Consider the following 57671-nt stretch of genomic DNA (forward strand, 5'->3'; position numbering starts at 1 on the left):
ATCATTTTCCTTTCACACATACACTATAGCAAACGTAATCGGCTTATTCTTTGTCCAGTTCAGACGTTTCCAGACTTACTCTGCTGTTTATGGTATAATATAACAATTGAATCCCACTACCGTTTAAGCGAGGCGGATTGATGAAAACGTTAAAGCCAAGAGTCTTTATTGGCTGCTCGCTGGAAGCGAAGCCGATTGCAGCCGCAGTACACGAAAACTTACGTTTTTCAGCCGAAGTTACCCCTTGGTATTCCGGGGTTTTTAATCCAAGCAGCTATACCATGGACGATCTGGAAGTAGAGGTCCGTACGACTGACTTTGCCATTTTTATTTTTCATCCGGATGATATATCCAAAATTCGCGGGAAGTACTACGCGTCGGTCCGGGATAATACAATGCTGGAAATGGGTCTGTTTATGGGTCGTCTGGGACGAAAACGTATTTTTTTCATTCTTCCTGAGGATATTACAGACATCAAGGACACAACCAAGGTCGAAGGATTGCGTATGCCCACAGATCTGCTGGGGTTAAATCCACTCGTATATGAAATCCGTTCTGACGGAAAGTGGGCACCAGCCGTGTCCGTGGCATGTTCCAAAATCGCAGACAGTATTGAGGAACAAGGACGCTGGAGTGATCCAGAATTGGAGAACATCATTGAGGAGCATAAACGCACTGAGGGAGAAGCAAGGTTACAACTGCTTAAGTTGCTGCGGTTCTTTAGGGAATTACTGCGTACCCGCAAAGCAGATGCCAAGATGCTGGAGCGAATGAGCGATGCCTTGCGTACTGCCTTTGTCTCTCATCCTCCATTCGCTGTACGTGGCACAGCCATATACCGTACAGATGACAGTGGTTACATTGAGCAATTATGTGGTAATGTTGGAGAACCGGGGAGAAAGTATGACTTGTCCGCTAACGACGACAAACAACCGGATGATCCCAAGCGCATTCTGGTGATTGATTCTTACCGGGAGAATAAAATCAAGATTAACCTGTATGATGATTACCTTGAGAAAGAGTATCTGCTATGCTATCCTGTAGCCAAGAGGTATGTAATCACCGTTCACATTATTGGACATATTGAAGCGGATGAGGCGGTATTTCAGCAGATTGACCTACAGAATCGTCAACTGTTCAACGCCATCAACGATTTGTTAGGAGGCGAACCGGAATGAAACCGGAAACGAAAAAAATAAGCAAGCGCTGGGGCAGCGAAAAAAAGGTACGCCTCAGTTCTGCGCCCGAATCATCACGACCGGTTCCGGAACCCAAGGAAGAAGATCGTTTCCACAAGCCGGCCGTACCGCTAACTACCATTGGGCCCTCCCTGAAGGGCAAGGAAAGACCTTATAAGGTCATCCTTGAAAAAGAGGCGTTCTACGAAAAGCCTCAATATCTTGCTTAATTTCTGAACACATCATCAAACCTGCCGCTGAATCGGCAGTATTCCATAGGCCCCGCCGCCCAAGGCAGGGGCTTTTTTGTTGCTCATTTTCGCTAAAATAAAGCTACTTCTACTCGTTGACCTGGTGCCATTGTGTTGCGGCAAGTCATTCTGAAATCCTTATTGTAATTCACTGCTTTAATTTATTGCTTGTAATCACTTCTGTAGCAGAATGCGGTGCAAGGCTTATTTGGTTTATGGCCTTAGGTTTCCTGCAAAACCCATAAATTATACCTTATTTTGGAGCAGGCTTGTCCTGTTTGTTGCTTTCAGCAAAATAAAGAAAGACGAGGAATGATCTTAATAGTTCACGTCTTTCCTGCTACTTGCTATTTCCAATTATAATATAAGAACATATGTTCTGTAAATAAAAAAAATATATTTTGATCTAAAATAATTTCAATAAAAGTTGAGTAGACTCTAATTTCATCCACAAAAAAACAGGCAACGCATAACCTCACGCTGCCTGTTTCATTAGTCATTAATTTCGTACATATAAGTTGGGGCTCTCTAAATCAGACCAGACTGTTGAAGCAATCTACGTATAATTGCAGCTGTTTCGGCACGCGTAATCGATTGATTCGGAGCAATGGTATCTTTTCCACGTCCAGATACCAGTCCGGTGGAGATGCTGGATGCTACTGCATCCTTCGCCCAACTTGCTACTTGCTCAGCGTCTGCGTAATCAGACCATTGCTGAACGTTCCCGGCAGACGTAGCTGTTTCCATTCCAGTCACTGTCATAGCGCGTGCAATGAGCGCCATCGCTTCCTGACGAGTAATCTGTGCCTGTGGACGGAATGTTCCATCTTCATATCCATCGATTAGGCCATAGCTAGCCGCCGTGGTCACAGCATCCGCGTACCATTCGTTTCCATTCACATCTTTGAAAGAGTTAACCCGTACTCCAGGTTTTAATCCTAATCCACGTACCAGAATGGCAGCGAACTCTGCACGTGTAACTCCACGGTTTGGTTCAAATGTGGTGTCCGTGATTCCCTCGATAACCATACGTGAACCCATATCATTCACTTCTGTCTTGGCCCAGTGTTGGGCTACATCAGTGAAGGTATGCGGGTGCCAGATAACGGCATACACACTGTTGGTCAAGCTGTTAATCTGTGCATGGTACATCCCATTGACCTGTGTAATTTTTGTGGGTACATGGCGCACAGTTCCTTCTGTATCCACTACAACACCTGTAGTGATCTGATTTGGATCAACGTTCGCTGGTAATACAATCGTACGCGATACATAACTATTGAACTTATCCACACTCACGGATTTGCCATTCAAGGTGGCTGTTACTTTGAAATCAACTGGTGATCCCAGAAGAGTATATCCTTTTTGCTGAGCTGCTGATTGTGCTGTCTGCATGACTGCTTCTGTCGGCTGTGAAATTTCAATTTGCAGTTTGATGTTCTCCAAGGAATTGTCAGAATTCACACCCAGTTGCTGCGCGAGCTTCTCAATATTAATCTGCTGTGCAGGTAACGTGTAAGAGGCCATATCCGTTTGAAGCACCAATACGGCTTGTTTGTCAGCCATGAGTTTGACTGTCTGGCCCGTCAGTTCACCAATAACCAGATCTCCTTGGCCATTACCTGTCACAGGGATCGTCACAATAGCGTTGTTCCCCTCGGTTTGAAGTTTCTGTGCAATGAGAGCTGCGTCCACTGTAAGGGTTACAACTTTTCGCCCGTTCACTTCAGTAGTGGCTAAGCTTCCAGCGTTCTCGGCTTTACCGTTCACGAGCACCTTAGCACCTGTGGATGGCGGAGTTACGACGGGATTAGTCACTGGTGTACTTACACTATTTCCACCAGAACTGGAACCACCTGAGTTTCCATTGCCACCCGATCCACCTGAACTATCACTATTGCGCTTGATGTTCAGCGTATATGTTTTCTTGCTTATTCCGTCCAATGCAGTTACTTCGATCGTAATTGTGTTCATACCACTGACTAATTGCACGACTGTACTGTTACCGCTGATACCATTAATTTTCACTGTGGCTCCCGTTTGATCGGGTTTAACGCTAATTTCAGTCGTGCTTACAGAACTGCTGACTGTCGCTTCATATATCTCTTCTTCCGGGCTGAATATCGGAGATAATATGATCGAAGGTAGAGCTATTTCACTCAATTTGGCATTGGTGATGTCAATTCGATTGATATTAAGTTTATAGTCGTTACTAGTGCCGTCCTCCGCCTGAACATTAATGTTTACAAGGTTTGAGCCGTATACTAGATCCGTAACTGTGTATGTGTATATACCATCTGTGACGGTTTCATCTGTAACACCTGTTACCTGTACGACTTGTCCTTCATTTGCTTTACCCAAGGACACGTTTAGACTTGTCACGTCAGATTCAACATCAACGCGATAATCGAGTTCATCTGCAGAAAAATCAGGTGTCAACTGACCCGAACTCACTACCAGGCTGGAAAGTGTTGCTGTCGATGATTTCCATTTCGCGTGTAGTGTAATATTTTGCGTAAGATTCGTCGTAAAATCAAAAACCTGCTGCAACTGGCTGTCCCGATACCAGCCAGAGAACGTGTAACCTGCTTTCTGCGGAGCATCAGGAACAACTGCTGGGCTGTTATAGCTCACCTTTTGAGCAGTTACCTCCGAACCACCATTAGATTCAAAACCAATATTCACATAAAGTGGTTGCCACTGTGCATATAACGTAACGTCACTATCGTTCATGGAGAATGTATCTGCTACGCTGTAGCTAGTTCCGCTACCATCTGCCGCTGTATTCCATCCCGTGAACTGATGATCTTCCCATACCAGTTCTCCAGTGTTGTCAAACACGGTTACTGTTGCATCTTTTTGATATTTGTTGTTGTCTACGGGAACACTTCCAGTAATTGCACCATTAGCATTATAGGTCACTGAATGATCTGTAGAGAGTGTCTTAATTGTCAATTTGTTACTTTTCGTAGCGTCTGCATATGCAACATATGGCATTCCGTTCGGGCCGAATGCGAGTGAAGATTCGTTTATCGAACCTGTGAAGTATGGCTCTCCTCCAACGACAGTCCACTGATCCCCGTCTAATTTCATCATTACACCTTGTTGCATCATCATGCCATTACTCGGTAGATTTTTAAAAGCGGTGTACGGAATACCTTGAGGATCAAAAGCAAGTGACATACTATTTAGCATTCCAGATGAGAATCCCTCATTCCCTACCACTTCCCACTGGCTGCCGTTAAGTTTCATTACAGTTGCTTTATTACTGTTGAAACCGTCTTGAAATGCAACATAAGGTACATTGTTCGGACCAAACGCTAGGGACGGATAAGATGCTGCATCTTTTGTGAATGCTGCATTCCCTACATTTTTCCATGAACCATCTGCAAACTTCATTACAGTTGCTTTTCTATTCGTTGAATCTGTGTAAGCAAGATGGAGAATTCCCGCAGCATCAAACACTATTGGAGATAATCCAGAAGCATTATTTGTTGTAAATCCGACTGAGCCCACAGTCTCCCACAGATTCGTATTCAATCTCTTAACCGTTATTTTATCGTTCACAGAACGATCCCGATATCCGACATATGGAACATCACCTGGGCCAAATGCAATGGAAACAAATACAGCTTCCGCAGCTGTGAAGCCAGAGTTCCCCACAATCTCCCATTGTTCTCCGTTAAATTTCATAACTGTTGCTTTACTTCCATTATTACCGTCCTGATAAGCTACGTATGGAGTATTATGAGAATCAAATGCGAGCGATGAGGTGTTATGTATCACCCCAGTAGAGAAACCGGCAGGCCCCACGTATTGCCATGATCCAGAAACGTATTTTAGAACCGTTGCTTTCCCGCCTTTGGTTCCATCCTTAAATACGGTGTACGGTGTACCTTCCCGATCAAAGACCAACGTAATATTCTCCGCCTGTGTTGATGTATTTCCGGTTCCACCCACATCTACCCATGTTCCACTCGCCGCATAGGCTCGTTCAACGCCCAACGCCCGAAACCCTGGATATCCTCCAAATATTAAAGCAACCACAATTAACATCGTTATCACTTTTTTAGGCTGCAGTAAGCGCTTATTCATCACTATCATCCTTCCGTTCGTCCTTTTTTAGTACGATACTCTGTTTCATCCAGTTCGATCCCCTTCTAAACAACCTACATATCTATTTGAGAGCTAATCTACTACTTTGGTCTTGTTTTCATCAGACGTACATTCCATTGGAATATGTATTCTTGAATATTAGAACTCCTTTCGATGTGGTTTCAAATTTTACAGATATTATAACGAGCTACTATAAACAAACTCTAAACACGGTGAGTAACGTCTCCTCCATGTTTTTCATTTCGATAATGTGAAATTGCCTATGTGCCTTATCTCATAAAGGTTTTCAAATGATTCAAACTGCCTTGAAGAGAGAATGTAAATATTTTCAGGTTGAAACCTGCATGGTTCAGGAATATGCTGACTATACTACAAACAGGAACATTTGTTCTTAATTAGAACGATATATTTATGGCTAAGGAAGTGACTATATGGCCTCCTCTTCCACTTCAGCCCCAACTCCTGCGGATGAAGATCATCGTCTGATCAAAGGGATGGTTGTGCGTACACTTTTGCTGGATGTACTAGAACGGGATATTCGAACGCTGGATACGCTGCTTCTGAAAATGCCCGAGGTCTATATCCTGTCGCTCACCCGCCTTCAGAATGAAGTACTTAAGGAGATGCTGGGACTGCGCAAACAGATGAGAACCCGTGGAGTAAAAGTTCTGGAGGAAACGCGGGGAAAGGATGGCATTGAAACCGTTTATATGTGCAGGGGATACACGCAACGGTTCTATATGCTCTGGACATTTGCACGCAATGAGGTCAAAAAAGAGCTGAGTCGCCATCTGCAGATGGATCCGACACAACAGGTTTGACAATTGAACGGGTTGACCACCGCTAGCTGTGTTCATTAAGATGGAATAGAGATATCCAACCATTCCAATAAGGCATGATATAGTTTCAACCGGATATACTCTCAACGTCTTATCAATCAAGGAGCTGTACTTCATGGATTTGAATACACATTCGATTAAACAAACACCCGCACATACAGGCATTGCCGCAGATGTAACCGAACTGATCGGCCAGACACCTGCCGTTAAACTGAACAGACTCACAGGCAGCGACTCCGCTGATGTATACGTGAAACTGGAATACTTCAACCCAAGTGGCAGCGTCAAAGACCGTGCCGCCTATAACCTGATCGTTCAGGCTGAACTTGCGGGACACTTGCTTCCCGGCGCAACCATTATCGAACCGACCAGCGGCAATACCGGGATTGGTCTTGCGATGAATGCCGCCGCCAAAGGATATAAAGCCATTCTGATTATGCCGGACAATATGTCCAAGGAGCGCATCAACATTCTGAAAGCCTATGGCGCAGATGTGGTGCTCACCCCTGCTGCAGAGCGGATGCCTGGTGCGATTCGCAAAGCGAAAGAACTTCAAGCAGACATTCCGGGAAGTTTCATTCCGCAGCAGTTCGAAAATCAGGCAAACCCGGATATTCACCGGATTACGACTGCTCCCGAGATTATGCAACAGATGGAAGGCAGGCTGGACGCCTTTATCGCTACGGCGGGGACCGGCGGAACCATTACTGGCACCGGGGAAGAACTGCGTAAGCAGTTACCCGATATCCGTATCTATGCGGTGGAGCCCAAAGGTTCTCCGGTGTTGTCCGGTGGCGAGCCCGGACCACACAAGCTCGTCGGTACAAGTCCGGGGTTCATTCCGGACATCCTGAATACCGACGTGTGGGATGCCATCATCCAGGTGTCCGATGAGGACGCACTGGATACGATGCGGCAGCTTGCTGCCCGGGAAGGGCTGTTGCTCGGCCCTTCCTCCGGGGCTTCGGTGTGGGCCTCCCTTCGCATTGCGAAGGAACTGGGGCCGGGGCACCGCGTGCTCTGCATTGCGCCGGATACCGGGGAACGGTATCTGAGCATGGGTATTTTTTAACACAGCATAAATCTGTACACATCAAAAAGGGGCTTCCATCTCCCATAAGTCATGAGCATGACAGAGGCCCTCCCTTATTAGCGCTCATTGGTCATTGGTTCTAATGAACCTGACACACGCTATTCGCTCCTATTTGCGCAGGTCTGACGTGTAACGAATCACAGCGACGTTATTTCTCCAAATTCGGTCGATTTACAGGCTTAAGAGCTATTTTCGGCGGGATAACGTTACTGAGATTCGTTAGAATTTACATCTCTTCATTATCACCCTAATAAGGTGCGGTAGGTTCGTTAGAATGTTGGAGCGATTGGTAGCGAGGAGCGAGGGAAAACCCCTCGAAAAAAAGGGAAGAGAAGTACATTGAAGGAACCATCAAAACAAAAAATAAGCTCTTGCTCACATACGGATGGTGAATCCGCAGAGAACAAGAACTTATTTTGGCAAGAAACCTTATCATCGAAAATAAATCAAGAACATTTAACGTAAGCTGGTTAGTGTGTCAGGGTTGTCCATTCCACACCTTCAGGAAGCAGGGCCGCAATGCGGTCTTTGGCTTCCTTTTTGGTATACAGCGATTCATCGAGAATGACCGCGGAACCGGAATCCGTGCTTGTCCGAATCAGACGTCCGAGACCTTGCTTCACACGCAAGAGCATATACGGAAGATCGATCTCTTCGTATGGCGCTGCCGACGCACTGCGTTTTGCATTGAAGACAGGGTCCTGTGGTGGATACGGAAGCGACCAGATCATGACATTGGATAATGACGGACCTGGAACGTCCAGTCCTTCCCACAGATTAACGGAGCATAGCACACTCTCCTCATCCTGCTGGAACGCCGCAATCAAATCACTAATCTCCCGGTCGCCCTCATACATAAAGCGCAAACCTTCTGCTTCAGGTACATGAACGATGTCCTGCTTGAACGCGCGTAGTTCTTCCATCGTACGGAACAGAATCAGCGCACGTCCCCCACTCTCCTGAAGCAACGACACCGCATCACGCAAGCGATTTTCGTTCTCCGGGTGACCCGGTATAGCTTCATCGGTAATCTTCATCTTCATTTTGTCCGCATAATCATACGGGGAAGCCACCGAGAATGATACAAAATCATCAATGCCCAGGCTGTCCGCCACATAACGGAATGAACTGTCCACAGATAACGTGGCAGAGGAGAACACGATTGGAATACCTGTGTTGAACACACGCTCGTTCAGCATTTCCTTCACGGTGCGCGGCATGATCGATAAGGTCGTCTCATCCTCGCTCTCTTCCGCCCAACAGATGTAACCATCTTCCTTGCGGAACAAGGCAAGCGCAGACTGAATCATATCGAGATGTTCTTCCACGACACGCATCTGGTAACCATCCAGCGAGAACAATCCGCTCTCAAATACCAGTTCCTCACCGATTGCATCCAGCACACTCGTCAGACGTTCAATCTCACGTAGCAGTGGCGGCTCTACCCGAACTTCTTTCCGTTCCGAACCAGGGATCGCGACCGTATACGTATCCAGCAACGCAAACAGTCGCTCACTGCTCTCAATCGCTTCATCCACACACTCCGCGAGGGATTCACGAATCTCTCCTTCTAACAGGCGAGTGACGAGTTCCTCGAAAATGCGGTGTTTCAGCTTGTAGCTCAGTGCGTTCAGGGCTGCTTCTTCCAGCAAATGTCCTTCATCAAATACAACTGAACTGTGATCAGGCAGGAGTGGCAGTTGGCCCTCGCGTTTGCGCGCATCATAGGTCCACACATGCTCCATGTAATAATCATGGGAACAGATGATGATGTCTTTGGAACGACGGTAATGGTCACGCGACAGCGTCAGGCCGCAACGTTGACGTTTTGGACAAACAAAACAATCCTGGAACGGGTCCCAGTTGATTTTGTTCCACTGACGATCATTCAGATGTGGATACTGTTTGCGGTCACCATACGGATGGAAGGCCTGAAGTGTACCCGGCGTATTCACAAAATCCGGCAGACTCTCATGTACTTCTTCAATAACAGGCGCATCTTCATCCGCAAATCGCATCGCACTTAGTTTGTTCAGACAGACGTATTGATCCGGTGACTTGCCCAGACGTGCGTCCACTTCCAAGTCCAGATGTGCAGCCAGCTTCGCAATATCTCCACCGGGCTTCACAAGCTGTTCAATCAAGGACTCATCGGCACAGGCGATCACCGCCGGTTTGCCCGTATAACGTGCATAACAGACCGCGTAGAGCAGATAGACTAACGTCTTGCCTGTTCCGACACCGGCCTCAGCCATAATGGTCTTTTTATCTCCATAGGCCCGTTCGAGCTGGTACGCCATAAAAATCTGTTCATCCCGTACCTCGAAGCCGAACTCTGGCAAAATATCGTAAAAAACATCGGCAACCCATTCCCCGAGACGGGATACAAAAGGTTCAGCCGGATCATATGCAAAAGGATAACGTTGTGTAGACAATCCTAGGTCAGCCTCCATTCTTAGACGCGGTCCTCTTTCATTTTCCGTTCAAAAAAGGCCGCAGGGCAAAAGTTAATTATCTCACGCGATGAAGCGGGTGACAAGCTTTTTTTACGAGATTATTTGCGAGGTTTAATGTATAGAACCAATTTTCAGGGAAAATATATACAGGAATCCACTTTAAGGAAAGGCGGTGCTCCACTCCATGAATCATCAGTCTTCACAATCAGAGCATTCCTCAGACAAAGACCCTGAGACATTAACGGATCGACAAGGTCATCCCATTACGGACAATCAGAATGTACGAACTGTTGGCAGCCGGGGACCGACTACGCTGGAGAACTATCATTTTCTCGAAAAGATTACTCACTTCGACCGCGAACGTATTCCGGAACGTGTGGTCCATGCCCGCGGTGCTGGCGCTCATGGCATATTTGAAGCGTATGGAACAGCCGGGAGTGAACCAGTATCGAAGTACACACGTGCACGTCTATTTCAGGAAAAAGGCAAACTAACGCCCGTGTTCGTTCGCTTCTCTACCGTTATACATGGCGGACATTCACCGGAGACACTGCGGGACCCGCGCGGATTTGCTGTAAAATTCTATACTGAAGACGGCAACTGGGATCTGGTGGGTAACAATCTGAAAATCTTTTTCATTCGCGATCCGCTTAAATTCCCGGATATGGTACACGCCTTCAAGCCAGACCCGTTGACCAATGCACAGGATATGGAGCGGTTTTTCGATTTTGTATCGCTAAGTCCTGAAGCTACCCATATGGTGACATTCCTCTTCTCTCCATGGGGCATTCCAGCGAATTATCGGCAGATGCAAGGGTCGGGTGTTAATACATATAAATGGGTCAATCAGGAAGGCACGGGCGTGCTCATCAAATATCACTGGGAACCGCTCAATCAAGGGATACGCAACCTGCTGCAAAAAGACGCGAGCGAGATTCAGGGGCAGAACTTCAACCATGCGACATTGGATCTGTATCACGCTATTGAAAAAGGGGACTATCCCGAATGGGAGCTGTGCGTTCAAGTGATGGATGACGGCGAGCATCCGGAGTTGGATTTCGACCCGCTGGACCCGACCAAGTTGTGGCCGCAGGAGCAGTTTCCTTTTCTACCTGTGGGTAAAATGACATTGAATCGCAATCCCGAGGATTATTTCAATGAAGTGGAGCAAGCGGCGTTCGGGACAGGTGTCTTGGTGGACGGGTTGGATTTCTCAGATGACAAACTGCTGCAAGGACGGACCTTCTCCTATTCGGATACCCAGCGTCACCGGGTTGGTGCGAACTATCTGCAACTGCCTGTGAATGCACCGAAAAATCGGGTAGCCACGAATCAGAGCGGAGGACAGATGCAGTATCAAGTGGATCGTGCGCCGGGTCAGAATCCGCATGTGAACTATGAACCCTCCTCCCTTGGTGGGTTAAAAGAAGCGGCTCCACGTGGCAAGGAACATGAACCACTGGTGGAAGGCCGACTTGTTCGTGAGAAGATTGAGCGTACAAATGACTTTGGTCAGGCAGGAGATACGTACCGGGCATTCGAGGATTGGGAGAGGGATGAGCTAATCAGCAACATGGTCGGCGCGTTGGCACAATGCAAACCGGATATCCGGGAGCGCATGATCTCTTATTTCACCCAAGCCGATGCAGATTATGGTCGTCGCGTCTCTGAAGGGTTGGCCTCTGTGCCAACCGATGATAGTGCAACGGTCCAACCGAAACATGAACCAAGCGTGGAGCAAGCGAAGAAACAGAGTCGTGAGACGGACGGATATTAAAGCAGCTGGACAGCGTTTAGACTGATAAATCTGACACTGTTAGTACATTTGAGTATTTTGAGTAAGCAGATTCCGTTCTGAATTAAACATAGCCCTGATCGTCAAGTTGCCAGTTGCAGCTGCTATCAGGGCTTTTTCATGACTAGTTTGAGTATAATCTCCACTTCAGGATGTAGGCTGCTATTTATTTTAGGTTGAATGAAGTTCATAGGAGTGGATCATAAGTAAAACTGGTACTTTGAGGATGGAAAAGCGTACTTCTCTACGTTCATTTCAGATGATTCTTCGTTAAATGAGAGCTATCACCCAATGGAAAGATTACATAATTCACGTGATATTACAGGCATTGGAAGCTTGCAGGCCTGACCTGCCTGCATGTACCTCCATCTGATCAGATGATTATTGATGATAACGCTTACAACATTTACCATAAAGCTGTGTCCTAGAGATTACATCTAACCAGCCGGCATGACCTATCTCATAGGTAACGGTCTGGTACACGGCTACCACATGCTCTTCATTCTATTCCCAATTAACCAAGGAGGCTTACGTAATGAAATTATTCCCATCCACATCCACTCATGTATCTGCACGATCTGCACGTTCTCTGAAGGAACGCTCCCTCAAATCCAAAATGGCCCATATCTGTCTGAGTGCCGCGTTCCCTCTATTATTAATTGGTGGTGGATCGGCCGGTGCTGAGGAACTGATCGAGAGCAGCTTGCAAAATCCCTCTGAATCGGTGGCGACTTCGAATATCGCACTTGCTGCGGGTGATCTGTATGTGTCTCCTGGCGGCTCAGCCAGCAATCCGGGAACACTGAACAGTCCAACGTCACTGGCTAACGCATTGACCCAGATCGCACCAGGCAAAACGATCTATCTACGCGGCGGTACCTATAACTTCTCCCAGACCATTACCATTGAACGTGGCAACAGCGGCACATCGAGCCAACGTAAAAACCTGGTGGCGTATGGATCGGAAAAACCGGTCTTTGATTTCTCCGCTCAAGCCTTCGCTTCCACCAACCGCGGGCTGCAAATGTTCGGAGACTACTGGTTCGTCAAAGGGCTTGAGGTGAAGGGTGCAGGCGATAACGGTATCTTCATCGGAGGCAGTTACAACCGTCTGGAGCAGATCGAAGCTCATCACAATCGGGATACGGGTATTCAAATGGGACGTTATGCTTCCACAGCCGCCAAGAGTGAATGGCCTGCATATAATGAAGTGATTCGTTCCTACTCCCACAATAACTATGACCCGGATGACGGCGAGGATGCAGACGGTTTTGCAGCCAAATTGACCGTTGGCCCGGGCAATGTCTTCGACGGTTGTATTGCCGCCTATAACGTGGACGATGGCTGGGATCTCTATAGCAAAACGGACACAGGCGCCATCGGCGCGGTAACGATCCGCAACAGCATCGCCTACGCCAATGGCGCAACCGCAGACGGCACTTCTACCTCCAACAGTGATGGTAACGGCTTCAAGCTGGGCGGCGAGAAGATTGCAGTGAATCATATCGTTGAGAACAGCATTGCGTTTAATAATAAAAAGCACGGCTTCACCTACAACAGCAATCCCGGTTCGATCCAGATGAAAAATAACACCTCCTGGAACAATGGGCAAAGCAACTTTGCCTTTGATGTAGGCACCCATATCTTCACCAACAACCTGTCCTTCCAAGGCGGCGCCAGTGACAAAACAAGCGGAACCGACGTCAGCAGCACCAACGTCTGGTGGAAGAACAAAAAAAGCGAGAACGCCAAAGGCCTGCTCGCCAGCGCAGCCGACTTTGTCTCCCTCGTGCCTTCGGTAACACGTAGCGCGGACGGCACGCCTGTCCTGGGCAATTTCCTCAAGCTTGCGGGTGGCAGTGATTTGATTGGTTCGGGTACGCCAGCGGGTAAGAATATTGGTGCGCTGTAAGTGGTAGGTAATAAAATAAAAGAATAATTTAAAAGCAAAATCCCCTCCCCCATGCCAGCCTGATCGGTGGTTATGGAGAAGGGGATTTTTTGAATTGCTTTGTATTGTCTGCTGACTTATAAGGTAGATAGATATTCACGGTTTGGCTAAAACCTCAATCATCAGTTTACCGCCTGTGCGAAAACCTTGTTCAAACGCCGCTTCCACATACATGGACGTGGATTGTCCGATCAAGTCTATCAGTTGCTCCAAAGCATCGTATTCATTCTCGGTAAGATGTGTTTTGTAGGCCTGCATGAGGTCTGATATTTGACGATTGATCTCCTGATATTCGGAGTGCTCAGGATGAATCGACTCGTCCAACCGCAGGTTCCCGTGAAACAAATCCTCGATCAGGTTTGACATGTTATCCTTCATGGTAAGGTCACCTCAGGAAGATTGTACATCAAGGGATGAGGTGAGATGGGGATTTAGCGGGAAATGCGCTAAATTTCTTAGTCTACTGTGGATAGAACTAAAAGCTTATAACTATAATTTTTTAATAACTAAAAATTCATCTCTCAACTTAAGTTGAAAATTATTGCCAGCCGTCTATTGCGGTCAATGTTAAGGAGACACTTGCTAAGTTTCTTTCTTTACACACAAATTCCCAGTACATACTTACTAACCTGGAGATTTGAATAAACTAATTATGCTTCACAATCGAAATTAAAGTTTTAGTCCTTTTATCCCCATGTAAAAGATTTAATAAGTTGTAAAGAGAATAGTAATCCCATTTTTGCAGACTCTCACGTAACATAAAATAATTTAATATAAAAATATTATTCATAACAGAAATAAATAACTCAAAAAACTTAGCACTGTCTATAATTGTTTCTTCATGTAGATGGGAAAAATATTCAACACTAATTACAGGTAAGGATTTAGTGCCTGAATGAACAATAGCGCTTAATTCTTTGTATAAAGTTAACCCTCTATCTAGTGAAGTAAAGTACTCTTTAAATTTATTGTCATCTAAACAACGATGTAAATCTTCGGCAAATTTCCTTTTTGTTTCTCCAAATCTGTAATCTAAAGATTCAAATAAGATAGTCGGATCTTTATCTAACATTAACTGCCTTTCTCTTTCCAGTACGAACTTATAATTTGCTTCTTGTGCTGATCTGAGTAAAAGTAGCGCCGCTCGACATTGTCCAGATAAAAGCGCATAGATTGATTCCAATAATAATGAAAATGTCATATGAAACTCAATATTAAAATATCTTTTTGTCTCAGCTTTATTCTTCAGATAATTTAGCACAAAAATATATCCAAAAATCTTCCTCATGAGAACCTTATTTTTTTCAATGAACTCAATCTTCATCCCATCCATTTGTTGTAACTTTTCAAACTCTTGTTCCATTGTACTAATTAAACTACTCAATTTTCATTACTTCCTTTACTAACTGAATTAAACCACCCTACCACATCGTCTTCTATGTTGTTTATAGATTTTTTTCCTCTTAAATCCGAATTATTTTCTGTTTTTTCTTGCTGCAAGTATAATATTACAAGTTTTATAGAAGCTGAAATCATTAACGAGTCATACTGTTCAAACACATGCTTCAGCAACCTAGATGCTAAATATGGCCTAGCTTTAAATAAATACTCGTTAAACTCCGTTTTAAATACTTCTTTTATAAAAGAAGTCAAATCTTTGTTTCTAGGAAAAATCTCTTTGTTTAATATAAGTTCATATAAGATGCCTAAATACAAACTTTGGGTTTGTTGAAGAGAGAACTTGTTTTTGTTAATTACACTCAATTCTCCAATAAAGTCTCTCTTTTTCTCATTTTTCTTCTCCATCTTCTTCCTCCAACTGCAATATCTTTGCTTTTATTTCAACAATTGCTCTTGACACAGAATTTTTCAAAGCCTCGTGTTTACTACCACTTTCATCATATAATGAGAACTTCAAAGGTACTGACGATTGATATGGTATTTCAGTCTCGAAAAAAATTTGAGGTATTGTTCTCTGCAACCTTTCTTTCAGTTTACTGGCTATTGGCATATCATGTGTTAATGTAAACAATACTCCTAACGATCTAATAGTCGTACGATTTAAATCTCTTCTATACATACTGTACATCCTTAAGATGGCTGATTTTTTCTCGTGATTTTCATAAAAAGTTGATTTCACTAAATTTTCTAATAGGCCGATACCTACACTTGAAAATAAGTCTACCTTACTTGGAATTATGTAATAGTCTGAAGCAAACAAACTAGCTTGGGTAAGTATTGTCCAGTTAGGGGGGCAATCAATGATGATATAATCATATACTTCTCTAAGTTTGAAGGCTTGAATGTGATCTTCTAGAACATTGTGTTTTCCACTAGTGTCACCATATAAGGATTCGAACAAATCAAGGTCACCAGGAATTAAATCTAAATTGTTTTTTATACTATAAATTAAAGATGGATTCTGTAGTGGATCAACTATGCCTTCATGAGTAAACAGTGTTCTTACTGTAACTCTTTTTTCCTTTAATCTATTGTATATTAGTTGTGATGATATTTCTTTTTTATAATTCTCATCTTGACTAAGTTGATCATCTGTAGATTCTTCATATGTAGTGTTTGAGATTTCTTCATATTTCTCTTTTAACTCTTCAAGAGTGTCATTTAGTAAACCAGCCTCAATTTCTTTTCTATGATGCCTGAATTGATGATTCAACAAAGCTTGAGTTGCATTAAACTGTGGGTCCATGTCAATAACTAAAACTTTGCTTCCATCTCTCGAAAAAACATCTGCAATATTAATGGCGGTTGAAGTTTTTCCTACGCCACCTTTTAGGTTAATAAATGAAATTATCTGATTCTTACCTGTATTCATTGGTACACTCCTCACTATAATAGTAAATTAAGTTCCTTCAGACATTAAATTCGACAGAATTATGAATGTTCCTCCTAAGTGAGATAAATCATATTTTGCTTACAGTTACTAATTTACCGCTTTAGAACGTTTTAACAATATCAAAGATTGGAAGTCAATTAAAACGTCCTAAAATCTTAATTGGAGTTTAAGTTCTTTGAAGTCAAATCCGATATATCTTTTAACAAGAAAAATTGAAACGTGGTGAATTATATTGTTCGAACCTTTAAAAGATAACTGGTTGTCCATTTTAATTTTTCTTCTTTCTCCAGTAGGTGTTACTTCTTTAATATTATTATTATCATCAAATAAACATGAAAGAATTTTATTTACACCTAAGAAAAATCTTTACCGATTGATAACTAAGATTGTAACCTTGTCAGCAATTGGAACTTTATTGGCTACGTTAATTACTTCATTTCTTACTTATCTATTGAATAATAATATCTTCGAGTTTTCAACTTTATATTTTATTATTGTCTTTATTACATATTTTATTTTTATGAGTTCAATTCTTAGTTTTACGGAAAGGAAACACAAAACCTACCATTGGATCTACCTTGAAAAGTATCAATATGAGCCTTTATTGATTCTTAAAATAACTTTTAATAATAAATTACTTGTGTCATCAATTCCAACAATAGGAGATAAATTTAACCAAGGTTACATTATTCTCGAAGATATTTCGATTTTAGAGAATCAAGAAATTTTCTTTATTGGTCCTAAAAATATCAACTGGTTTAAAACTAATCAACCTGGTTTTAATGATTTGTTGATTGCAGTTAATAAATTCAAACCTAGGAGTTAAGAAAGTCCCTATTGTCAGCAACTTTGGAATGCTATTACTTCACACCCGATTAGGAATTTCTAATAACACAGTACTCATTGCGATTGTTTTTGATTACCAATCAAAGCTTTTCTGTCTATCCGGATAAGAAGTTGCAGTAGGCTTCTCCATGGATCAGCTTCACTTACTTACGCAGTGTGTCACCTTCATCTTTGGGCTTTCTTATTCAGTTCGTTTAGTCTTACCAAGCCTACAAAGTCTCATTTAGAGAGTCGGCCCCCTATTTCCGCCAAGATCTTTTAGGGCAGTTGCAGCTCCATTTCTTACTAGAGGTTTCTTAATTTCGTATAAGGGATTAGTAAAGATTTCCTGATTCGTTATGTTTCTTTGCGGACGTGTCAAGTGTCTCCTTACAGTATGTACATCCAACCCATAATTGTACATATTGTAAGGAGGCTATTTTACTTCTTTTTGTATGAAAACATAAGTACTCCCATCCGATAACTCTTCTCAAAAACCAAAGTTTAACCGATCAAAGCTTCTGACAACCCTCACATCTGTAATCTTATGCTCTTCCATATATTGAGAAACTATTTTCCTGTAAAGTTGGGTTAAAACATTTTCCTCTTCCTGCCAATCGGGGCCATACTGTAAAAGCTACTTCCTTTTCTGAGATGTTTCGTGCTAAAAAACAAGCCTTCGTCACAGGGAATACAGTCGATTCAAGGGGCGATGTTGAATAACGAAATAGGATGTTATACTTGATGTACAAAAACTTAATTGCAATAATTTCAATGTTTTTTCGACATATACAAAATGCGGAATTAGAACAAACACATATCGTAGTGCAGATTATAGTTTATAGAAGCGGATTCTTAGTATTTAGCCTTTAAAGTTGATTGGAGGAAAAGATTCATGAATATAGTAATAGAGAAGTTAAAAGACACAGATATTGAAAGCTTGTATGAATTCGAAATTGAAAACAGAATTTTTTTCGAGGAAATGGTACCGTCTCGAGGAGATGATTATTACATACCTGAGGTTTTTAAAGTAAGGAATGAATCTCTGCTTGATGAACAAGTCAAAGGACTCTCCTTTTTTTATTTAATAAAAGATGAAAATAACTCTATTCTTGGAAGAATAAATTTAGTTGATATTGATTCCGATAAAATAGGATTTCTCGGCTATAGAGTGGGACAAATCCACACTGGAAAAGGTGTTGCTAAAAAAGCATTAAAATTATTACTCAATACAATAGTTGATTTAGATATAAAAGAAGTTAAGGCAAAAACAACCACCAACAATATAGCATCTCAAAAAGTTTTAGAGCAAAACGGATTCGAGCATACAGAAACTAGTGATAAAGAATTTGAAATGAATGGGCAAATGTTAAAATTCATTAATTATACATGGATAAATAAATCATTATTTTAATCACCCATCGGACGCGACTGTTTAAGCTGAAGACCATAAGCCAAATTCCTCGTTCAAGATACTGAGGGGTTAGGCTTTTTTGTCTTTTAATATTCCTTATATTGTGAATTTCGCGTTCTTGATGTTATTCCATTGGGAAACTCATTGAGTATTGCAGATGAATTGGTTCTTACGCGCATTTAGTGAAACAAACTAGGTATATGTAATGGATCTATTAATTACTTACTTGATATAGTATTAACCGTTGACTCGCACACGTTTTTCCGTAACTTTTGAGCAATGAAAATTTTCACTTTTCTCCGCAAAATATTACGGATCTATTGTTCATACAATTCATTCAATCAATTTCAAATTGATACGCTCGATCTTTTGACCCAAAACTAAAACCTCAATATATTTTTCGTTTAACCACTCTAATGCTACTTGCCCTTCTTCTTTCAAGATAACGCCTCGCTGGCTTTTATACTGAAAGTTCTCTTTTGCCCATAACAATAGTATCTTTACATATTCTAACGTCTCAATTTCACATATACTGTCCTCTTCATCTTCTTCTGCAAAGATATCTTCAAAAGTTGTAAAAGACTGGTCAGATCTTATTAAGTTCACATTCCCTCCACCTTCGTATAACGTTATTTCCCCTTTCAGTAATTCGATTAAGTTTCCGATCTCTTCCTGGATCGTGGCGAAGTCTCCAAATATATCCGATCCCAAAGAATTACTAATCAGATAACCATTCTTTAATGATGAATCGATGCCTAGGTCCACGATAACTTCGTTGAAATCTTCTTTATATTCGATTGTATACCTGTATTTAATCATGTTCGTATCTCCAATCTTTTTAATACAACGGATAGGCGGATGTAATCATATCAATATAGCCTACAATAATTTATTCAGCACCTCTATTTGCTGTCCTCTCACCTTCTTTGGTTTATTTTCTGCATACAAAAAAGCTCGTTCCTCACAATATTCAGGTGGGAAGAGCTTTCGGATTTTTATAACATCAATCGGGGTCATACGGCAACGTTTTTAGTGCTTTCATATCTTCCCAACTGTACACCCAATACTTGGACTATGAATACTATGGACGTATAAGATAAACGAACTTTCGTTGTTCCTCGCAAATGATTTATGATTCACAATCAGTGAGTTAAGAATGTAAATCCAATCTTTTTTTTACCATATCTAATAAATTATAAATCTCCTGTTTAGCTTCTGGGTGCTCCTCCACGTACTTCTCACTGTAAATCATCAAATAGTTATAAAATTCATCATGCTCCATCACTGCCATTACATCTTCATCGTATGCTGGAGGCTCTCCAATAAAACACACTTTCTGATCACCAATATACTCTTCCTCTTCTGGCATATGATAGGATGAAAATTGTACCTCCAGTGGACCTGAACCATAACCATATCTCTCATGATCTCCGAAGTATGTTAAAGCTCTCGGAAAATCAATAATCCAGAAATAAGATTCGACTAATCTATCTATTTCAGCTTTTGTTGTCAAAATTTTGTACATCATATCTCTCCTCCGATATTAATTAAAAAGCAGGATAAAAGTTCTTTATGTTCCCTTTTTCATCTACGAACCCCACAAATTTCAGCCCATTTAGTTCTCCTTTAACTATCCCGTTTTTCACGTTTCCAGCCTGTATCTGTGGCTCTAATGCTGCTTTTCCCCAATTATACATTTTTTCATTAGAAATTATATTGGGATCGTATACTGTTTTGGGATCATTCACTCTCTTCCCAACCACATTTCCATTTGTGTCCGTTATCGGTTCAAAGATACTTTTATCTGATTCACTTCGCTTCAAGGACGGAATTTGATATTCCACCTCGTAGATTCCCTCAATGTTGTGCTTATTGGGTTCCCCTATAAAATAATCCTTTTTAACACTCAGCCCATACTTATTTGCGTCTTCTTGTAAGGTCTCATTAAATTTGTCCATATTATGACCACCTGATACTCCAGGTCTACTACCTCTCTTAAATCCATCAACGTTTACTAAATGATCATATGGTCTTTGCAATTTCTCTGCATCACTTACATGTTCACTTATTACACTCTTAGATACTTGCCCCGTAACCTCAGAACCCTTCTTCTGCTCATTCGCTTTCCTCGCTTCCAGATTCTTTTTAATCTTCGCCACAGCTGGATGAGAAGAAGGCAAACGAAACGGCCCTTTGCCACCCGGCATACTCCCGCGAACCATCTGAAATGCCATAAATAGCTGGCTGAACTTCAGAGAAGTCAACATGATTTGAGCATATTTATCGGATACAGGCTCGCCTGTGAAGGGATGAATTCCATTTTCAAAGGCTTTGATCTGCATCGCATAAATATCTTCTCCTGGCGCTTCAGCATCCGTAGCTTGCATCCGATTGATATCCAAATGCCCCTGATCCTTCTTATATGCCTGAAGGGCTGCCTGATCCGTAACACCATTCTCGTTCACAGGCATCCACATCAGCTTCCCATACACATTGACTTGCGCCATCCGGTAGCCTTTATCCTCCGTACTCGCATCATTACCCAAGGTCTTCATCATTACTCCCGCACCCACAGCGCCAACAGCACTTCCAAGACTCACCTTTTCAGCATCGACATTCTCAAATCGCGTAGCGATCTCCTTGAGTTCCTTGGAGATGCCCACCATACTCTCCAGTGCTTTATCCAATATAGGGCGCGACTGTTCAAACTCATAGTAGAATCGCTCCTGCGTCGCCCCCATCCACATCATCTGAACGAACATGATCTGTCTCGTCAGTTCACTGCGAATATGCTCCAACTGTTGTCTGGCCTGATCCACCTGATTGGATACATGATGTAGTTGCTCAGGAGTCACCTTAATTGTACTCATCCGTTTTCACCGCTCATCTAAGATATGATAGGACTATGTTAGCAGAATTTTAATGGCAATTACATCCGGCTAACCTCCTGATTTCACTGCATGAATCCGCTCAGAATGATTTATATCCGTCCCTCAGCCCCATACGATCTCTATGTAGGTGTATACATGTTCCAGAGGGTTTTCCTTTTACGACTACAGGATACTGTGGCATTTTACTACGACAAGCAGAAAACTTTAACAAATAATAGAATTAAAGAATGAACTTGACTTGTGCCGTTGATAGGGGTACTATATGTTTGTATAAATGGAATATATTACAATTTAAATATTTATTTTGGAATCTTATATTAACAAGATGGGTATCAGAGCCTAACATAACTAAGATATCAATGCGTATAAATGAGTTTTACATTTTGTCTGCAACACATAATCATTGGCAGGCATTCATTTTACATATACATTCCTACTTCATAGAGTTTTCTAGCCTGTAGAGTTCTACCTCCTTAATTTCTTTTTTAGTAAAGAAAAAAGGAGAAGAATCATCTTTAAAAGAGAGGAGGGCAAGAGGCTTTAAGTTGCAAGCAGGTCTATTTGTCGTAACCGCATGTTCTTGTAAAAGAATACCCATAACAAGAAAGGTGGAATTTATTGCTATGAGAAAATTGATTAGTTTAGCTCTTATTCTTGTTCTAATGCTTTCATTTAATGTAGCTGCCTATGCAGACGGTGATGTGACTCAAGCCAAACCTATGACAAAGGAAGAAATTATTAATTCCAAAGAATTCCGTGAAGCTGTGAAAGCGGCTAAGGCTGAATTTGAATCGCAGAAGGCAGATAATGCGGGTGGTCCAGTTCTGTTTGCGCCTGCTCCGAAAGTATCTCACATTAATGTATATGGTGTCGTATCTCCGAATGGCGGCCAAGAAATTTACGGCTTCAATAACAACCCGCTCTCCACGACCAATGATCATGGTGGGGCTTGGATTCAGTGTATTACTTTCCAGATCGGTTATGACAGCAGTCACTACGGCACACTCGCCGGCAATACAATGACTAACAACTGGTCTGAAGCTATTGATCTGGACGGTGATCGTGTCGTAGACGCTTGGGCCTATTCTTGGGTTTATGAAGCGCCTACTACAGGGGGACAATTTGTAGGAACGGTCTATTCCATTAATATTCCAACACAGTGGACCGCTTGGATTAATGTTCGTTAACAGGAAGGATGTAATATGAATATTGGAGGAATTGGCTATCCTGGTTCTATCATGAGGAATACGGGAAATAAGCCCAAAAGCTCATCAGCTTTGAACATGGATTTGATTCTTGATCAGGCGCAGGGATATACATCCCCTGCGTCTTTTCTCATTGTGATATTAAAGGGCCGACTTTGTATAGGAACCCACCGTTGCATAGCAGGCTACTTGCCCTCTGCTTGTATGAATACATACGTACTCTCGTCGGATCGTTCTTCTGAAAAAGCGAAGTTCAACCGATCAAAGTTTCTTACGTCCTTCACATCTGTAATCTTGTGCTCTGCCATATAACGTACCATTTCACCTCTGGCCATCTTGGCCCAGGTTGCCTTTTCAACAAGCTTCCCATTGACCATTTGTCCGAATACACAAGTAATGAACCGGGTTTCCTCACTCAGAAAAGGTAAAATATTTTTGCTATACTCTTTGGAAGCCAGATTTAGGATGTAGTTGCTTTCTGATTGAAGCTGATCTGCGAGTTTGCTACCCCAGAATTGATAGAGCGATTTGAAGCCTGGACCTTGCAACTTGCCCTGCATCTCCAACCGATAAGGGGTAACCCCATCCAAAGGCCGTAACATGCCATAAAAACCGGATAATATGCGTAAATGCTGCTGAAGATACGCCAGTTCCTCATTTTGAAAAACACCCGGAGCCATATATTGATACTGAATGCCCTCATAGGCATAGATGGCTGGCGTAAGATTTGCTTTTATATTCATATTCTGAATCCGTTCCACGTTCTGTTCGGCGATTGCATCGTTACACTTCCACATCGCTTTGAGTTCGTCATAGGACAACTCTTGAAGCAGACTCAATAGCTGTTCTGACTCGTTTATAAACTGCGGCATCTGCGCGATAGCCATAAGATCGGTATCAATCTTCATCTTTTTAGCTGGTGATATGATAATTCTCATCGTGCTAATCCATCCTTAATCTACCGTTGTTTTGTCGTTATCCATTGTACAGGATTGGACAGGTGAATCCAATGCCATGGCTTAACTAAATCCCTCATAGTACCTTTGAAAAGACTCAAAATGAACAAGTCAGCCCACGTTTGGACCGGCTTGTTCATTAGAATTCAACACATTCAATTGGTGAGAAAGCAAGGCGTGCATTTCAAACTGCTATTAGGGAGATACGCTCCCCGCGCCGCTATTTTGCTCTGTTTTTGTAGTTGGCAATTGAATCATTGGCGTATTTGACCCACTTACATATGGAAGTGCTCCATCCCATTTCTTGATAGTTTCATATTCAACGAGTTGACTCGATAATGATTGTTGAAGTTCTTTATTTGCTTTAGCTTGACCTTCTGCTTCTATCAATAGTTTGTCTGCATTACCCTGCGCTTCCACGCGCTTACGATCTGCTTCTTTCTTGGCGATCTCCAGTTCAGTCGTTTTACGTTCCAGTTCTTGAGAAGCTTCAACACGCTTATCGATTGCTTCCTGCGTCTTGGCATCAGGTTGAGGAACACCTACAGTAACGTTGGATACAATAAAGCCTAGTTCTTTAACGTCATCAGAAAAACGTTGTTGCACGTCTACTCCTGCTTCGGATGACTTTTCACCATACACATCAATGACTGTAAACTTGGAGATACCTTTACGAGCTGCGTCACGGAAACGTGTTTTGAGATATGTATCCTCAATTTCTTGAATGCTAATTGGCCCAAATGTATTGAATATAGAAGATACTTTACTTGGTTCTACTTGGTAGTTGTAGGCAAAATCGATTGTGATGTTTTTCCCGTCAGAAGTAGCAATCTGAATATCTCTGTATTCAACCGTTTGAATTCGGATCGGATATTTCGTCACTTTATCAAACGCTCCAACGAGTTTCCACCCTTGACTCAGTGTGCTATCTTTTACGCCTCCATTTGGTGAATAAACGACCCCAACATATCCATTAGGAATTCGTGTTAAAAAGAAGGTCACCATTAGCACGCCCACAATAATAACTAATGCAACCGCAATTGCCCCTACCCTAAACGTCTTTGAATTTTTCATCACCATTCTCCTCTTGTTTGAATTTATTGTATTTCTTCAAAATTCTACTACCTATTTTATTGAATAGCGGGAACATTAATGACCATAGAATAAATGCTAGGATAAAAATTAAAATGATTCCCCCAATAAATGGCATATCCGTCCTCCCCTCTATGGATGTAACCGAGTACAAATTTATAAATGGTAACTAATTATATCCTTCTTTATATATACTTTGTAAATTCGTATTAGGTTTCAAGGATATTCCGCGCTTGAACTACTATTAGGTAAAGTAGAGAAAAGAAAGGTGGATGAATGGGCGTCCAGTACCCAGTTATTCCTATCAAGAAAGTGATCATCAATTCATCTGGGTATTATGGATCAGGAGTTGTATCCATTGCTCTTCTCTGTAGGTGTACACATATTCTAAATAAACTGCCCTACTGTCACAAAAAAAGAGCCATCAAAATGTTTAATGACATCTTCGAATGAGTAATGATACGAACCAGAATTAAAACTATAAATTTATATCACAGGTTACCATCTTATGAGCTAAAACTCACTTTTAGATGATTTAAACCTTTCTAAGTCATAATATGGATTTGAAATATGATCTCCAACCTCCATAATCGTCTCTTTAATCTCGTTTAAAATTATCAAATCTATATTATCTTCTTTACTTATAGACTCTTTAATTTTAATAAAACAATTCTTCAAACCAAGGTTAACAACAATAGAGAGTATGATATCTACATCTTCGTAGTAATTAGTATTCCATAACTTCCTCATTAAGACATCTATCTCATTTCTAGTTTTATCCTCTAAAAGCTCATAAGTCATGATTTGTCGATCTGTTAATTCGGATAGGATTAACAAAAAAACTTTTTTATCAAGAATCTTATTTTCAAAATCTTTTAAAGCATTCCTGAACAAAGACGGTAAAACTTCTGTAGGTAACCTATCCGCTAATTTCTCAATATCTCCAATATTCATTTAATCATTTCCCTTGTCCTCTGTATGTATTTTCAGAATGACTTGTTTCCATTGCTACAGAATATACAAATCAAAATCAAACTCTGCGTTCAAATCATAGGCTATACCAATTGCCTTTTTCTCAATAGTAATCGCAGGGGTCTCATTATGCATAATCCTAATCGAGAAGCTAAACCGAAAATTCAAATTATTCTTCATTCTCAAGGTTTTCAACTTTTCTATATGTGGCTCCAAAAGATTGAGTATGTGATTCAATTGCTGATTGATATCAAAAGATTCCTGATAGTCCGTCTCCAAAAACCAACAGGTTTCCTTTCGATACAAATCTCTATCATCAATCTTTTCTCCTTTTATATAGGTTCCAGATGGTTCAATTCCAATCTGTTCTGTGATTAACTTCGGTTCGAAATGATCTCCTGTAATGATAAATTCAGCCATAATATTCGTTTTGTCCATATATGATCCTCCTAACTTTATTCATATATCAAAAACCTGAACTGCAAGAGTACTACCTTCTTTATTGATACATTTTATTATCATATTTGAACATCTTACTTATCTTTAAATTTAAATTAGCGAATTTTAAATGACCACATTTTGTCCCTCGACATATTCCCCCATGTAGTAAAAGCAACTGGTGAGTCTTCAGATATGTATTGGTTGAACAATAGACTTAAATTAAATGAATAGGAAGTCCCCAAGTATCCAAGTAAAAAGTAATGTCCGATTTATCTATTAAGAAGATTTCTTCCCCTACACCAGGTAATTCAACGGAGATATACATATTTCCACCCTCCTCAAACTTCTTAGTTATTGAGCCTGACAGAGGATCTCTTGTTAGTTCTTTATTAATTGAAACGATGTGTAGATACTTACCTTGATTTAGAGATTGGTAGCTTATTGCATCTCCTTCTTTTAAATTTGTGCATGACTGACTTTCGAACTGTTCTGTTTGAGTACTCTCTGTAGACTTTTGAGGGTTATTGACGGTAACTAAGCACACATTACCTTTTAGTTCAACAGATTTTAGATGCCTGCTAGTTTCTACGGGAACCGGATCTTTCATCATAAAAAACACCAGAATGATTACTGTAATCAATAATAAACCTATAAATAATCCTTTTCTCAAATATGACCCTCCTTCTATTTAACAACGTACCATTTACCCTCTTTCCATCTTGGCCCCGGATGCAGTTGCTTTCAGATTAAAGATGATCTGAGAGTTTGCTACCCCAAAATTGATAAAGCGAGCTAAAAACCGGACCTTGCAACTTATCCTTGCATATCCAACAGATAAGGCCTAACCCATCCAAAAGACGTAATATTCCATAAAACCGAATAATATCGGACATACAATTGAAGAATTATGGATCAGGCCATAGTTGTACCCATTTCGTTTCTCTGTAGGTGTATACAACTTCCTGTGGATTGTCCTTTAATTTGACGACTACAGGATACTGTGGCATTTTACTGCGACGAGCAGTGATGCTAATGATATCATGTTCATCCATACCCTTTTCAACGATTAAATACGTTCTTAAACCATCTTCAAGATCCTTCATATCATTCTTATAGGAGCCATACCATGTGACTGAAGCTACAACTATTAGTGCAATTACAATCAATACTCCCTTTAGAAATTTCATTTTATTCACCTCACTTTAGCCTGTAGTTTGTAATTCTATTAATATTTCCGCTTATTATCACCATCATTTGGTAACCACTATCTTTTCCGATTTTCCTTCCCAATCCATCTGAACTATAAATTCATCCTCATCCAAAAATGGGGACATCCCTTCAGCTTTTCCTCTGATTACAGTATTAAAAGGAACTTCTCCTGTAGAATGAATATTTTTGCTCATAAATTTGGTTTTAACTTTTTTAATTAATGAAGGATTATCTCCTAAGTACCTAATTTCATATTCATAACTTGCTACAGAGCTATTACTTTGAACGGTACATGAGACACTCCAATTCTCACTCTCTCCTGTATATGAAGTGACTTTGTTTGAACAAGCGGATGCTGTCAATAGAAGAAGAAAAAGCAAAAAAAACGATACTCTCTTCATAATAAATCCTCCTTTATAGTCAAGCTATAGCAAATACTAAATTAGCAAAATAAGAGATCATAATAAATTACATCTAGAGAAAATGAAGAATTATTTTGAATTTCAAGAAGATTATGGTCACCATTTTTGCAGTAGCTCTCATCTTTTCAAATATTAATCCTGTTATGGCAACACAGGACGAACCAGACTTTGAAACAAGCAAATATACTATTGTAAAAAAGACTGTCGCATTTGTATGACAATCTGCCAAAGTGATCTATAACACTCCGTTCAAGCCACCGAATAACCGCCCTAGAACATCAAAATATATGATGATGAAAGACATTATTATAGATATTGGTAGTATAATCAAAAATTTAAGTCTTTTCGTAGGAACAATAAATAATAAAATAATGACCATGATTAGATATATTCCCATAAGTATTGGGATCAAATAGTAATGAGTATGCTCGGGCAAGTAAGCATCGCGCAATTGATACCCTTCGGACAGTAGAGCTGTGATTGGAAGGGATAACACTAGATTAGGTACAGTTCCATTGCCTCGTGCATACCACATCACATAAGCACACATCGGAGATACTACTGCACACATCCCCCAAAAAATAATTTCTTTCATTGGAACGAAATGTAGAAAAAACACGGTGTATAGATAATAAACAGTTAGCAGCGACACAAAAAAGAAGAATACCTTAACTGCTGCTAGTTTAGGAGAATAACTAATAACCGATATGAGTGTGGCAACAAAAATCCAAATACCTAGACGCCCACCAATATCGTCAAATATGGGGTTAATCCCCTGAGCATCCACAAGCTTTGCCGCTAAACCTAAAATCACTCCGATCGTTATCGCACTTACAATTGAAAGGACATTTTGTTTTGTAGTTGATTGGTTTTCAGCTCTAATTTGACTTAACTCTTTATGTATTCCCACTTCAACCCTCCAACTTCCATAATTCCTATATTCTAACACAACCGATCCAGCCTGTAGAATCTGTTCGATCTGTTCCTCCGATAAATTTCATTGTTATTCTTCTAAAATGGTTCTATGTATCCACTCATAACCGACCCTGGTCCTTACCGAACAGAAATCCCCACTTTGTCGCATGGGTCCTTATATCTAAATCACTATATCCACTCGTCAATCCTCTATTACCTGAATTTAGGTCGTTATTCTCATTATCTCAATGCGCCATTTTGCTATGATTATTATTACTTTGACCGTAAATCTATTCCACCAATATCATATCAGGCCATATTATTTTCAGATAACAACTAGGTGGGTTGATGATCTTATTTAATTTTATTTTAGAGAGAAAGGGTGTCTCATCCTATGTTTATTGTTCAATTACTGCTCGCTATCGCACTTCTGGGTAGCTCAGGTAGCTCAAATCATGCCACTTCTACACAACTAGAAATCAATCAAATACAGCCTATGGATGCTTCTCCTGGACAAGTCATGGAAACCGGTTTAGAGCCTTTCCGGTCCGAACGCAATTATAATGGATGGGAGCCAGAACTAGATCAATTCGAGCAGGCCGCCAGCAGTCTTCAGAACAGGCTATTTGAAAGTGTTGTGTCACCGATCCTATCCAAACCTGGCGATACAGGAATATTTGATTATGGCGGGAATCTGAAATTACTAAAGTCTGTGCCTCTGAATACACGTTTTGAACGTGGCCCACTAACCATTCATATTGTTCATGCCCAATTATTAGAGGCTAGTGACATTCCTGAGGATTCACAGAAAAACATTTCCATTCTAAATCGAGAAGATATCGGTTCCAAGATCACTTATATTAATATTCTCTATACTGTTGAAAATACTACGGATCAGAATATCGGTTTTTACGGCTTAAACTCCGTTCATCCAAACACGGGAAAGCCGATCTCCGCAGATCGCAATTTCATGAGAAAATCATATGTCTATAATCAGTATGATGGCGTAGTTATTGATAATACGAATTACGGTTTGGTATATACCGATGACCCTGATAAGTTGGAATCCATTGAACTTGTATTCAACAAAGTCTATGACTACGATACTGGAAAAACCATTGTAGAGCCCACTTTGTTGAAAATTCCTTTTGCTGTTCAAGAGTAGTGTAAACACAGCTCCATCGCACATTATGACAAAACTATCACTCTAAAAAACCACCCTAATTCATTGAACTGCACCTCCAATTGGTAGTTGTGTCTAACAATTGGAGTGCAGTTCATTCATTTGGAGTGGTTTTTTGTTTATATATCCATGGTATCCAATCGCTTTTCGTATGCAATGCTGCTACGTCCAACCGATTTCTGGAGGCTCATTATTCATATGCCTGATCGAGGATCTAAATTATCTCAATTGAAGCTGACAAAAAATTACTTCAACATTATAATTGTTACATATTATCCAAAAGCAGTGATGACCAGGAGGACAAGATGCAATTTCAACCAGTGTATCATGATGGGGAACTATTTTTACCCAAAATCGAATTAAATATGGCATGTAACCAATCGATTGGCATTATAACAGACTTGAAGCGAAAACAGATTTTAATGAATCAACTGCAGGATCGTTCCCAATATTACATACTTCGAGCTCAACAAAACGAGTATACACAATTAACGGTGGAAGAATTAATCACATTTTTAATCAACATAACAGAGCGGAATGATCGTGCCACTATGTTATTGGATTATTTCGCTTTGAAAGAAGAACGGAAGGTAAAAATCAAGAATCTACGCCCATCAAAAAGAATGTATGTGACGTTGCTGCGCGTTTATTTTGCACATCAGCCTACACTGGTACTGGAGGAGCCCTATTTTTATTTGGAAGAACAAGATCGTCGCCAGTTTAAACGGATTTTAGATGATCTTTCGAAACAAATACAGATTTTAATTGTAACTTCTAATTTAGAGGATGCTATGATTTCCTGTGATTCAATTTATCGTCTGAATGAATCCGGATTTCATCTGTTGGATATTCGTGATTCAGAAGAGGACAAGCAAACAGTGCAGGAACAAGATCGAGCCAATATAACCCTGCAGAAGATTTATACGAAAAAAAATGACAAAGTGATTTTATTTAATCCGCCTGAAATTGATTACATAGAAAGTATGGATGGTTCAGTTCTTGTCCATGTAGGTGGAGAAAGTTTTATCTGTGCGCTGACGCTGACCGAGCTCGAGCAGAAATTGTTTAACTTCGGATTTTTTAGATGTCATCGATCCTATATTGTTAATCTACAGAAGGTAAGAGAGATTATTACATGGACGAAAAATAGCTACAGCTTGCGATTAAATACAGGACAAGATGCAATTGTTCCGTTATCTCGTTCAAAATTACAAGAATTAAAAACACATCTTAACATTTGATTTCCAGGGAAATATCGATTCAATCCAGCAACTAATGGTACCGTTCAGCCGTTGACAGCTACATTTCGGCGGATTTCGATGGTTGGAGGCATGTAATCTTTATATGCTTAAGTCATCAACTCCAAGGAAGTGATATGCATGGATGTTATCCGAGTAGAACGTATTCGAAAGAGATTTGAAAATAAGAATGCATTATCAGAAGTATCTTTTTCAATTCCAAAAGGTGAAATTTTAGGTTTTCTAGGTCCAAGTGGTTCTGGAAAAACAACTTTAATTAAGATTTTAACTGCGCAATTAAATCCGACAAGTGGACAGGCAACTGTACTTAACCAGCCAGTGGAGATGATGCATCAGTCTGCACAGAAGATGCGCTTTGGTATTTTGTCAGATAACAGTGGTCTATATGAAAGATTATCGATAGATGAAAATCTGGAGTTGTATCGCCAATTATATGACCTTCCTAAAACTTCGATCGATACAGTATTGCAGTTTGTAAACTTAAGCGAAGAACGCAAAAAGAAAGTCATCCACTTATCGAAAGGGATGCGTCAGCGTGTTATGCTGGCATGCGCAATTATCCATGAGCCGGAATTATTATTTTTAGATGAACCTACTTCAGCTTTGGATCCGGTAAACTCCACACATATTTATAAAGGGCTACGCTACTTAAATGAGAAAGGGACAACAATTTTTCTAACGACACACGATATGTCAGAAGCAGAATTGTTATGTGACCGTGTAGCGATTTTGTATCAAGGTGAAATCCAAGCTATTGGCTCGCCTAAGGCGCTTAGAAAACAGCATCGGGAAAACGTCGTTTGTGTAGAATTGGTAAACGGGGAAACCTACGAGCTCCCGATGAATGAAGGAACGGCTGAGCAAATTGCCGATTGGATGAAGCGAGGCTTAATCGAGCGATTGGAATCGAAAGAGACAAGTTTAGGCGATATCTTTATTAAAGTGACAGGAGGTGAACTGTTATGAGTATCTCGTTAAAACGTGCGCGAGCAATATTTGTAAAGGACTACAAAGAGTTTTCACGCAATTATGGCATTTCCATCATGTTGCTTGTTCCGATTCTATTCGCATTTCTTTTTCGCACTGCAGGCCCTTCTTTCCCTGGGGCAATAGGTTTTCTTCTAAATATTTCGTTTGTGCTCTTAACCTCTTTCGCACAAGCATGTTTGATCGCGGAAGAAAAGGAACGTAACACCTTACGATCATTAATGATGACTCCAGCCACAACGATGGATGTATTAGTTGGTAAAAGCACCTTAGTCTTTTTCATGTCTGCTATTGTTCTGGCTATTGCTACGTATATATTAGGCTATGAGCCACCTAGTATATGGGCATTTGCAATTGCAATCATTCTTTCAATAATTCTATACACAGCAGTAGGAACGATATGTGGTTTATTCTCTAAAACGGTCCTTGAAGCTTCATTAGCAATCATTCCTGCAGCAATGGTATTTTCTGCTCCTCCTGTTGCAACAATCTTGTTTGGAGATTTCCCGATTTTTAAAATGCTGGATTATACACCAAGCATTCAACTTGTGACTTTGCTAAATATACCCCATACAGGCTTTACAATTGGAGACCTCTTAAAACCTCTCCTCATTATTTTGATATGGACGGTTGTATTAACGATTGTGTCTGTTATTTTGTATCAACGGCGGTTAAAGGATGAGTAGCCACTCCTCGCCTACACAACCAAAATATAAAACAAACCCCGGTACACGTCTGCATTCAGCAGCGTACAGCCGAGGTTCACCATTACCATTTCAAATGTTACACTACCTATCTCAACTTAACTCATCTCGTAAAATCATGCTGCCCAATAGTCAGCAGCGTTGGCCTGCTCTTACTCCACACCGAAGTGGCGATCTTCGGATTGTAATAATAGAGCGCTCCGTTTGTCGGATCAGCGCCATTCAATGCCTTACGAGCAGCCCTGTAAGAAGTCTGGGTTGGCTTGGTATTAAACTGCCCATCATCTATAGCCGTGAATTGCCCTTTCTGGAAAATAACCTTCGAAATAGACGACGGGAATTCACTCGAATGTACCCGATTCAACACAACCGCTCCTACAGCGACTTGCCCTTCAAAAGATTCTCCGCGCGCTTCACCATGGATCAGCTTCGCCAACTGGCGTAACGTCTCGCCTTCGGCTTTGGCCTTTTTGTTCAGCCTATTCAGCGTTGCTGGACCTGCAACGCCGTCTGCACTCAGTCCCTGCGCCTGCTGGAACTTGCGGACAGCACCTTTGGTGATGGTACCGTAATATCCAGTCATTCCAGCATCGAAGTAGCCCAGATCGCTTAATTGCTCCTGCAATTGCAGCACATGCTCGCTACGAACGCCCTGTTCCAACTTCTGTGCTCCCGCAGAAGGAGCTGCCACGGTCAAGCCCAGAGTCAATGCGCAGGCACCGAGAAGCATACTGACCCGCCCTGCTCTTTTGCCAGCCATGTTACCCTTCCCATGAGTGACTTTCCGACTGACAGTGATAGGTTCCATGTTGTCAGCAAACGTTAATGGATTCAGCCCCTCATTCGTGCTATCAACTGTAGTCCGTTCATTACTGTTCATATGGCTTCCCCCCTTCATCTCTGTCATCTCACTTACGCTATCTAATTCACTTATCATATTCTTTTCATTGATTTCATTCGGTTGATCCATTCCAATATTATTCTTCATCATTCCATTAACCTCCACTTTTCTGAATCCAGATCCCACATCTTCCTCCTGAATCCTCACGGTTGGACATCCCGAGTGTCATTATAGGATATAGAAAAAATGAAGTCTATCGGACCGATGACGCAGTGAAAAAACGACACCGAACATAACAAAAAGAGGCATGAGCCCATGGTCACACCATGGTCATACCCCTTCTTCTATCAACCTTACAACGCTTGTCCAACCCGTTATTTCCGTAGGCTGGCAGACCTGTACAAAAGTTGCGTTGTATTTATTGACAATTACTCAGCAAGTTCCTGACCCTTCGTTTCCCGGCCCCAGAACAGTACAGCCGCTGCGCCAATGAGGATTGTCACGAAGAAAATCGTGAAAATCAGGCTGATTGCCACTTCGCGCTGAACAAGCATGCCGACCATTAATGGAGCAAGCACCCCACCGATTCGGCCAACCGATGTGGCAAGTCCAACACCTGTCGAACGAACGGAAGTCGGATACAATTCCGGGCTGTAGGCGTACAGACCACCCCAGGCTCCCAGATTGAAGAAGGAAAGACAGATCCCCGCAGTCAGGATCGTGGCTTCCGTTGTAGCCAATCCAAACGCAATCGCACTGAATGCAGTCAAGGTAAGATACACAACCAGTACGAACTTGCGACCGTAACGTTCAATAAAGTACGCAGCGGTGAAGTAACCTGGCAACTGTGCAATCGTCATGATCAGCACGTATTGGAAGCTTTTAACCAACGTGAATCCTTTTGCCATCACAACCGAAGGTAGCCACAGAAACATTCCATAATAAGAGAAAATGACGGTAAACCACAAAATCCAGAGCATCAACGTTGTACGGCGATGTGGTGCTGACCAGACGGTAGCCACTTTCTCGCGGAACGTGATTTTATGAAGCTTGGTATGATTCTTGTACCGCGGCGGGTCCTGAATGGCACGACGCAGATACAGTGCATAGAACGCCGGAAGCGCACCAATGGCAAAAGCAATTCTCCATCCGTACTCCGGAATGACAAAGTTGGCAATGAGCGCCGATACAATCCAGCCTCCTGCCCAGAAACTTTCCAATAATACAACGGCACGTCCCCGTTCGGCTGTAGGCATCGACTCCGATACCAGTGTGGATGCCACGGGCAGCTCTCCACCAAGTCCAATACCCGCAACCAGACGCAGTGCACACAATACCGCAAATCCAGTCGCCAATGCAGACAGACCGCTTGCAATCGTAAAGATTAACAAGGTCCACATCAGAATGGCCTTCCGTCCAAAACGGTCCGCAAGTGCACCTGCAAGCAAAGCACCTAATGCCATACCGATGGAGTTAATACTCGTAAGCACACCGACTTGTCCGGGACTGAGACTCCATTCCTTGGCAAGTGCAGCCACGATAAAGGAGATCATACCAACTTCCATCGCATCAAACAGCCAGCTCATGCCGGCACTGAACAGCAGCTTGCGCTGCTTGGGATTCCGCAATACTTCCAGTTTGCTCATCACTTATAGCTCCCTTGATCTCTATGTAGTCATTCTGACACTAAATCATTATTATGCAGAATGCTCCAGAAATCAATGCAAAATAAGCTTTTCCTTCCGATTTCTGCGATACCTTACCCCTTGAGTGAACCCGCTGTCAGACCTGCTACAAAGTAACGCTGGAGTAGAAGGAACAACGCGATCATCGGAATGGCCGTTACCAGCACACCTGTAAGCATCATCGGATAGTTCGTCACGTATTCCCCGCGGAACTGCATAAGTGCGAGCGGTAAAGTGAGCTTGGACTTACTGCTGAGCATCAGCATCGGAATAAGCAAATCATTCCATACCATGACGAGCAGGAACGTAGCCGTTGCCGCCAGCGAAGGTGCAGCCAGTGGCAGTGCAATCCGCGTATAGAGTCTCCATTCACTTGCTCCATCCATACTGCCTGCTTCCAGAATCTCCGAATTGAGCATGCGCATGAAACCTGTCAGCATAAATACTGAGACAGGCATCAGCATAGCCGCGGATACGACAATCAATCCCGTGAGACTGTCCGACCACCCGAGTGTACGCGTGAGAGAATAGATCGGCAGCATACTCACCTGGGATGGAACGATCAACCCTGCTACGAACAGAGCAAATACAATTTTGCCTACACTGCCGCCCCAGCGGACAATGGCGTAAGCAATCATGCTACTCAGCAATAACTCAATGGCAACCGTACCAAGCGTCACGACCAGACTGTTCCCGAAATATTGCCACATCGGCTGATTGCGGAACATGCCAGTGATGTTATCCCACGTAAACGGGTCCGGCCAGCTGAATGGACTGGTGAAGAAATTGCTGCTTGTTTTGAACGAGGATACAAACACAAAGTACAGCGGCACCAGAATCAGCAGCGCGTACACCAATAAGATCAGGCGATTGAACCATTTTAAAAACATGTGAACTCCCTTCTGCCTCGATTGCAGGATGAATGCTCCAACATCAACCTCAATAACTTACCCGGTCGGCACGTAGTGCCTTGAACTGCAACAGCGTCAAGAGCGCGAGCAACACCAGGAAGATCATGGAACCGGCAGAAGCCAGACCAAATGAATAGCTGCCAAAGGCGGTATGATAGATATAGGTTGTCAAAATTTCAGTTGCGTAGTTCGGGCCTCCGTCCGTCATGGTAAAAATGAGGTCAAATGCCTTGAACGACTGAATCGTCGTATAGGCCACAACAATCGTTGCCGAAGGTGCCAGCAGCGGCCAGGTCACGTTACGAAATACCTGCCATTTGCTGCCGCCGTCCATACGAGCGGCTTCATACAGTTCTGCCGGAATACCTTGCAGACCTGCGATGAATACAATCATCATCTGTCCGGCGTGTGCCCATACCTGTACCGCAGCGATGGAATAGATGGCGATCTTGGGATCACCAATCCAGTTACGAGCTATGCTGCTCATCCCCGCTTCATTCAGTCCATAGTTGATTAGTCCGATAGATGGATCATACATAAATGCCCAGATCAGTCCAACCGATACGGAGGACAGAATCGCAGGCAGGAAATACAATGCCCGAAGCACAATGCGTGTCTTGGTATTGCGTACCAAGAGCAGAGCCAGGACAAGTGAAATAAAGGTTTGTGCAATAACAACCGTTAACATGAACTCCACGTTGTTACCAAAGGCTTTGCGGAATACGATGCTGCTGAGACTGTCCTTGTAATTATCCAGCCCTACAAATGCATACGACGGGGATACCCCGTCCCAATCCGTAAAGGAATAGAACAGCCCCGTCAATGTAGGAAATACGAACAATCCAACGTACAGCAGCAACCCGGGGATCAGAAACAGGGAAAGCTGAAGACGGTTTTTCATCGTTTATTTCCCGATATGCTGATCAATGATCGCTTGTGCCTGCTGTGCTGCTTCTTCTGGAGAAGTGCCGCTCAGTACAGACTGGATGGAGTTGGTTACTGCTTTTTGATTGTCTCCGTTCAGGATGGTGAACCGTGGCTGGAACACGGTTTTTTTGCTTGCCCATTCTCCGGCTACCTGAAGCTCAGGCGTGTCGTACTTCACATCATTCACCGTTACATTTTGTCCAGTCTGGTTGGCATACTCGCTCGCCACTTCCGGATTGCTCAGGAATTCGAGGAACTTCTTCGCTTCTTCCGGATGTTTAGACTTGCTGTTCACGGCGAGCATGAATGTGGTCGTATGCACCCCTTCATACTTCGCTTGATCTGCACTTACTGTAATTGGTGCAAGCAGTTTTTGCTCCAGATTAGGATTCTGCTGCTTGTTCTGAGCCAACTGATATGATCCACTTGCGAGCATCGCTGCTTTTTCTTGAATAAACAATGCGCCAGCCGCAGGGTCTTTCGTACCCAGTGCATCCTGTTGGAAGTAACCTTTATCGTTCAGTTCCTTGATTTGAGTCAATGTTTTCACCCAAAACTCATCCGTCAGTTTGGCTTCGCCAGCTTCTACTTTGGTAAAAATGTCGTCACTCGGTGCATTGTTCATCACCATCGTATTCATGAATTGCCCTGGGCCAATGTCCGCTCCGGCAAAGGCAATCGGAATGATACCATTGTCTTTCAGCTTCTGGCAAAGTGCCAGGAAGCCTTCCCAATCGGTTGGTGGCGTCAAGCCGTATTGTTCAAACAGTTTTACGTTATAGATTGGATCGTTATATACGAGTTGATACGGAATCGCATATTGCTTGCCATCGTGCTGTCCTGATTCAATCAGCTTTGAATTGTAGGCCGACAGAAACGATGATCCGGTCAGATCCGTGAACAAGCCGGCTTTGGTGAAAGCTTCGAACTGTGCACCTGGGAAGGAGGCAAATACATCTCCTACCGAACCGTCACTGATTTTGGATTGTACGGTGGATTGGTATTGATCGGAGGGCAGCGTCTGCATCTCCACTTTAATGTTCGGATTTGCTGTCTCAAAAGCGTCAATGGTTTTGTTCAGTGCTTCCACATCTTCTCCACGCCAGTGCATGAAGCTGATCGTAACTTTACCTGAACCCGAGGAGCCGTTCTCTCCAGATGACGCGTTATCCCCGCCGCCGCAAGCTGAAAGCAGGATGGACATCACCAGCATACTGACAAGCGGCAGGATCAATTTTTTATTTTTTTTCATGAAAGACGACCTCCTGAAAGATGTTGTATAAGTTGAACGAATGATTTTACACTGGATCACTACGCGTTCAGAACAATCTTCCAATCGCTGTTATCCCCGAATTTCTTTGAATTATTTCTTCAATGGTTAAAATCCGGGGATAAAGGCGATCGCTTCGCTTTTCCAGATTTGTTTTGAACGCTTCGTTATCGTGTAAAAAAAGGTTAACTTATTTAGTTAGTAGTAACTTGATGCTGCTTCTGTCTTGTTTTCCATTGCTCGCGAATGATTGGCATCACGGTACGTCCGAAGATTTCTGCCTCTTCCAGATGAGGGTAACCTGACAGAATGAAGGTCGTAACGCCGAGATCTCCATATTCCATCAAACGTTCTGCGACTTGTTCGGCTGTACCTACAATGAGGATTGCACCGCCAGAACGCACAACGGACAAGCCTGTCCACAGGTTGGGACCTACGACAAACTGCTGCTTCTCGGATAGTTCCCGTAGCTCGTTCTGTCTGCGTTGGTTGGTTGCATCCGTCTCGGCAAAAGCGGCTTTGGCTTTCTCAATCGCTTCTGGTGGTACTTTGCTAATAATCTCCCAAGCTGCTGCCCATGCTTCTTCTTCGGTATCCCGAATGAGAACCTGAGCACGCATACCGTAACGGAGCTGACGATCTTGTCCCGTTTCCTCTTTTACTTGCTGACGAATGACCTCAATCTCTTCGATCTGCTCCTGAATCCAGTCATGAGGCTCGCCCCACATCAGGAACGTATCTGCATGCTCAACGGCCACCTTCTTGGCAATCGGTGAACTTCCTCCCAGATAGAATGGTGGATGTGGATTTTGTACCGTCTCCGGCATGCCTACTGGCCCTTTGAAATTATAATACTGGCCGTTGAATTCAGGATTGAGATCGCTGGATGCATCAGCTCCTGATTGTGTGCCACTTCCGGCAAACTCCGTCAGATTCAGTCCCGTCGATTGCGTCCACGAACGCTTCATCACTTCCATATACTCACTCGCGCGAACATACCGTTCATCATGCGCATGTGCGAGTGGATCTCCCAGTTCCTCCAGATCCCGAACGGAACTGCCTGTCACTACATTGATCATGGCACGACCACCAGAGAGCTGATCCAGTGCCGCTCCCATTCGAGCAGCGAGTACGGGTGTAACCAATCCTGGGCGAATGGCAACAAGGGGACGCAATGTCTTCGTATGACTCATTACTGCCGAGCCAACCACCCATGCGTCTAGACAGGCTCCCCCTGTCGGAATTAGTACAAATTCGAATCCTGCCTTCTCCGCCGTCTGTGCCACATCGATCAGATAATCCAGACTCGGCTCCCGCTCCGGGGCAACCCCTACATACTTCCCATCCCCTGCTGTAGGCAAAAACCATCCAAACTTCATATCTTCCTGTTCGCTCACAAGAGTCAATCCCTTCTATGATAAATTGCTCTAAAAATGTTTCACTCAAGCACTTCGGTTACAGAAAACCTTTCGAGCACTCTTGTCCCCAGATTTCTTCTCATTCCCCTTTCATGGGGAAATCCGGTGACAAAGGCGCCCGCTTCGCTTCTTCAGGTCCTTTCTGTCCCCTCCGTTGTCGTGTCATTCTTTAAATTGATTTATTAGGCATATTCAGAATCAAATGCCGATTAATTAACTTGGTTTAATAGGTATGGACATCATATCAATTGATTTGTCTGTGAGCAATGTCATTTCGCGGCAATTTCATTTTGTCATTTTGTGGTCTTTTCTCAGATTTAGGTCTTCCTGATCTTGAATATGTATAAAACCCACCTGTATAATAGGTTATAAGAGAAACTTTTAGAATGTACAAACGATACTTATACAATAAAGAGGTGTTCCTGATGACCGAGAGCATGAAGGAGGACCACCATGAGTTTTTGGAACTTATTTTCTTCACTCCATCTGAATTCGAGAAAGCTGGTGGCGCCTGGCCGATTCGCATCGGCCGTAATATAGCCAAAACCAACTATCATATTGGCCCTCGTACGACGCCTTATTATTATTTGCTGTTTGTACTGGAGGGAGATGGTACATTCATACAGAATGGACAGCGTCACGCCCTTCGTGCCAGGGATGCGTTCTGTCTGTTTCCACATGTTACGCATGAGTACTGGACGGACCCGGAGGACACGTTGCAGAAAATATTTATTGCCTTTGACGGCGCACATGCAGCCGAGCTACTGTCTCGAATTGGACTTACACCCGACTCACCGTATCGTTCAGGTGTACTGACGCCGGAGACTGCAAGCGCCATGCGCTCGTTCATGGAGGATGTTCGCAAACCGCAGGACGGAGCGAGTGATCTGGGACGACTCACCCGATTTCTAAACCTCTTCGACCGGATAGCCCGGTCCCCCGCAACCAAAGGATTGCACCCGGATTCAGCCACACCTTGGCTTCAGAAAGGCAAGGAATACATGGATATTCATTTTGCAGGCGGCATCTCCGTGGAAGGTGTATCCGCTCATGCGGGTGTGGATCGAACCCATTTTGCCAAACAGTTCCGCAAAGCCTATGGTCTGTCCCCTGTGCAATATATCCAACAATTGAAAATGAATCAGGCCAAACGCCTGCTGGTGCAGTCGCCGCTAAGCTTAACTGAAGTGGCTCACTCCGTGGGTTATCCCGACTTGTTCTCCTTCTCCAAAGCGTTCAAAAAACAAGTCGGTTTGCCACCCAATCGTTATCGTACAGCGGAGAGTACTAAAGAATGAGGGAGCGACCTTTCGCTCCCCAGCCTATAATCCATTCCTTATGCACCACGCCTGTATACGTTGTGTAAGATGTCACCTCTACCAAATTACAATGGACTCCTGAGTTTCATATCCTGCACAGCATAGTGCTGCAAAACCCATTACGAAATCCGTCACCAAAGAAGGCAAGCCCCATCTACCCGGGACTTGCCTTCTTTCTATACTATAGTCTTGACTACACGTACTCGAAACCAGGAACTTTTTACGTTGACATAAAACTATTCCTTCTTTTCATCCTTGCGCGCAAGTGGAATACCGTTCTTCTTGGCATACCATGCTTCATAATGATGCACAGCTACACCTGCAAATGAAGAATGAGAGGAACCGAGATCAAACACCTTCGCCATCTCTTCATTCATATTGCTAACCGGTTTACGGAAAAAGGTCAGGTGATCCCCCTCGTGTGTATCCGCGAGTTCCGCTCCGATCCAGACTTTCTTGCCGAGATCATCCGCTTCGTCCAGTTCTTCCTTGGACAGATCATACATCTGCTGTCCACTGTCCCGATAAGCCATAATGGCCACCGCATCGAAGTGGGAGATCACCCAGCGACTGAATGTACCCTCACCTTCAGCCGACTGACGGGCATCAAGCCAGAACGGGATGGCAGCGCTCATGTACAGTCCGGCATCCTCGCCGGCTTTTGTCCAGGCCTTCATGTTGTTCTGCCACTCTCCAATGACACTGTTCTCCTCTTTCTCCCAGCGCTTCAGCTGATACGGCTCCACATCCAGTTGAATGCCTTCGAAGCGTTCATTCTTGGCGGAAGTTTCATTGTATGCTCGTACTCGCTCGATAAAAGCAAGTCCTTCATCCCGCTTTTCCTCATAAGCCCAGTCTGCATGACCGTTAAGTCCATGCACTTCAATCTCAGCCTGCCGGGCAGCCGCAATGAATTTGCGATATGTTGCATCAGGCACCTCATCCTGGATTTGCAGGAAGATGGTATCCACGCCCTGTTCTTTGGAAAAAGCAATAATTTCAGGCGTTTGTTCTGCAATAATGGACGCGTCCCACAGCCAGGTCGCTTTATGTTCCTCCGTCGTAAACCATTTGAACATCCAGGACAGAAGCAGCAGGCATAACACCACAGCCAGAATAGCCCATTTCGCCATACCCACCAGCTTGCCCCGTTGCCTCATATATTTCCTCAGACGAGCAACGCTTCACTTGGTTCAAACACAGGATGCTGAACCGAGTGACCAATTTTGTAGATGTGCGGATGTGTGTACGAACGGAATGCATTACGTGTATCCAGAATCGGCACACCCATCTCGGCAATATCAAAGTAAGGCAAATCGCTGTGGTTGGTGATCAGCACGATACAATCGTACTTTTTGAACTGTTCCAGATTGAACACTTCGCTGTGTACGGTCTCCCCATGCTTGTCCTGGAAGGAATCCGCATGTGGATCGTAGTAGCTAACGTTAGCTCCACTTTCTTTGAACAGTTCATATACTTCCAGTCCTGGTGATTCACGCAGATCGGCAATATTCGGTTTGTACGACATGCCGAGGAGCAGAATATTTGATTTACGTACGGATTTCGCGTATTCGTTCAGAATCGTTGACGTTTTATTCAATACATAATATGGCATGTTGTCATTGGTAGATTGCGCCAGCTCAATGAATTTGCTATAGAAACGGAAGCCTTTGGCCTTCCATGACAGGTACATCGGATCAAGCGGAATGCAGTGTCCACCGATGCCTGGGCCTGGATAGAATGGCATGAAACCAAATGGTTTCGTCGCCGCCGCGTCAATAACTTCCCAGATATCAATGCCCATACGGTCGCACATCATCGCCATTTCATTTACAAAGGCAATGTTCACGCTGCGGAATGTGTTCTCCAGCAGTTTGGACATCTCAGCCACTTTCGGCGAAGATACCGGTACTACGGTTTCTACATATTTGCTATATAACGCTGTTCCCAGTTTCAGGCAAGCTTCGGTTGTACCCCCGATGACTTTCGGTGTATTAAATGTCGTGAAACGTCCGTTGGACGGGTCCACACGTTCAGGCGAGAAGCAGAGGAAGTAGTCTTTACCTGCTTCTTGTCCGATCTTGTCCAGCTGCTGCTGGATCAATTCTTCCGTCGTACCTGGATAAGTAGTGCTTTCCAGCGTAATCAGCATACCTGGTTTCATATGCAGTTTGATCTGATCTACAACAGTCTCGATGTAGGACGTATCCGGGTCCTGATTCTCACTAAGCGGTGTCGGTACGCAGATACTGAGTGCGTCGATCACGCGTAGCATACTGTAATCTGTCGTTGGCTGGAAACGACCACTTTGCATTACTTTTTTCAACTCATCGGACGAAATATCGTGAATATAGGAATCTCCTTGATAGATACTTTCTACTTTGGACGCATCCAGATCAATTCCGATTACCGTGAAACCTTGATTGACCATTTCCACGGCAAGTGGAAGTCCTACGTAACCGAGCCCGACGACGCCGAGTACAGCTTCTTTATTTTCAATCGCATTCAGTAATGTGTGGAATTGTTGATTCTCCATGATATTCCCTCCGGGCAGTGTATTTGGTAGTGCTTAAAATCCATATAAATAGATGAGTGTCTGTGCTCTAAATGTTGCTCTAATCTATCTGATTCATAGTATAAAAAAACTCTTACTTTGCACTTCACACAATCAGTTGTTCCAAGCCGTCTTCTAATGCAGGCAGCGTCTGATTCGTGCATCCAACTCTACAGGCGAGAACGGTTTGGTCATGTAATCATCGACCCCGCTGCGGAAGCATTGACTGATCGTCTGCTCGACACGTTGCTCGGTCAACACGACAATTTTGGGTGGCTGCTCCATCTCCAGGTTCTGAATATGATGGATGAACGGCAGACCGTCGATGCCATACAGATTCAGCTCCGTGAGCACCAGGTCTGGTGTAACCTTCTCGATCAACTCCAGTGCAGCCAGTCCATCGACGGCTTCATAGGTTTCGTATCCCTGCATCTTCAACCGCAACTGCAGGAATTCGCGTACCGTAGGATCGTTATCCACAATCAAAATTCGTTCCGGCTCGTCCGCCGTATTGTCTAGCGTGTAGATATGAATCTCCGACGAATCTACGAGCTTTGAGGACTCAGCCATATGCTGAATAGTTGCCTTCGAAGGGCGCTCCCCTTCCGGGAAACTGGCCAGTGTAATCTGTGGATCGGCACCGGGCACGGTCTCTTGCAACTCATGTTTGATTCGAAGTCCTTCATAATGAACTTCATCCAGTGACAACCCTGGCAGCAGGACGGCAATTGCCTGGGTAGCCCCATCCTTCCACACCTGGAAGGATGTCTCACTCGTTTGCTCCAGATGTGTCCTGACCTGCTGCTCAGGTTGAGCGTGTCCTGCACAATGGATGAACATTAAGCCGCATGTTTCGGCACCCGTATCCTTCAATCCCTGTTCTACACTTCGGTACACATTAACGGCAGCCTCACGCTGCAATGTCGCCGTATTTGGCATGTTCTTTTCCACCCTTCTCCTCGATTATCTATACATGTCCAAAAAATGTTATTTACACTGACACTCCGATGACAGAACAACCTTTTGATCGCTGTTATCCCCAGATTTTTTGATTCCTTTTAACAAGGGGAAATCCGGGGATAGCGTATGCTTTCGATGTAGCTTTCTTTCAGAAAGCTTTTAGGCGCCGCTTCGCTTCATCAGGTTATTTCTGTCCTCTCCGTTATCGTGTAAATATTTAGTTGAACATCTATATTGCTGTTACTGTATTACCATGATCTCTGTACTTAAGCGGCTTCGCTTGTTTTCTTCTCATCCTCGGACCAGCTTTGGCGTGTCATGGTACCCCATGAGTTGTTGTTTTGCATGAACTGCACATGTCCCTGCAATCTCCACAGTACGCCGAGCTGGTGGTAACCCACGAATTTCAGCGCGGAGTAGACCAGCATTTTGACCAGATCGGAGAGCTTATTGTAACGCTTGAAAGCAATCTCCTCCAGGACAAGTGCGCCTACACTCAGCAGATAACCACTCACAAAGTTCAGCAATCCGAACAGAACCAGAATCGGCCATTGCGTCATATCCAGAAGGACATATCCAGCGAGAGCCAGAAGGCCGGTAATCCGGAAATACGGGTTCAGCGCTTCAAAAAGGACGTTATAAGGCATGGTTACCATACCCATGACTTTATATTTCGGATTGAACAACATGCCGCGATTCTCAATCATGTTCTTCAGGTTCCCACGGCCCCAGCGCTTGCGCTGACTGGACAAGATCCGGTAGGAATCCGGCGCCTGCGTCCAGCATACGGCCTCAGGGCAGAAGGCAACGCGATACTTCAATTTGTTCTCCAGCATATAACGGTGAAGTTTAATGATGATGTTCATGTCTTCCCCAGGATAACCATCCCGGTAACCACCTACGGCGATAACAGCGTCCTTACGGAACATACCGAAGGCACCGGAGACAATGATCAGACCGTTCATGTGACTCCAGCCAATCCGTCCGCCCAGGAAGGCTTTGAGATATTCAATGGACTGGAACATGGGCCAGATTTTGCGTGGCAGCGATACATCTTGCACTGCCCCGTTTTCAATTTTGCAGCCATTGGCGATCCGTACATCTCCACCGATGGCTACCGTCTCTTCCGGATTCTCCATATACATGCGTGCCATGCGGATCAGGGCATCCTTCTCCAGCAACGAATCAGCATCGATGGAAGAGATCAACGGATAATGGGACAGGTTGATCCCGGCATTGAGGGAATCGGCCTTACCGCCGTTTTCTTTGTCAATGACATACAGATCCGGGAACTCTGGATTATGGTAGATCCCACGAATTTTCTGACAGGCGATCTTGCCCCGAATCTTCGTATTGGGTACTGGCTTCAGACGATATTCTTTCAACAGGATATTCAGTGTCGCATCACTGGAGCCATCATTCACAACAATGACTTCATACGTTGGATAATTCAGCGTCATCAGGCAGTTCACATTTTCAATAATCGTCAGTTCCTCGTTGTATGCCGGTACCAGCAGAGAAACCGAAGGTACCAGTTCCGAGCCTGACAATGTATTGTATTTGGAATAATGCGACCGCCGGAAGATCGTCCAGATGTTACGGAAAGATAAGGCCAGAATGGAAAAATAGAGCGTATTTACAAAAACAACATAGTAGATTGCGACCATGCCGTAGATTAATAGTAGATCCCTAAGCAGTGTAATCCCCTCCTACCGTAGCGACACCTGTGCGCTTCTTGCTGGTTCTGTTCTCTCGTACAGGGCCAAAATAGCGATCGTACAGCAGTCTTTTTTTGTTATGTGCAATCATCTGCTCTACAGCTCTGTCATCGGTTCTCGTGTGCTGCATGGTACTCTCAATCTGCTGCATCGCAATCTCGCGCTCAGCAACTGTACCTTGCACCGCAGCCTGACACAGCGCTTCGAATCCGGGTTCACCGAGCTTGCTCAGACTCTCCGCACTGTTATATCGAACTCTCCAGTCTTCATCCCGAAGCGCTTTGCGCAACAATGGAATGCTGCCAGATGCATGCTTGTAACCAAGCGCTTGTACCACTTCGGCGCGAACTTCCGGATCGGGGTCCTGGATCAGCTTCAGGATTGTCTCATCCCGGAGTGCCGGACTTGCGCTAAGATACAGCTTCACCGCCTCGGCACGTACATCCTGATGTTCTGCGCCTACCAGTCTGTCGAGTGCAGGCATCACTTCAGGTACAGCCTGTCCCCACATGGCAACCAGTCCGACTTTGACAAAATCAGGATTCCGGTCTTCCAGCAATTCAATTAGAATTCTGCTCGTATCCAGACTCGTTTCGAGCAGAATATCTGCTGCCAGATGGTGAATGGACTTACCTTTGGTTAACAGCAAAGCGAGCATGTCTTTCAGTTCACCTTGCCGAGTCGTACATCTGGAGATGGATCGACCAATCATAATGGCCATCGGGCCCGGTTTCTCATCCTTCAGTAATTCCATCAAACCCGGAACGGCTTCGGGACAACGCATGCCACCCAAGCGATAAGCTGCATCAATCTGGCGACCATAACGCAGACGGCCCAGTTCCTTCAGATCATGCTCTACGAATCCTGCTTCATGGCACAGCGCGATTAATTTGTCGCGATACTCACCCTTGAACTGGTCGATCCATTCAATCAGTCTGTCCTGAATGACTCTGCGTTCCAGCGGAGCCAGTTTGCCTGGTGGCAATTTGAGTGGACTATTCTCAGTCAAGGCTATTTGCAGATAGGTGAAATAGTCACGCTGCTTCAATTCATAAAACGCCGTCTTGCGTCGTTTGCCATTGTGGGACATTTTCATGGCAAACAATACGATGACGCCTACAACAACAAGTGCGATACAGATGTACAAAAACAGATAGGCCAAAGCCAAACTTGGAAACATGTGAAAAGGTCCTCCTTTATACTCATTTATTCGATCTGAAAACTAGGAATTTTTTCATAACTCTTCTTCATTTTTTCGTAGCTTAGCTTCAGGCGTTCACTATACTGCACCTGCTCCCAAGGCTGCCAGCTATATACCGGCAATGTCTTCAGATCCAGGGTCGTCTGTTCACCCCCAGGCCAAGATACTTTCTTCGTGGCGCGGTCCGTTAACCACGGAATGAGGGTAACGCCTTCCACAGCAACTGTGGAGAACTCACGTCCATTCTTGAGCGGTCCATAGTCGATCGCTTGCAGCGAACTCGGATCACCGAACCCAAGCAGCATCCAGGGAATTCGCATCTCCACCTGATTGCCGTTATACTGCCATGACGTTAATGAATCCGTATCAGGCTGGCCGGGAGCCGTCGTTCCTCGCTTCAATGTTCCGACCTTTTCATTCATGAACGGTTGAGCAGATCGGGTATCCGGCGGTGTCATCCTCAGGCTGACTGCCAGATTCCATGGGTGGAACGGATTATCTGAGGAATCTGACTGCTGATCTGGCAGCATATCGTATCCATCCTTGCCATACAGACGCTGATTAAAGTCATAATCCTTGGCAATCTCCACCTGTGATTCTTCATCCTGCCCCAGTGTAATCACTGTCTCAAGACCATCACTGAGTGTCCGGCCCGGGAGTAACTTGTCAGGCTGACTGCCTCCAGCAAGTGTATCTGTGCCAATTCGCAGCACTGTCTTCTCCGGGTCAAAAGGTTGATCCAAGGTCAGCCCAATATACAGATAGGCTTCATCATGGGTCATCTTCATTTCCTGAATGCCGTCCACTTGGCCCTGCCAGGTCGTGACCTCTTCATCCTTCAGATCATCCCAGTCATCCAGTGATCCGTCGATGGTCAACTGTTCCTGTTTACCGGGGTCCATGGCAAGCAGACCAAACATCTTCTCGTTTGTCAGTACGTTCAGCCAATATGCACGGCGATCAGCCGGGATTTCCAGTGGCATCGTGTTCCATGTTTTTTTGAACCATTCATCCTGCCACATGAACACAATCGCTCCCGAGTATCCTTCATCATAGATATCCTGCGTCAGTGACGCGTCAATATCTCCCTGCTCTACTTCGTTATGTCCACCCTGATTCCGTCCTCCCATACCCAGATGGGAAATACCAAGAGAAGAAGGTACGCCATACTCTGTAATCATTACAGGCATATCGGAAAACTCGGCTTTCAGCTTGCGCAGATAACTTTTGTACGTGTTGTACTCACCGTTCTCATCCTTGATGGTTTGGAGTGTTTTATCGATATGGAACAGATCCGGGTAATACGGGTACACATGGTAGGCTGCAAAATAACCTCCCTGCCACGCCTCCGGCTGAATATGTCGGGCATCCACACTGACGAGATCCTCTTCATACAGCGGCTCGCCGGGATGATCCAGCACATCGGTCGTTACCCAGTTGGTGAAGGTCATCGGATGTTCCCACCCATACTTCTTCTCCAGGACCGCCGTATGATCCAGCAGCTCTGCGAGCCAGTTCTCGAACGGTGATGCTTCTGGACTAGCCGAGAAATGAACTCCCTTGTATTGCGGTACGTCCGCATGTTTTGCGTTTGTGTTGTCTACCATTGCCGGGTCCCATTCCGTCCCCACATGCCAGGCCATCAGGTATTTTCCTGCATTCGTTTTGTATTTGCCGCTGGACTCTCCCTGCTTGGCAGGAATGTCCGCATCGCCATAGACAGCAGATACGGCCTTTTCAATCTCCTGCTTGAACGTCTGCTCAATATGGGCCGCATAGGCATCCTGCTTCTCAATCAGCTCTTCTTCAGGTGACCATATGCCCTGTATAAAATATAACGGTTGCTCCCGGCCGCGGTTATATTCGACCAATGCAGAGTAGAAAATCGGTTCGTGAACCGTGTATACCCGGATTACATTGGCTCCCAGATCCTCGATCTGCTGGAACCACCGCAAGTAATCCTCTTTGGTCAGCGGGAATTCTCCCGGGTAATGCCCCGGTGAAGTTGCGCCCAGGTTGACACCTTTGACGAACATCTCCCTCCACGTTCCATCTGGCCCGTATTCCATGAACCGGTCTCCATCGGTCTTGAATTTCATCTCCGTGCCGTTCTCCGCTGTGTACGTAACGAGCTTGGGTTGCATATAGTGCCATCCGGCAAATATCCCACCGGTCACCACCACTGCTCCTGTCAATACCGTTAATAGCCAGCGTCTTCGTCTTTGTCTGCTCATGTCTTTAGATTGCTCACCTCTCTAATATGCATCCTGCTTCAACATCGAATGGTCCAACATGAAGTTTACGAATCTTTCCGCTTCGGATGTCCGCTTGGTAGAGATGTCAGCGGTGTAGTTCTCACTATAGCGCTAAGACTCTGCATTTGTATCTAGGCTGATGGAAGCAAACATGAAATGGAACATTCTGCCCATAATTCGTAAAAAGAGCCATCAACTAGCACCGGGAAGCCTCTGAGATACGTCTGATTCCCAAACGCTAATATTTGCTGGAATCGCATGGATTAGATGCCCTGCTGATCTTGCAATTCTGGAACCTTTATTGTTATGTGCAACGCGGGTACAGGCAACGTTTGCCGTTTGAACACATACCCCATTAAACGCGAGTTATATTTTAAAGTTGCGGACCTTTTTACAGTATTAACCATAAAGATTACAAAATTGATACTATAGTCCGATAACGCATCAGCGATATTCCGCGTCACATCAAGGTTTTCTGAAAAATGCAGAAAATCAAAAAAGGACATCAGTCCCCCTCTATAGGACTGTGCCCATTTATAACCCTTTTACAAAAACCCAAATGAACGCCCGGTCATCACCCATAGGTCACGGATCTCTCACATTAAATGTAAAAAGCACATCTTATTTCCTAATTTCTGCCTCTAATATAGCTAACCCATAATTGTGTCCAATTTGCAAAATAATTCCGGTTGCTGCATTTCGAATTGTCGGATATGCTTATAAAACAAGAACACTTGTTCCATAATGTAAATAAACTGTTAATTATCGATGTTCAAATGAACATAATCGACGTTAACAGATGAGCTTAGCATCACGGATAAGCAGAGAAGTCTTATGCCCCGCCAAGACAGACGTGTCATCATGCTGGCCGACTGCCAGTCATTCTATGCCAGTGTGGAGAAGTCTGCACATCCCGAATACAAGGACCGCCCCCTCGTTGTTGCGGGAGATCCTGCGCGCCGTTCGGGTATTATTCTTGCGGCCTGTCCACTCGCCAAGTCCTATGGAATTACGACAGCAGAACGACTGGGCGAAGCGCTCGCCAAATGTCCGGATGTTGTTGTTGTCCGCCCCCGGATGGCCGAGTACATTCGGGTGTCCCTTCATATTACGCGTATCCTTCAGTCTTACACCGATCTGGTGGAACCCTATAGTATTGATGAACAGTTTCTCGATGTCACCGGAAGCCTGGATCTATTTGGCAGCCCCGAGACGATTGCACGCAGCATTCAATCGAGGGTGATGGATGAGACGGGTGTGTATATTCGAATCGGTATCAGTGATACCAAGGTCGTTAGCAAGATGGCCTGTGATCTATATGCCAAAAAAGTCCCTGGCGGCATCTGCACGTTGCCTCGCAAAGATCTGCCGTCCACCATCTGGCAGAAGCCTGTACGAGACATGTTCATGGTAGGTTCCCGCATGGCGCAGCATCTCTATAAAATGGGGGTCCATACGATCGGTGATCTGGCCCAGACCCCACTGTCCCGACTGAGAGAACGTTGGGGTGTGAATGGGGAAGTACTATGGCGTATCGCCCGCGGTATTGATGATTCCCCGGTCAAACCCGGGACATATGCTCATCAGCAGCAGGGAATCGGACATCAAATGACGCTGCCCCGGGACTATGACTCTTGGGAAGATATCAAAGTGGTACTGCTTGAACTGGCGGAACTCGTCAGTCGACGTTCCCGGGACAAATCACTCATGGGCCATGTGGTCTCGGTTGGATGTCGCGGACAGGATTATGATCGGCCAACCGGTTTCTCCCGCCAGATGAAGGTGAATGAACCCACCAACATTACGGATGAAGTATACGATGCGGCAGCAGCTCTGTTCCTGCGCCATTGGGACGGATTACCCATCCGCCGCATCAGCGTGTCATTGACCGGACTTGTACCCGATTCCGAAGTGCAGCTGTCCTGGTTTGATGACCGCGAACGCAAAAGAGAACTGGAACGTGCCACGGATGATATCAAGCGCAGGTACGGAGAAACCGCCATTATGCGGGCATCCTCCCTCTGCTCGTCCGCGCAAGCCCATGAACGTTCTCATAAAATTGGAGGTCATTATAAATGAGTAAAAAATTGCAGCAAAACGGTATCTTCGAGTCCTCACGCATGATGCTCCCTGAACACCGGGAAGCCTACATTCTTCATCAGGAACAACTTGCTCCTCGTACCCGCCCATCCCTGGATACCCAGGCCGCAGAAGAAATGTCCCGTTTGCTCAGCAACTCGATGATGCTTGGAGATAGGATCACTATTACGTTGTTTCACGAACATGACGATATCCGTTATACTGGTCAAGTACTTCGACTGGACCGTCCGGCCCGTACCCTCAGACTACTGATGGAAGATGGGTCCCGGGATATTCAGATGAACCTCATTACAGATGTGGCCCTAGCCGATGACTGAAGGGAGATATACCAACCCCGATGTTGTGGATATTCCATGATAGATGCAGCATAGCCGCTGCCATGCAGGACTGTCTTCCTACACTTCCAGGTGAATACCAAAAGCAGCCGACGAGACATATCCAGACCATTCGCTTCGTTCTAAAGAAGCAAAATATCGGATACGTGATTCATCGCCTACATAAAAGGGTAAAGCTTCTTTTTTCTGAAAAACTTCTTAGAAAAAGCTCCAGTCGAATTCCTTGGACAGACGCTCCAGCAGATGCACGCCGGCAATACTGTTGCCTTTGCGATTCAGAGCCGGGCCAACAAGACCTATGCCGAATTGTCCCGGTACAAGGGTCAATATCCCTCCGGATACTCCACTTTTGGCGGGCAAACCAACCTCGATGGCAAATTCGCCTGATGCATTATACATACCACAGGTGGTCATGAAGGTTTTGGCAATCTGAACATAGCGACGAGGGATGAGTTCTTCTCCCGTAATTGGATCTGTTCCATTATAGGCCAGAACGAGTGACATTCGAGACAGATCTGCACACGTCACTTCAATGGAGCAATGACGGAAATACACGGCAAGCACGTCTTCAACATCATCCTTAATGACCCCGTTGTGCTTCAAAAAGTAGCCAAGTGAACGATTCATATGACCGCTCTCCGATTCGGACTGGAATACCTCTTCGTTATAGCCCAGCTGATCATTATTCGCCAGTTTGCGGAAAAACTCCAGAATACGCCGTGATTTCTCTTCCTTACAGTCTCCTCCAACAAGCGAGGACACCGTAATCGCACCCGCATTGATTAATGGATTAAACGGGATTCCGGGTTCAACCAATTCAAGCTTGATCATCGAATCATAATCGTCGCCTGTCGGTTCTTTTCCTACATTAAAGAAAACTGCTTCTTCCCCATGATCCATCAGGGCCAGAATAAGGGTAAATACTTTGGAGATACTTTGCATCGTAAATGGGACACCGCAATCCCCTGCCGACACATGGTTCCCTTCGGCGTCCATGATATGTATACCGAGCTCATCCTGAGAGGCTTTGACAAGCTCCGGGATATAAGAAGCCACCTTACCTTGCCCGGTGTGCAAACGACTGGTCTCCAGCCACTCCGGCAGTAATGCATTCAGACGTTCCATGGTTGAATTGCTCATATGTCATCTCCTCCACATCTCTATATAAGCAAGCATCATGCATGAAATGTTGAACCCATGCACCATGATGATAATGAGTTCCAGCCATCTCATGCAAGATGTCCTGTATTATCTGATTACCCTCAGAACAGTTCCTTTACCGCTTCGTTTGAAGATTTAACTCCAAAATCTCACCAGGAAGACCATCGTAATCACCTGTCCAGGTGGATACAAAGTTCTGTCTGGTCAAGATCCGGCGGGAAGCAGCGTTACCCGGATCGATAACTGCATAGAGTGATCCAATCCCTGCGGCTTGTGCCTGAATAATCAACCGTGACGCTATGGATGTGCCTTGACCTTTGCCCCAATGTTCAGGCAGGATCATGTAACCTATCTCAGCCTTGGTCGGGTCCTCCTGATCCGGAATCAATTTGGCATACGCCACACCGGCACCATCTTCACTAAATACCCGGTAATGTCCGCAAGTGGAACGCTCATTAAACTCCAGCATGGACTCGAATTGCGTTCTCGCCTCTTGCTCGGGTATTGCACGTTCTGTAATCTGTTTCATTACTTCCATATTGGAAACCAACGCATAATAATCATCAAAATCAGGTTGTGTGTATTTAATGAACTTCATGATGTGCCTCCTCTGGGGTACATAACTTATCTTGGTCTTGTTGATTTCACCTAGAGTATAACAGATGCGAATGATGGAATGCACACAAGGCACCACGCTTGCAGGCAGCCAGATGATCCGATAGGCCAACAAGTCAGCAATCTGACAACTGTAGATACCAAAAAGCGGCCTCAACTGGAGACCGCTTTGCTTACTTTATTTTAATTTGCTTTTTAAGATGAAGAAATATCCTCAGTTCCGTACTTCCAGTGCATGTTGTTAGCTTGCCCGTGATGAAGGGTTAAGGTTCATCTGTTTTTCACGTTGACGTGCACGACGACCTTCACCTGGAGGGGTAATGATCAGTGCGAGCAACAGCGAGACAGCGCAGAGTACAGCAATCACGATGAAGGTTAGATGGAAGCCGCCCAGCAAGGCGCTGATGAATGATCCTGCCAAGGCACCAAATCCAAATCCCTGATAGATCACACCATAGTTTTTGCTTTGATTTTTCAGTCCGAAGTAATCGGCCACAATCGCCGGGAATACCGTAATGTTACCGCCAAAGCAGAATGCAACGGCCGCCACACAGGCGAAGAAGATCCCGAAGGTCAGTGGAACCAGACTAAGTGTCATGACAGCTACGGCTGTAACCAGCAACGCACCAGCGATGACTTTCATTCGTCCTACTTTATCCGACAGCGCACCGAGAATAATACGTCCTGCCGTGTTAAAGATTGCAACCATGGCCACTGCGTTTGCAGCGGTAGCTACATCAAGACCTGCAAGCTGTACACCGATATCTTTGACAATACCGATCAGGTACAGACCGCTCATACACGCCGTGAAGAAAATAACAAACAGCATATACGCTTCTTTTGTACGCAGCATCTCTTTTACCGTATAGTCATGACGTGCTACGACTTGTTTGGATCCTTCCTTGCTTGCCGGAGCCTGTTCACGAACAACCGCTTCACGGATCAGGAATGATCCCGCAACCACCAGAACCAGAACGATAATGCCCCAGTACATAAATGCCTGAGCAGGACCAACGGCACCAATCAATGCCGTGTTCACATATTTGAACAATAAACTACCAGTACCAAAGGCGCCGACCGAGATCCCCGAGATTAGACCTTTACGCTCCGGGAACCATTTGATCAGATTAGACAGCGACGTAATGTACGCCGTACCATCTGCAAAACCAACGACAAATCCAGCCAAAATGTACAGCAGTGTTAGCGAAGTGACTTGGGAACTCAGAATAAGACCCAGCCCAAGCACAACCCCGGCTACACGGATCAGACGCTGAAGACCCCAACGTTCCTGCAACCGGCCTGCAAACAATGTGGCAAATGCCAAAGCAAAACTGGTAATTGAAAAAGTTATCGCGACCGAGCTGACGTCCCATCCGAAACGATCAGACAACGGTTGATTAAATAAACTCCAAGTATAGATGGTTCCAAGACCCATTTGTACAATGATGGTCCCCAATACAATAAGCCAGCGGTTCATTTTTGTAGGTGCAGAAGTTGATTCAGGTGTTGATGAAACGGATGAAATGGTTGCTTTCATCGTGATCTCCCCTTTGCCGATGTCATATACATGAATGCGTTCACAAGCTAATCATACATGAAAGGGGATTCATCACACCGTTTTGAGCATGAGTTGCATCAGATGCGGAATGAAATGCTTCTAGATGCGCATGAGTTGCCTGAATTCTTTGACCTTCCCGCGACTCACAGGCACTTCAGCTTCCAAATCGCGCAGACGGAGCAGATACGTATTGTTGAACCAAGGTACTATTTCACGGATTTGCGACAGATTTACGACATACGAACGGTGGCAGCGAAAGAACGTATCCTGTGGCAGACGGCTGTGAAAATCCGATATGCTCACTGGCATGGTGAACTCCCCATTTTTGGTATATACCTTCGTCACTTTCTCTTGTGCTTCCGCATAGTAGATATCTGCCGTATCCGTAACAATAATATTGTCATTCCGCAGCAAATTAATTCTTCTGTCTGTATGGGAATTCGTATCTCGTTCTCGTACCAGTTCACCATGCGCAGCAGATCCGTCCGCCGTAGGGGCTGGTCCATCCTCAACATGTTGCTCCACCGGCGCATGATCACGTTTGAATGCGAGCTCCAGCTTATGGAGCATTGCAGCAATTCGTTTCTCGTCATACGGTTTCAGAATATAATCAAATGCCTCCAACTCAAAGGCTTCCGCTGCATGTTCCTTATACGCCGTAGTAAATACAATGTAGGGTTTCGTTGCAAATTTCCCAATATGATGGGCCAGCATCATACCGTCCAGCGAGGGAATATTGATATCGAGAAAAATAACATCTACTTCTTGTTCCTGCAAAAACTTCAGTACATCCAGCCCATCTTCAAGGCAATCCACCACTTCAATCTGACTATGTTCCTGGATTAAATAATTCAATTCCTCACTTGCCAGAATCTCGTCTTCCACAATAAGAGCTCTCATTGATCCATCATCACCTTGTTACGACATCTCCTTTGGGCACATCAAATAAAATATCCGTTCCTTGTTCCAGCCTTGTAATGGTTACACCTTGTCCGTAGATAAGCTTGACCCGGCGATGCACATTATATAGCCCGATCTGGTTACCAGGCATACGGTCGTGGTAGACCCGTTCAATAATATCTACACTGATGCCTGCACCTGTATCACTGACACTGATTCGCACAAACTCCGGATAATCCTGCACCCGAATTCGAACAGTCCCAGGTCCTTTGACCTTGAGAATGCCATGAATAATTGCATTTTCGACGAGCGGTTGGATAACAAGACTCGGAATATGCACCGCGACCTCATCAATGTCATAGATCACGTTAAGCCGACTACCGAAGCGAGCTTTCTCAATCTCTACATAATTACGGACCTGCTCCAGCTCCTTATGAATATCAATTAACTCATCCGACAGCTCCAGATTGTAGCGCATGTACCCGGATAGGTTCACAATCAGCTCCCGCGCTCGATCCGGTTTGGTTCGAATGGACGATGCAATCGCATTTAGCGCATTAAATAGAAAATGAGGATGTATGGTTGTCTGTAATGCACGCAGCTCTGCTTTGTTGGCAGCAGCCTTGATCTCCTCTACCCGTGATACCTCCATCTGGGTCGAGATGATCTGCGATAGACCTACAGCCATCGTTTGTAATGGATACGTAATTTTGTACGCTTTGCGATAATAGATTTTGAGCGCACCTGTAATGTCTCCTCGTTCTTTGAGCGGAATGATTAACAGCGAGTGGATATCGGGTGTTTTTTCATCAATCACATCATTACTGATCGTAATCTCCCCGCTGGATATTGTCTTCTTGGTCATCTCACTTATAATTTCATTACCGATATGGTATCGTTCTTCACCAAATCCTACATACGCCAGCACATTCCGG

The 57671-nt window shown here is 44.1% G+C and carries 50 protein-coding genes (1 of these 50 cut by a window edge); 16 read left to right on the forward strand and 34 right to left on the reverse strand.

Annotated features, from left to right (window positions below):
- The first annotated feature begins 140 nt into the window (after positions 1-140).
- Entirely contained in the window at positions 141-1178 is a 1038-nt protein-coding gene (locus MHB85_RS20810) for a nucleotide-binding protein (RefSeq protein WP_083677397.1), read from the forward strand.
- The gene (locus tag MHB85_RS20815) at positions 1175-1408 is read left to right on the forward strand and encodes a hypothetical protein (RefSeq protein WP_017687536.1); all 234 of its coding nucleotides are present in this window, start codon (positions 1175-1177) and stop codon (positions 1406-1408) included. The genes MHB85_RS20810 and MHB85_RS20815 overlap by 4 nt, the downstream gene beginning before the upstream one ends.
- A gap of 549 nt (positions 1409-1957) precedes the next feature.
- Here the strand turns inward: MHB85_RS20815 and MHB85_RS20820 are convergent.
- Positions 1958-5524: an S-layer homology domain-containing protein gene (locus tag MHB85_RS20820; RefSeq protein ID WP_192134048.1), complete on the reverse strand. Its 3567-nt coding sequence runs from the start codon at positions 5522-5524 to the stop codon at positions 1958-1960.
- Positions 5525-5976: 452 nt separating this feature from the next.
- On the opposite strand from MHB85_RS20820, the gene MHB85_RS20825 reads away from it, so the two are divergent.
- The gene (locus tag MHB85_RS20825) at positions 5977-6366 is read left to right on the forward strand and encodes a hypothetical protein (protein ID WP_192134050.1); all 390 of its coding nucleotides are present in this window, start codon (positions 5977-5979) and stop codon (positions 6364-6366) included.
- Positions 6367-6499: 133 nt separating this feature from the next.
- The gene (cysK, locus tag MHB85_RS20830) at positions 6500-7456 is read left to right on the forward strand and encodes a cysteine synthase A (RefSeq protein ID WP_192134052.1); all 957 of its coding nucleotides are present in this window, start codon (positions 6500-6502) and stop codon (positions 7454-7456) included.
- Positions 7457-7947: 491 nt separating this feature from the next.
- On the opposite strand, the gene MHB85_RS20835 is transcribed toward cysK, so the two are convergent.
- The gene (locus MHB85_RS20835) at positions 7948-9912 is read right to left on the reverse strand and encodes an ATP-dependent DNA helicase (protein ID WP_244661020.1); all 1965 of its coding nucleotides are present in this window, start codon (positions 9910-9912) and stop codon (positions 7948-7950) included.
- A gap of 205 nt (positions 9913-10117) precedes the next feature.
- Here MHB85_RS20835 and MHB85_RS20840 point away from each other — a divergent pair, with 205 nt between their 5' ends.
- On the forward strand, positions 10118-11710 hold the full coding sequence (locus MHB85_RS20840; protein WP_192134056.1) for a catalase: 1593 nt from the start codon (positions 10118-10120) through the stop codon (positions 11708-11710).
- Positions 11711-12263: 553 nt separating this feature from the next.
- Positions 12264-13640 (forward strand): right-handed parallel beta-helix repeat-containing protein, encoded by a 1377-nt coding sequence (locus tag MHB85_RS20845; RefSeq protein WP_192134058.1) that lies wholly within the window; start codon positions 12264-12266, stop codon positions 13638-13640.
- Between the two features lie 135 nt (positions 13641-13775).
- Here MHB85_RS20845 and MHB85_RS20850 read toward each other — a convergent pair whose 3' ends face one another.
- From MHB85_RS20850 to MHB85_RS20865, 4 genes are all read right to left on the reverse strand, one after another.
- Entirely contained in the window at positions 13776-14057 is a 282-nt protein-coding gene (locus MHB85_RS20850) for a DUF6809 family protein (protein WP_192134060.1), read from the reverse strand.
- A 268-nt stretch (positions 14058-14325) separates the two neighbouring features.
- On the reverse strand, positions 14326-15042 hold the full coding sequence (locus MHB85_RS20855) for a hypothetical protein (protein WP_192134062.1): 717 nt from the start codon (positions 15040-15042) through the stop codon (positions 14326-14328).
- Between the two features lie 17 nt (positions 15043-15059).
- Positions 15060-15485: a hypothetical protein gene (locus MHB85_RS20860; RefSeq protein WP_192134064.1), complete on the reverse strand. Its 426-nt coding sequence runs from the start codon at positions 15483-15485 to the stop codon at positions 15060-15062.
- Positions 15469-16512 (reverse strand): ParA family protein, encoded by a 1044-nt coding sequence (locus MHB85_RS20865; RefSeq protein ID WP_076333288.1) that lies wholly within the window; start codon positions 16510-16512, stop codon positions 15469-15471. The genes MHB85_RS20860 and MHB85_RS20865 overlap by 17 nt, the downstream gene beginning before the upstream one ends.
- A gap of 253 nt (positions 16513-16765) precedes the next feature.
- Between MHB85_RS20865 and MHB85_RS20870 the strand changes: the two genes are divergently transcribed.
- Together MHB85_RS20870 and MHB85_RS20875 are read left to right on the forward strand one after the other, a co-directional pair.
- A complete protein-coding gene (locus tag MHB85_RS20870; protein WP_076333289.1) occupies positions 16766-17359 on the forward strand; it encodes a hypothetical protein in 594 nt (197 codons plus the stop codon).
- A gap of 894 nt (positions 17360-18253) precedes the next feature.
- The gene (locus MHB85_RS20875) at positions 18254-18772 is read left to right on the forward strand and encodes a GNAT family N-acetyltransferase (RefSeq protein ID WP_192134066.1); all 519 of its coding nucleotides are present in this window, start codon (positions 18254-18256) and stop codon (positions 18770-18772) included.
- Between the two features lie 333 nt (positions 18773-19105).
- Here the strand turns inward: MHB85_RS20875 and MHB85_RS20880 are convergent, their stop codons facing one another.
- The 3 genes from MHB85_RS20880 to MHB85_RS20890 form a co-directional block, all read right to left on the reverse strand.
- Entirely contained in the window at positions 19106-19591 is a 486-nt protein-coding gene (locus MHB85_RS20880; RefSeq protein WP_192134068.1) for a hypothetical protein, read from the reverse strand.
- A 331-nt stretch (positions 19592-19922) separates the two neighbouring features.
- Positions 19923-20297, reverse strand: coding sequence for a ribonuclease toxin immunity protein CdiI (gene cdiI, locus MHB85_RS20885; RefSeq protein WP_164783154.1), 375 nt, complete (start codon positions 20295-20297; stop codon positions 19923-19925).
- Positions 20298-20319: 22 nt separating this feature from the next.
- Positions 20320-21642: a WXG100 family type VII secretion target gene (locus MHB85_RS20890; protein WP_192134070.1), complete on the reverse strand. Its 1323-nt coding sequence runs from the start codon at positions 21640-21642 to the stop codon at positions 20320-20322.
- A gap of 644 nt (positions 21643-22286) precedes the next feature.
- Between MHB85_RS20890 and MHB85_RS20895 the strand changes: the two genes are divergently transcribed.
- Positions 22287-22850, forward strand: coding sequence for a DUF4879 domain-containing protein (locus tag MHB85_RS20895; protein WP_036614488.1), 564 nt, complete (start codon positions 22287-22289; stop codon positions 22848-22850).
- Between the two features lie 203 nt (positions 22851-23053).
- On the opposite strand, the gene yaaA is transcribed toward MHB85_RS20895, so the two are convergent.
- The 8 genes from yaaA to MHB85_RS20935 form a co-directional block, all read right to left on the reverse strand.
- Complete coding sequence (gene yaaA, locus MHB85_RS20900; RefSeq protein ID WP_192134072.1) at positions 23054-23806, reverse strand: peroxide stress protein YaaA; 753 nt, start codon at positions 23804-23806, stop codon at positions 23054-23056.
- 213 nt (positions 23807-24019) lie between these two features.
- A complete protein-coding gene (locus MHB85_RS20905) occupies positions 24020-24898 on the reverse strand; it encodes a prohibitin family protein (RefSeq protein WP_081746030.1) in 879 nt (292 codons plus the stop codon).
- A gap of 531 nt (positions 24899-25429) precedes the next feature.
- Positions 25430-25870: a hypothetical protein gene (locus MHB85_RS20910; RefSeq protein WP_192134073.1), complete on the reverse strand. Its 441-nt coding sequence runs from the start codon at positions 25868-25870 to the stop codon at positions 25430-25432.
- 54 nt (positions 25871-25924) lie between these two features.
- Complete coding sequence (locus MHB85_RS20915) at positions 25925-26326, reverse strand: DUF4279 domain-containing protein (RefSeq protein ID WP_244661021.1); 402 nt, start codon at positions 26324-26326, stop codon at positions 25925-25927.
- 217 nt (positions 26327-26543) lie between these two features.
- Positions 26544-26999, reverse strand: a complete 456-nt coding sequence (locus MHB85_RS20920) for a hypothetical protein (protein ID WP_192134075.1) — start codon at positions 26997-26999, stop codon at positions 26544-26546.
- A gap of 235 nt (positions 27000-27234) precedes the next feature.
- Positions 27235-27516: a DUF3139 domain-containing protein gene (locus MHB85_RS20925; RefSeq protein WP_192134077.1), complete on the reverse strand. Its 282-nt coding sequence runs from the start codon at positions 27514-27516 to the stop codon at positions 27235-27237.
- A 63-nt stretch (positions 27517-27579) separates the two neighbouring features.
- Positions 27580-27939: a hypothetical protein gene (locus tag MHB85_RS20930; RefSeq protein WP_127545522.1), complete on the reverse strand. Its 360-nt coding sequence runs from the start codon at positions 27937-27939 to the stop codon at positions 27580-27582.
- A 256-nt stretch (positions 27940-28195) separates the two neighbouring features.
- Entirely contained in the window at positions 28196-28870 is a 675-nt protein-coding gene (locus MHB85_RS20935) for a hypothetical protein (RefSeq protein WP_192134079.1), read from the reverse strand.
- Between the two features lie 399 nt (positions 28871-29269).
- Between MHB85_RS20935 and MHB85_RS20940 the strand changes: the two genes are divergently transcribed.
- The 4 genes from MHB85_RS20940 to MHB85_RS20955 all read left to right on the forward strand — a co-directional run bounded on the left by MHB85_RS20940 (position 29270) and on the right by MHB85_RS20955 (position 32990).
- Positions 29270-30040, forward strand: coding sequence for a hypothetical protein (locus tag MHB85_RS20940; RefSeq protein WP_076328009.1), 771 nt, complete (start codon positions 29270-29272; stop codon positions 30038-30040).
- A 323-nt stretch (positions 30041-30363) separates the two neighbouring features.
- Complete coding sequence (locus tag MHB85_RS20945) at positions 30364-31299, forward strand: LytTR family transcriptional regulator DNA-binding domain-containing protein (protein ID WP_192134081.1); 936 nt, start codon at positions 30364-30366, stop codon at positions 31297-31299.
- 138 nt (positions 31300-31437) lie between these two features.
- Positions 31438-32283 carry an ABC transporter ATP-binding protein gene (locus MHB85_RS20950; RefSeq protein ID WP_341073627.1) on the forward strand — a complete coding sequence of 282 codons (846 nt, stop codon included), beginning with the start codon at positions 31438-31440 and terminating at the stop codon, positions 32281-32283.
- Entirely contained in the window at positions 32280-32990 is a 711-nt protein-coding gene (locus MHB85_RS20955) for an ABC transporter permease (protein WP_192134085.1), read from the forward strand. Before MHB85_RS20950 ends, MHB85_RS20955 begins: the two co-directional genes overlap by 4 nt.
- Positions 32991-33111: 121 nt before the next feature.
- Here the strand turns inward: MHB85_RS20955 and MHB85_RS20960 are convergent, their stop codons facing one another.
- The 6 genes from MHB85_RS20960 to MHB85_RS20985 form a co-directional block, all read right to left on the reverse strand.
- A complete protein-coding gene (locus MHB85_RS20960) occupies positions 33112-33999 on the reverse strand; it encodes a cell wall hydrolase (RefSeq protein WP_235431594.1) in 888 nt (295 codons plus the stop codon).
- Between the two features lie 278 nt (positions 34000-34277).
- On the reverse strand, positions 34278-35495 hold the full coding sequence (locus tag MHB85_RS20965) for an MFS transporter (RefSeq protein WP_036614537.1): 1218 nt from the start codon (positions 35493-35495) through the stop codon (positions 34278-34280).
- Positions 35496-35608: 113 nt separating this feature from the next.
- Positions 35609-36424, reverse strand: coding sequence for a carbohydrate ABC transporter permease (locus MHB85_RS20970; RefSeq protein ID WP_036674932.1), 816 nt, complete (start codon positions 36422-36424; stop codon positions 35609-35611).
- 49 nt (positions 36425-36473) lie between these two features.
- Complete coding sequence (locus MHB85_RS20975; RefSeq protein ID WP_341073630.1) at positions 36474-37346, reverse strand: carbohydrate ABC transporter permease; 873 nt, start codon at positions 37344-37346, stop codon at positions 36474-36476.
- Between the two features lie 3 nt (positions 37347-37349).
- Complete coding sequence (locus MHB85_RS20980) at positions 37350-38624, reverse strand: ABC transporter substrate-binding protein (protein WP_341073631.1); 1275 nt, start codon at positions 38622-38624, stop codon at positions 37350-37352.
- 212 nt (positions 38625-38836) lie between these two features.
- A complete protein-coding gene (locus MHB85_RS20985; RefSeq protein WP_341073632.1) occupies positions 38837-40021 on the reverse strand; it encodes an LLM class flavin-dependent oxidoreductase in 1185 nt (394 codons plus the stop codon).
- Between the two features lie 476 nt (positions 40022-40497).
- On the opposite strand from MHB85_RS20985, the gene MHB85_RS20990 reads away from it, so the two are divergent.
- Entirely contained in the window at positions 40498-41358 is an 861-nt protein-coding gene (locus MHB85_RS20990; RefSeq protein ID WP_341073633.1) for a helix-turn-helix transcriptional regulator, read from the forward strand.
- Between the two features lie 257 nt (positions 41359-41615).
- On the opposite strand, the gene MHB85_RS20995 is transcribed toward MHB85_RS20990, so the two are convergent.
- The 6 genes from MHB85_RS20995 to MHB85_RS21020 all read right to left on the reverse strand — a co-directional run bounded on the left by MHB85_RS20995 (position 41616) and on the right by MHB85_RS21020 (position 50046).
- Complete coding sequence (locus MHB85_RS20995; protein ID WP_341073634.1) at positions 41616-42539, reverse strand: hypothetical protein; 924 nt, start codon at positions 42537-42539, stop codon at positions 41616-41618.
- An 8-nt stretch (positions 42540-42547) separates the two neighbouring features.
- The gene (locus MHB85_RS21000; protein WP_210108768.1) at positions 42548-43915 is read right to left on the reverse strand and encodes a nucleotide sugar dehydrogenase; all 1368 of its coding nucleotides are present in this window, start codon (positions 43913-43915) and stop codon (positions 42548-42550) included.
- A gap of 153 nt (positions 43916-44068) precedes the next feature.
- Positions 44069-44872 carry a response regulator transcription factor gene (locus MHB85_RS21005; protein WP_091018249.1) on the reverse strand — a complete coding sequence of 268 codons (804 nt, stop codon included), beginning with the start codon at positions 44870-44872 and terminating at the stop codon, positions 44069-44071.
- Between the two features lie 287 nt (positions 44873-45159).
- The gene (locus MHB85_RS21010; protein WP_341073636.1) at positions 45160-46560 is read right to left on the reverse strand and encodes a glycosyltransferase family 2 protein; all 1401 of its coding nucleotides are present in this window, start codon (positions 46558-46560) and stop codon (positions 45160-45162) included.
- Between the two features lie 22 nt (positions 46561-46582).
- A complete protein-coding gene (locus MHB85_RS21015; RefSeq protein WP_341073637.1) occupies positions 46583-47791 on the reverse strand; it encodes a HEAT repeat domain-containing protein in 1209 nt (402 codons plus the stop codon).
- A gap of 26 nt (positions 47792-47817) precedes the next feature.
- The gene (locus MHB85_RS21020) at positions 47818-50046 is read right to left on the reverse strand and encodes a hypothetical protein (protein WP_341073638.1); all 2229 of its coding nucleotides are present in this window, start codon (positions 50044-50046) and stop codon (positions 47818-47820) included.
- A gap of 855 nt (positions 50047-50901) precedes the next feature.
- Here MHB85_RS21020 and MHB85_RS21025 point away from each other — a divergent pair.
- Positions 50902-52146, forward strand: coding sequence for a DNA polymerase IV (locus MHB85_RS21025; RefSeq protein WP_215078241.1), 1245 nt, complete (start codon positions 50902-50904; stop codon positions 52144-52146).
- Complete coding sequence (locus MHB85_RS21030) at positions 52143-52484, forward strand: YolD-like family protein (protein ID WP_341073639.1); 342 nt, start codon at positions 52143-52145, stop codon at positions 52482-52484. The genes MHB85_RS21025 and MHB85_RS21030 overlap by 4 nt, the downstream gene beginning before the upstream one ends.
- A 216-nt stretch (positions 52485-52700) precedes the next feature.
- Here the strand turns inward: MHB85_RS21030 and glsA are convergent, their stop codons facing one another.
- The 5 genes from glsA to MHB85_RS21055 form a co-directional block, all read right to left on the reverse strand.
- A complete protein-coding gene (gene glsA, locus MHB85_RS21035; RefSeq protein WP_017687474.1) occupies positions 52701-53642 on the reverse strand; it encodes a glutaminase A in 942 nt (313 codons plus the stop codon).
- A 136-nt stretch (positions 53643-53778) separates the two neighbouring features.
- On the reverse strand, positions 53779-54261 hold the full coding sequence (locus tag MHB85_RS21040; RefSeq protein ID WP_091028682.1) for a GNAT family N-acetyltransferase: 483 nt from the start codon (positions 54259-54261) through the stop codon (positions 53779-53781).
- 258 nt (positions 54262-54519) lie between these two features.
- The gene (locus MHB85_RS21045) at positions 54520-55755 is read right to left on the reverse strand and encodes an L-lactate MFS transporter (RefSeq protein WP_036675050.1); all 1236 of its coding nucleotides are present in this window, start codon (positions 55753-55755) and stop codon (positions 54520-54522) included.
- Positions 55756-55935: 180 nt separating this feature from the next.
- The gene (locus MHB85_RS21050; RefSeq protein WP_341073640.1) at positions 55936-56736 is read right to left on the reverse strand and encodes a LytR/AlgR family response regulator transcription factor; all 801 of its coding nucleotides are present in this window, start codon (positions 56734-56736) and stop codon (positions 55936-55938) included.
- 10 nt (positions 56737-56746) lie between these two features.
- Positions 56747-57671, reverse strand: partial view of a LytS/YhcK type 5TM receptor domain-containing protein gene (locus tag MHB85_RS21055; RefSeq protein ID WP_445739058.1) — the 3' portion only. 728 nt of this gene lie beyond the right edge of the window; only the last 925 of its 1653 coding nucleotides appear in the window; the start codon falls outside the window, past its right edge; the stop codon is at positions 56747-56749.

It is taken from the genome of Paenibacillus sp. FSL K6-4396, from assembly GCF_038002525.1.
GTDB classification, from domain to species: domain Bacteria; phylum Bacillota; class Bacilli; order Paenibacillales; family Paenibacillaceae; genus Paenibacillus; species Paenibacillus amylolyticus_B.

Bases quoted from the DNA above. Each gene is read 5' to 3' on its own strand.
- MHB85_RS20910 (WP_192134073.1), bottom strand. From the start codon at position 25,870: ATGAATATTGGAGATATTGAGAAATTAGCGGATAGGTTACCTACAGAA.
- MHB85_RS20960 (WP_235431594.1), bottom strand. From the start codon at position 33,999: ATGATGAAGAATAATATTGGAATGGATCAACCGAATGAAATCAATGAA.
- MHB85_RS21010 (WP_341073636.1), bottom strand. From the start codon at position 46,560: ATGGTCGCAATCTACTATGTTGTTTTTGTAAATACGCTCTATTTTTCC.
- MHB85_RS20930 (WP_127545522.1), bottom strand. From the start codon at position 27,939: ATGAAGAGAGTATCGTTTTTTTTGCTTTTTCTTCTTCTATTGACAGCA.
- MHB85_RS20950 (WP_341073627.1), top strand. From the start codon at position 31,438: ATGGATGTTATCCGAGTAGAACGTATTCGAAAGAGATTTGAAAATAAG.
- MHB85_RS20905 (WP_081746030.1), bottom strand. From the start codon at position 24,898: ATGAAAAATTCAAAGACGTTTAGGGTAGGGGCAATTGCGGTTGCATTA.
- MHB85_RS21030 (WP_341073639.1), top strand. From the start codon at position 52,143: ATGAGTAAAAAATTGCAGCAAAACGGTATCTTCGAGTCCTCACGCATG.
- MHB85_RS20890 (WP_192134070.1), bottom strand. From the start codon at position 21,642: ATGAGTACAATTAAGGTGACTCCTGAGCAACTACATCATGTATCCAAT.
- MHB85_RS20875 (WP_192134066.1), top strand. From the start codon at position 18,254: ATGAATATAGTAATAGAGAAGTTAAAAGACACAGATATTGAAAGCTTG.
- MHB85_RS20895 (WP_036614488.1), top strand. From the start codon at position 22,287: ATGAGAAAATTGATTAGTTTAGCTCTTATTCTTGTTCTAATGCTTTCA.
- MHB85_RS20940 (WP_076328009.1), top strand. From the start codon at position 29,270: ATGTTTATTGTTCAATTACTGCTCGCTATCGCACTTCTGGGTAGCTCA.
- MHB85_RS20995 (WP_341073634.1), bottom strand. From the start codon at position 42,539: ATGAGGCAACGGGGCAAGCTGGTGGGTATGGCGAAATGGGCTATTCTG.
- yaaA (WP_192134072.1), bottom strand. From the start codon at position 23,806: ATGAGAATTATCATATCACCAGCTAAAAAGATGAAGATTGATACCGAT.
- MHB85_RS21000 (WP_210108768.1), bottom strand. From the start codon at position 43,915: ATGGAGAATCAACAATTCCACACATTACTGAATGCGATTGAAAATAAA.
- cdiI (WP_164783154.1), bottom strand. From the start codon at position 20,297: ATGTACAAAATTTTGACAACAAAAGCTGAAATAGATAGATTAGTCGAA.
- MHB85_RS20970 (WP_036674932.1), bottom strand. From the start codon at position 36,424: ATGTTTTTAAAATGGTTCAATCGCCTGATCTTATTGGTGTACGCGCTG.
- MHB85_RS20845 (WP_192134058.1), top strand. From the start codon at position 12,264: ATGAAATTATTCCCATCCACATCCACTCATGTATCTGCACGATCTGCA.
- MHB85_RS20915 (WP_244661021.1), bottom strand. From the start codon at position 26,326: ATGGACAAAACGAATATTATGGCTGAATTTATCATTACAGGAGATCAT.
- MHB85_RS20955 (WP_192134085.1), top strand. From the start codon at position 32,280: ATGAGTATCTCGTTAAAACGTGCGCGAGCAATATTTGTAAAGGACTAC.
- MHB85_RS20980 (WP_341073631.1), bottom strand. From the start codon at position 38,624: ATGAAAAAAAATAAAAAATTGATCCTGCCGCTTGTCAGTATGCTGGTG.
- MHB85_RS21040 (WP_091028682.1), bottom strand. From the start codon at position 54,261: ATGAAGTTCATTAAATACACACAACCTGATTTTGATGATTATTATGCG.
- MHB85_RS20945 (WP_192134081.1), top strand. From the start codon at position 30,364: ATGCAATTTCAACCAGTGTATCATGATGGGGAACTATTTTTACCCAAA.
- MHB85_RS21050 (WP_341073640.1), bottom strand. From the start codon at position 56,736: ATGAGAGCTCTTATTGTGGAAGACGAGATTCTGGCAAGTGAGGAATTG.
- MHB85_RS20865 (WP_076333288.1), bottom strand. From the start codon at position 16,512: ATGAATACAGGTAAGAATCAGATAATTTCATTTATTAACCTAAAAGGT.
- MHB85_RS20880 (WP_192134068.1), bottom strand. From the start codon at position 19,591: ATGATTAAATACAGGTATACAATCGAATATAAAGAAGATTTCAACGAA.
- MHB85_RS20840 (WP_192134056.1), top strand. From the start codon at position 10,118: ATGAATCATCAGTCTTCACAATCAGAGCATTCCTCAGACAAAGACCCT.
- MHB85_RS20965 (WP_036614537.1), bottom strand. From the start codon at position 35,495: ATGAGCAAACTGGAAGTATTGCGGAATCCCAAGCAGCGCAAGCTGCTG.
- MHB85_RS20925 (WP_192134077.1), bottom strand. From the start codon at position 27,516: ATGAAATTTCTAAAGGGAGTATTGATTGTAATTGCACTAATAGTTGTA.
- MHB85_RS20985 (WP_341073632.1), bottom strand. From the start codon at position 40,021: ATGAAGTTTGGATGGTTTTTGCCTACAGCAGGGGATGGGAAGTATGTA.
- MHB85_RS20825 (WP_192134050.1), top strand. From the start codon at position 5,977: ATGGCCTCCTCTTCCACTTCAGCCCCAACTCCTGCGGATGAAGATCAT.
- MHB85_RS20820 (WP_192134048.1), bottom strand. From the start codon at position 5,524: ATGAATAAGCGCTTACTGCAGCCTAAAAAAGTGATAACGATGTTAATT.
- MHB85_RS21045 (WP_036675050.1), bottom strand. From the start codon at position 55,755: ATGAACCGCTGGCTTATTGTATTGGGGACCATCATTGTACAAATGGGT.
- MHB85_RS20975 (WP_341073630.1), bottom strand. From the start codon at position 37,346: ATGAAAAACCGTCTTCAGCTTTCCCTGTTTCTGATCCCCGGGTTGCTG.
- MHB85_RS20990 (WP_341073633.1), top strand. From the start codon at position 40,498: ATGAAGGAGGACCACCATGAGTTTTTGGAACTTATTTTCTTCACTCCA.
- MHB85_RS21005 (WP_091018249.1), bottom strand. From the start codon at position 44,872: ATGCCAAATACGGCGACATTGCAGCGTGAGGCTGCCGTTAATGTGTAC.
- glsA (WP_017687474.1), bottom strand. From the start codon at position 53,642: ATGAGCAATTCAACCATGGAACGTCTGAATGCATTACTGCCGGAGTGG.
- MHB85_RS20815 (WP_017687536.1), top strand. From the start codon at position 1,175: ATGAAACCGGAAACGAAAAAAATAAGCAAGCGCTGGGGCAGCGAAAAA.
- MHB85_RS21025 (WP_215078241.1), top strand. From the start codon at position 50,902: ATGCCCCGCCAAGACAGACGTGTCATCATGCTGGCCGACTGCCAGTCA.
- MHB85_RS20860 (WP_192134064.1), bottom strand. From the start codon at position 15,485: ATGGAGAAGAAAAATGAGAAAAAGAGAGACTTTATTGGAGAATTGAGT.
- MHB85_RS21015 (WP_341073637.1), bottom strand. From the start codon at position 47,791: ATGTTTCCAAGTTTGGCTTTGGCCTATCTGTTTTTGTACATCTGTATC.
- cysK (WP_192134052.1), top strand. From the start codon at position 6,500: ATGGATTTGAATACACATTCGATTAAACAAACACCCGCACATACAGGC.
- MHB85_RS21020 (WP_341073638.1), bottom strand. From the start codon at position 50,046: ATGAGCAGACAAAGACGAAGACGCTGGCTATTAACGGTATTGACAGGA.
- MHB85_RS20855 (WP_192134062.1), bottom strand. From the start codon at position 15,042: ATGGAACAAGAGTTTGAAAAGTTACAACAAATGGATGGGATGAAGATT.
- MHB85_RS20850 (WP_192134060.1), bottom strand. From the start codon at position 14,057: ATGAAGGATAACATGTCAAACCTGATCGAGGATTTGTTTCACGGGAAC.
- MHB85_RS20810 (WP_083677397.1), top strand. From the start codon at position 141: ATGAAAACGTTAAAGCCAAGAGTCTTTATTGGCTGCTCGCTGGAAGCG.